50 protein-coding genes, 1 tRNA gene and 5 pseudogenes (1 of these 56 only partly in view) are annotated in these 57,671 nt (G+C 39.5%); 22 read left to right on the forward strand and 34 right to left on the reverse strand.

Annotation, left to right across the window (positions count from 1 at the left end):
- From A9Y75_RS05665 to A9Y75_RS05680, 4 genes and pseudogenes are all read left to right on the forward strand, one after another.
- A pseudogene (locus A9Y75_RS05665) lies at window positions 1–302 on the forward strand (putative glutamate--cysteine ligase); the annotation flags it as partial.
- Window positions 303–587: 285 nt separating this feature from the next.
- Window positions 588–1,049 (forward strand): tRNA (cytidine(34)-2'-O)-methyltransferase, encoded by a 462-nt coding sequence (locus A9Y75_RS05670; protein ID WP_071188544.1) that lies wholly within the window; start codon window positions 588–590, stop codon window positions 1,047–1,049.
- Between the two features lie 809 nt (window positions 1,050–1,858).
- Window positions 1,859–4,210 (forward strand): peptidoglycan DD-metalloendopeptidase family protein, encoded by a 2,352-nt coding sequence (locus A9Y75_RS05675; protein ID WP_083389518.1) that lies wholly within the window; start codon window positions 1,859–1,861, stop codon window positions 4,208–4,210.
- Between the two features lie 158 nt (window positions 4,211–4,368).
- Window positions 4,369–4,442 (forward strand) — tRNA-Met (locus A9Y75_RS05680).
- Window positions 4,443–4,684: 242 nt separating this feature from the next.
- On the opposite strand, the gene A9Y75_RS05685 is transcribed toward A9Y75_RS05680, so the two are convergent.
- The 4 genes from A9Y75_RS05685 to petN all read right to left on the reverse strand — a co-directional run bounded on the left by A9Y75_RS05685 (window position 4,685) and on the right by petN (window position 9,145).
- Window positions 4,685–4,897, reverse strand: a complete 213-nt coding sequence (locus A9Y75_RS05685) for a hypothetical protein (RefSeq protein ID WP_071188546.1) — start codon at window positions 4,895–4,897, stop codon at window positions 4,685–4,687.
- Between the two features lie 441 nt (window positions 4,898–5,338).
- Window positions 5,339–8,434 (reverse strand): GAF domain-containing protein, encoded by a 3,096-nt coding sequence (locus A9Y75_RS05690; RefSeq protein ID WP_236721334.1) that lies wholly within the window; start codon window positions 8,432–8,434, stop codon window positions 5,339–5,341.
- 455 nt (window positions 8,435–8,889) lie between these two features.
- The gene (locus tag A9Y75_RS28280) at window positions 8,890–9,051 is read right to left on the reverse strand and encodes a hypothetical protein (protein ID WP_016951251.1); all 162 of its coding nucleotides are present in this window, start codon (window positions 9,049–9,051) and stop codon (window positions 8,890–8,892) included.
- 7 nt (window positions 9,052–9,058) lie between these two features.
- Complete coding sequence (petN, locus tag A9Y75_RS26210; protein ID WP_013189847.1) at window positions 9,059–9,145, reverse strand: cytochrome b6-f complex subunit PetN; 87 nt, start codon at window positions 9,143–9,145, stop codon at window positions 9,059–9,061.
- A gap of 100 nt (window positions 9,146–9,245) precedes the next feature.
- On the opposite strand from petN, the gene A9Y75_RS05695 reads away from it, so the two are divergent.
- A complete protein-coding gene (locus A9Y75_RS05695) occupies window positions 9,246–9,692 on the forward strand; it encodes a hypothetical protein (protein ID WP_071188548.1) in 447 nt (148 codons plus the stop codon).
- A gap of 184 nt (window positions 9,693–9,876) precedes the next feature.
- The gene (locus tag A9Y75_RS05700) at window positions 9,877–10,434 is read left to right on the forward strand and encodes a 3'-5' exonuclease (RefSeq protein ID WP_071188549.1); all 558 of its coding nucleotides are present in this window, start codon (window positions 9,877–9,879) and stop codon (window positions 10,432–10,434) included.
- Between the two features lie 85 nt (window positions 10,435–10,519).
- Here the strand turns inward: A9Y75_RS05700 and recJ are convergent, their stop codons facing one another.
- The 5 genes from recJ to def all read right to left on the reverse strand — a co-directional run bounded on the left by recJ (window position 10,520) and on the right by def (window position 15,339).
- Entirely contained in the window at window positions 10,520–12,838 is a 2,319-nt protein-coding gene (gene recJ, locus A9Y75_RS05705) for a single-stranded-DNA-specific exonuclease RecJ (protein WP_071188550.1), read from the reverse strand.
- A gap of 51 nt (window positions 12,839–12,889) precedes the next feature.
- On the reverse strand, window positions 12,890–13,534 hold the full coding sequence (locus A9Y75_RS05710) for a GNAT family N-acetyltransferase (RefSeq protein WP_071188551.1): 645 nt from the start codon (window positions 13,532–13,534) through the stop codon (window positions 12,890–12,892).
- A 14-nt stretch (window positions 13,535–13,548) separates the two neighbouring features.
- The gene (locus A9Y75_RS05715; protein ID WP_071188552.1) at window positions 13,549–14,352 is read right to left on the reverse strand and encodes a PD-(D/E)XK nuclease family protein; all 804 of its coding nucleotides are present in this window, start codon (window positions 14,350–14,352) and stop codon (window positions 13,549–13,551) included.
- A gap of 207 nt (window positions 14,353–14,559) precedes the next feature.
- Window positions 14,560–14,763, reverse strand: a complete 204-nt coding sequence (locus A9Y75_RS05720; protein WP_071188553.1) for a hypothetical protein — start codon at window positions 14,761–14,763, stop codon at window positions 14,560–14,562.
- 12 nt (window positions 14,764–14,775) lie between these two features.
- The gene (gene def, locus A9Y75_RS05725) at window positions 14,776–15,339 is read right to left on the reverse strand and encodes a peptide deformylase (protein ID WP_071188554.1); all 564 of its coding nucleotides are present in this window, start codon (window positions 15,337–15,339) and stop codon (window positions 14,776–14,778) included.
- A gap of 149 nt (window positions 15,340–15,488) precedes the next feature.
- Here def and A9Y75_RS05730 point away from each other — a divergent pair, with 149 nt between their 5' ends.
- Window positions 15,489–16,388 carry an ABC transporter permease gene (locus A9Y75_RS05730; RefSeq protein ID WP_071188555.1) on the forward strand — a complete coding sequence of 300 codons (900 nt, stop codon included), beginning with the start codon at window positions 15,489–15,491 and terminating at the stop codon, window positions 16,386–16,388.
- A gap of 197 nt (window positions 16,389–16,585) precedes the next feature.
- Entirely contained in the window at window positions 16,586–17,401 is an 816-nt protein-coding gene (locus A9Y75_RS05735; protein WP_071188839.1) for a DUF3598 family protein, read from the forward strand.
- Between the two features lie 328 nt (window positions 17,402–17,729).
- Here A9Y75_RS05735 and aat read toward each other — a convergent pair whose 3' ends face one another.
- Window positions 17,730–18,305, reverse strand: coding sequence for a leucyl/phenylalanyl-tRNA--protein transferase (gene aat, locus A9Y75_RS05740; RefSeq protein ID WP_071188556.1), 576 nt, complete (start codon window positions 18,303–18,305; stop codon window positions 17,730–17,732).
- Window positions 18,306–18,420: 115 nt separating this feature from the next.
- On the opposite strand from aat, the gene A9Y75_RS05745 reads away from it, so the two are divergent.
- On the forward strand, window positions 18,421–18,750 hold the full coding sequence (locus A9Y75_RS05745; protein WP_071188557.1) for a hypothetical protein: 330 nt from the start codon (window positions 18,421–18,423) through the stop codon (window positions 18,748–18,750).
- Between the two features lie 262 nt (window positions 18,751–19,012).
- Here the strand turns inward: A9Y75_RS05745 and rpsN (A9Y75_RS05750) are convergent, their stop codons facing one another.
- From rpsN (A9Y75_RS05750) to A9Y75_RS28285, 4 genes and pseudogenes are all read right to left on the reverse strand, one after another.
- Window positions 19,013–19,315 (reverse strand): 30S ribosomal protein S14, encoded by a 303-nt coding sequence (gene rpsN, locus A9Y75_RS05750; RefSeq protein WP_071188558.1) that lies wholly within the window; start codon window positions 19,313–19,315, stop codon window positions 19,013–19,015.
- A 477-nt stretch (window positions 19,316–19,792) separates the two neighbouring features.
- Window positions 19,793–21,034 (reverse strand): glycosyltransferase, encoded by a 1,242-nt coding sequence (locus A9Y75_RS05755; RefSeq protein ID WP_071188559.1) that lies wholly within the window; start codon window positions 21,032–21,034, stop codon window positions 19,793–19,795.
- A gap of 463 nt (window positions 21,035–21,497) precedes the next feature.
- Window positions 21,498–21,716: pseudogene (rpsN, locus tag A9Y75_RS26215) on the reverse strand (30S ribosomal protein S14); the annotation flags it as partial.
- A 130-nt stretch (window positions 21,717–21,846) separates the two neighbouring features.
- The gene (locus A9Y75_RS28285) at window positions 21,847–22,008 is read right to left on the reverse strand and encodes a hypothetical protein (protein ID WP_177176114.1); all 162 of its coding nucleotides are present in this window, start codon (window positions 22,006–22,008) and stop codon (window positions 21,847–21,849) included.
- 421 nt (window positions 22,009–22,429) lie between these two features.
- On the opposite strand from A9Y75_RS28285, the gene cofH reads away from it, so the two are divergent.
- The 3 genes from cofH (at window position 22,430) to A9Y75_RS05770 (ending at window position 25,851) form a co-directional block, all read left to right on the forward strand.
- Complete coding sequence (gene cofH, locus A9Y75_RS05760; protein ID WP_071188560.1) at window positions 22,430–23,596, forward strand: 7,8-didemethyl-8-hydroxy-5-deazariboflavin synthase subunit CofH; 1,167 nt, start codon at window positions 22,430–22,432, stop codon at window positions 23,594–23,596.
- 205 nt (window positions 23,597–23,801) lie between these two features.
- Complete coding sequence (gene psb27, locus A9Y75_RS05765; protein WP_071188561.1) at window positions 23,802–24,200, forward strand: photosystem II protein Psb27; 399 nt, start codon at window positions 23,802–23,804, stop codon at window positions 24,198–24,200.
- Between the two features lie 142 nt (window positions 24,201–24,342).
- Window positions 24,343–25,851 carry a family 10 glycosylhydrolase gene (locus tag A9Y75_RS05770; protein ID WP_071188562.1) on the forward strand — a complete coding sequence of 503 codons (1,509 nt, stop codon included), beginning with the start codon at window positions 24,343–24,345 and terminating at the stop codon, window positions 25,849–25,851.
- On the opposite strand, the gene A9Y75_RS05775 is transcribed toward A9Y75_RS05770, so the two are convergent.
- Window positions 25,852–26,814 carry an alpha/beta hydrolase gene (locus A9Y75_RS05775; RefSeq protein ID WP_071188563.1) on the reverse strand — a complete coding sequence of 321 codons (963 nt, stop codon included), beginning with the start codon at window positions 26,812–26,814 and terminating at the stop codon, window positions 25,852–25,854.
- Window positions 26,815–26,841: 27 nt separating this feature from the next.
- Complete coding sequence (gene polA / locus A9Y75_RS05780) at window positions 26,842–29,781, reverse strand: DNA polymerase I (RefSeq protein WP_071188564.1); 2,940 nt, start codon at window positions 29,779–29,781, stop codon at window positions 26,842–26,844.
- A gap of 512 nt (window positions 29,782–30,293) precedes the next feature.
- Between polA and A9Y75_RS05785 the strand changes: the two genes are divergently transcribed.
- The gene (locus A9Y75_RS05785) at window positions 30,294–31,013 is read left to right on the forward strand and encodes a PEP-CTERM sorting domain-containing protein (protein WP_071188565.1); all 720 of its coding nucleotides are present in this window, start codon (window positions 30,294–30,296) and stop codon (window positions 31,011–31,013) included.
- A 303-nt stretch (window positions 31,014–31,316) separates the two neighbouring features.
- Window positions 31,317–32,189 carry an HAD family hydrolase gene (locus A9Y75_RS05790; protein WP_071188566.1) on the forward strand — a complete coding sequence of 291 codons (873 nt, stop codon included), beginning with the start codon at window positions 31,317–31,319 and terminating at the stop codon, window positions 32,187–32,189.
- Window positions 32,190–32,340: 151 nt separating this feature from the next.
- On the opposite strand, the gene A9Y75_RS05795 is transcribed toward A9Y75_RS05790, so the two are convergent.
- Window positions 32,341–33,129 (reverse strand): DALR anticodon-binding domain-containing protein, encoded by a 789-nt coding sequence (locus A9Y75_RS05795; protein ID WP_071188567.1) that lies wholly within the window; start codon window positions 33,127–33,129, stop codon window positions 32,341–32,343.
- A 374-nt stretch (window positions 33,130–33,503) separates the two neighbouring features.
- On the opposite strand from A9Y75_RS05795, the gene A9Y75_RS05800 reads away from it, so the two are divergent.
- Entirely contained in the window at window positions 33,504–34,223 is a 720-nt protein-coding gene (locus A9Y75_RS05800) for a Crp/Fnr family transcriptional regulator (protein WP_016951115.1), read from the forward strand.
- A gap of 72 nt (window positions 34,224–34,295) precedes the next feature.
- On the opposite strand, the pseudogene A9Y75_RS29375 reads toward A9Y75_RS05800, so the two are convergent.
- The 5 genes and pseudogenes from A9Y75_RS29375 to A9Y75_RS05825 all read right to left on the reverse strand — a co-directional run.
- Window positions 34,296–34,551, reverse strand: a pseudogene (locus A9Y75_RS29375) (phosphate ABC transporter substrate-binding protein); the annotation flags it as partial.
- Window positions 34,552–34,676: 125 nt separating this feature from the next.
- Window positions 34,677–36,089, reverse strand: coding sequence for an ABC transporter substrate-binding protein (locus tag A9Y75_RS05810; protein ID WP_071188569.1), 1,413 nt, complete (start codon window positions 36,087–36,089; stop codon window positions 34,677–34,679).
- Between the two features lie 73 nt (window positions 36,090–36,162).
- Window positions 36,163–37,197, reverse strand: coding sequence for a substrate-binding domain-containing protein (locus A9Y75_RS05815; protein ID WP_071188570.1), 1,035 nt, complete (start codon window positions 37,195–37,197; stop codon window positions 36,163–36,165).
- A 27-nt stretch (window positions 37,198–37,224) separates the two neighbouring features.
- Complete coding sequence (locus A9Y75_RS05820) at window positions 37,225–38,604, reverse strand: serine/threonine-protein kinase (RefSeq protein ID WP_071188571.1); 1,380 nt, start codon at window positions 38,602–38,604, stop codon at window positions 37,225–37,227.
- 99 nt (window positions 38,605–38,703) lie between these two features.
- A complete protein-coding gene (locus A9Y75_RS05825) occupies window positions 38,704–39,717 on the reverse strand; it encodes a LysR family transcriptional regulator (RefSeq protein ID WP_071188572.1) in 1,014 nt (337 codons plus the stop codon).
- 239 nt (window positions 39,718–39,956) lie between these two features.
- On the opposite strand from A9Y75_RS05825, the gene A9Y75_RS05830 reads away from it, so the two are divergent.
- From A9Y75_RS05830 to A9Y75_RS05845, 4 genes are all read left to right on the forward strand, one after another.
- Window positions 39,957–40,673, forward strand: a complete 717-nt coding sequence (locus tag A9Y75_RS05830; RefSeq protein WP_177176126.1) for an NnrU family protein — start codon at window positions 39,957–39,959, stop codon at window positions 40,671–40,673.
- Window positions 40,674–41,042: 369 nt separating this feature from the next.
- Window positions 41,043–41,429: a thioredoxin domain-containing protein gene (locus tag A9Y75_RS05835; RefSeq protein ID WP_071188574.1), complete on the forward strand. Its 387-nt coding sequence runs from the start codon at window positions 41,043–41,045 to the stop codon at window positions 41,427–41,429.
- Between the two features lie 250 nt (window positions 41,430–41,679).
- Window positions 41,680–43,755, forward strand: coding sequence for an NAD(P)H-quinone oxidoreductase subunit 5 (locus A9Y75_RS05840; protein WP_071188575.1), 2,076 nt, complete (start codon window positions 41,680–41,682; stop codon window positions 43,753–43,755).
- 191 nt (window positions 43,756–43,946) lie between these two features.
- On the forward strand, window positions 43,947–44,615 hold the full coding sequence (locus A9Y75_RS05845; RefSeq protein WP_071188576.1) for a YaaW family protein: 669 nt from the start codon (window positions 43,947–43,949) through the stop codon (window positions 44,613–44,615).
- 95 nt (window positions 44,616–44,710) lie between these two features.
- Here the strand turns inward: A9Y75_RS05845 and A9Y75_RS05850 are convergent, their stop codons facing one another.
- Both A9Y75_RS05850 and A9Y75_RS05855 read right to left on the reverse strand, forming a co-directional pair.
- Window positions 44,711–45,379, reverse strand: a complete 669-nt coding sequence (locus A9Y75_RS05850; RefSeq protein ID WP_071188577.1) for a hypothetical protein — start codon at window positions 45,377–45,379, stop codon at window positions 44,711–44,713.
- Window positions 45,380–45,547: 168 nt separating this feature from the next.
- Window positions 45,548–45,736: pseudogene (locus A9Y75_RS05855) on the reverse strand (element excision factor XisI family protein); the annotation flags it as partial.
- Between the two features lie 117 nt (window positions 45,737–45,853).
- Here A9Y75_RS05855 and A9Y75_RS05860 point away from each other — a divergent pair.
- Window positions 45,854–46,795, forward strand: coding sequence for a DUF4351 domain-containing protein (locus A9Y75_RS05860; RefSeq protein ID WP_071188578.1), 942 nt, complete (start codon window positions 45,854–45,856; stop codon window positions 46,793–46,795).
- A 216-nt stretch (window positions 46,796–47,011) separates the two neighbouring features.
- Here A9Y75_RS05860 and A9Y75_RS05865 read toward each other — a convergent pair.
- A pseudogene (locus A9Y75_RS05865) lies at window positions 47,012–47,224 on the reverse strand (hypothetical protein); the annotation flags it as partial.
- Window positions 47,225–47,735: 511 nt separating this feature from the next.
- Between A9Y75_RS05865 and ndhD1 the strand changes: the two are divergent.
- On the forward strand, window positions 47,736–49,310 hold the full coding sequence (gene ndhD1 / locus A9Y75_RS05870; RefSeq protein ID WP_071188579.1) for a photosynthetic/respiratory NAD(P)H-quinone oxidoreductase subunit D1: 1,575 nt from the start codon (window positions 47,736–47,738) through the stop codon (window positions 49,308–49,310).
- Window positions 49,311–49,431: 121 nt separating this feature from the next.
- Here ndhD1 and A9Y75_RS05875 read toward each other — a convergent pair whose 3' ends face one another.
- The 6 genes from A9Y75_RS05875 to A9Y75_RS05900 all read right to left on the reverse strand — a co-directional run bounded on the left by A9Y75_RS05875 (window position 49,432) and on the right by A9Y75_RS05900 (window position 53,206).
- Window positions 49,432–49,701: a hypothetical protein gene (locus tag A9Y75_RS05875; protein ID WP_071188580.1), complete on the reverse strand. Its 270-nt coding sequence runs from the start codon at window positions 49,699–49,701 to the stop codon at window positions 49,432–49,434.
- The gene (locus tag A9Y75_RS05880; protein WP_071188581.1) at window positions 49,698–49,916 is read right to left on the reverse strand and encodes a hypothetical protein; all 219 of its coding nucleotides are present in this window, start codon (window positions 49,914–49,916) and stop codon (window positions 49,698–49,700) included. Before A9Y75_RS05880 ends, A9Y75_RS05875 begins: the two co-directional genes overlap by 4 nt.
- Before the next feature lie 246 nt (window positions 49,917–50,162).
- Window positions 50,163–50,768, reverse strand: coding sequence for a hypothetical protein (locus A9Y75_RS05885; RefSeq protein ID WP_071188582.1), 606 nt, complete (start codon window positions 50,766–50,768; stop codon window positions 50,163–50,165).
- A 176-nt stretch (window positions 50,769–50,944) separates the two neighbouring features.
- Window positions 50,945–51,217 carry a hypothetical protein gene (locus tag A9Y75_RS28290; RefSeq protein WP_071188583.1) on the reverse strand — a complete coding sequence of 91 codons (273 nt, stop codon included), beginning with the start codon at window positions 51,215–51,217 and terminating at the stop codon, window positions 50,945–50,947.
- 135 nt (window positions 51,218–51,352) lie between these two features.
- Window positions 51,353–51,622, reverse strand: coding sequence for a LapA family protein (locus A9Y75_RS05895; protein WP_071188584.1), 270 nt, complete (start codon window positions 51,620–51,622; stop codon window positions 51,353–51,355).
- A gap of 156 nt (window positions 51,623–51,778) precedes the next feature.
- A complete protein-coding gene (locus tag A9Y75_RS05900; protein ID WP_071188585.1) occupies window positions 51,779–53,206 on the reverse strand; it encodes a phosphoglucomutase/phosphomannomutase family protein in 1,428 nt (475 codons plus the stop codon).
- 105 nt (window positions 53,207–53,311) lie between these two features.
- Here A9Y75_RS05900 and A9Y75_RS05905 point away from each other — a divergent pair, with 105 nt between their 5' ends.
- Window positions 53,312–54,166: a PD-(D/E)XK nuclease family protein gene (locus A9Y75_RS05905; RefSeq protein WP_071188586.1), complete on the forward strand. Its 855-nt coding sequence runs from the start codon at window positions 53,312–53,314 to the stop codon at window positions 54,164–54,166.
- 276 nt (window positions 54,167–54,442) lie between these two features.
- Here the strand turns inward: A9Y75_RS05905 and A9Y75_RS05910 are convergent, their stop codons facing one another.
- From A9Y75_RS05910 to A9Y75_RS05920, 3 genes are all read right to left on the reverse strand, one after another.
- Window positions 54,443–55,804 carry a hypothetical protein gene (locus A9Y75_RS05910; RefSeq protein WP_071188587.1) on the reverse strand — a complete coding sequence of 454 codons (1,362 nt, stop codon included), beginning with the start codon at window positions 55,802–55,804 and terminating at the stop codon, window positions 54,443–54,445.
- A gap of 483 nt (window positions 55,805–56,287) precedes the next feature.
- Window positions 56,288–57,418, reverse strand: a complete 1,131-nt coding sequence (locus tag A9Y75_RS05915) for a transposase (RefSeq protein ID WP_236721335.1) — start codon at window positions 57,416–57,418, stop codon at window positions 56,288–56,290.
- 148 nt (window positions 57,419–57,566) lie between these two features.
- Window positions 57,567–57,671 carry the final stretch of a transglutaminase domain-containing protein gene (locus tag A9Y75_RS05920; protein ID WP_071188840.1) on the reverse strand. It continues 1,566 nt past the right edge of the window, so 105 of the gene's 1,671 nt are visible here — the last part of the coding sequence; its start codon lies beyond the right edge, outside the window — the gene reads right to left on this strand; it ends in the stop codon at window positions 57,567–57,569.

Consider the following 57,671-nt stretch of genomic DNA (forward strand, 5'->3'; position numbering starts at 1 on the left):
CAGCCGCCACAGCGAGTCTTGATGCTCCGTTGCAACATTGGCAAGATGGTAGTAACATCCTCGCCAGAGATTGGATTGCAGAACTATACCAAAAAGTTTGGGGAATAGCTAAACAACAAGGCTTCGGCTGTTTCCTTTCCCCCTTGCAAAAAATCCTCCGCGAAGGCAATGAAGCCCAACAGTGGTTACAGTTACACAAAGTCGGTGTAGACTCTCAACAAGTCATTACCCAAGCAATTATTGCCACCCAAGAACGGGAACTGGAACTAGAAAACAAGTTGTGTTCTTCTCTATTGGCTTAATTTCTCAGGGAACAGGGAACAGGGAACAGGGAACAGGGAACAGGGAACAAGAAAAAGATTAAATATTCTTTCCCATCTCCGCGTCTCCGCGTCTCCCCATCTCCGCGTCTCCCCATCACCCCATCACCCCATCACCCCAATCCCCATTTTCTTCGTTTTAAAAATTTAATCCCTGGTGATTTTTTCTGGGCTATTAACAAAACCTATCGGTTATCTATCTCTATCTATCGGTAGATTTTCTAGCTACGCTACAGTATTCTATAGAATTATTAACTTTTCGTGACCATGCCTCAGGTAGTTCTAGTTAACCCACAAATTCCTCCCAATACAGGCAATATTGCCCGTACTTGCGCCGCTACAGGCACAGAGTTACATTTAGTAGGACCCTTAGGATTTGAAATTAGCGATCGCTACCTCAAAAGAGCCGGTTTAGATTACTGGCCTTATGTCAAACTCCACTATCATGAATCCCTAGAAGCATTCCAAATCATCCATCACCAGCGTGGAGGCAGATTGTTAGGTTTTAGCGTTCGTGGCAGCGTTAACTATACCCAGTTCCAATTTCAAGCCGATGATTGGCTGCTATTTGGTAGTGAAACCCAAGGCTTACCACCACTTGTTCTCTCAACCTGTGACTCCATTCTCCACATTCCCATGACTGAACCTGGAGTTCGTAGTTTGAATTTATCCGTAAGTGTAGCAATCAGTTTGTTTGAATCCCGCCGTCAGTTAGGCTATTTACAATAATTAATACTTTTTTAAGTATAAAAACGGTTTTATTCCCCAAGCCAAAAGTGCTTAAAAGTAATACAGTGCGTGAATTTACTTAAAATTCTTGTTACTTAAACTAAAATTTCTACAACCTATCAACTTATATAAAAAAATGCCATTGAGTTTGGCATGGCTAATATAAGAAATTTGTATATTAGCTTTGAGTCTTTACCAATTGTCAATGATAGATTTTAGTAAATTAAGATTATTTCTATATGAGAGATAAAATCGTCAAAAACCTTGACTGGAGAGAATCTTGGCTATTTGTATCCGGTGACACAATCATCTGATTCCTATCTGAGTGCGAATTTGTACGGTTGTTTTTTAGGGAATAAACGACGTAAAGTCTCGTGTTGATAAGACTGATTGGATAAAAAAATCTAGAAAATATCTACAGCAGGATAATCGTCTTTCCAGAAATCACCGCAGAACAACCCCTAACAGCGCTCGTGGACTCAGCAAATATCATATTTGTCTAGTCCCCGCTTTAAGAGCAAAATCAGCAAGATAACTGTCAAGAACGAACATTTCTGGTTTTATGAGGAGTGGTAACAAACAAATCAGCACACAAATTTTAAGGTTTACTAACAAGTATGAACTTGTCTAAATCAGAGAAGCAGGTTAATCTTGCCTAAGTATCTCTGATGAATGTGATCTTGATATATCGTTTGATGTGATCTCAATCATTGATTAATATCCAACTTGAAAAATCAAGGTCAGTTAAGCGAAGCGTGATCATTAGGAGGTCGTCTTTGAAACGAGCATTGAAAAAGAGAGTAAAGGCTGTGTTGAACAATACCCCTAACAGTGATGATGCCCCGGTAGGGCATTTAAATGAGGTTAACCCCAAACAAACCCGCCGGACGCGAACCCAAGCCGCTATGATTGGCTTGGCAATCTCAATGGGCGCAACCAGCCTTTTGGTGACTCGACAAAGCGATCAAGCCCAAGCCGCGGCTCCTGTTGGCAGTCAAAAAGCAGCCTCAACGATTCCGGCTGCTTCTGGGGCTGAGGTAAAGTTTGTAGCCACAAAGCTGGAGTCCCAAGCCGTCTCATCAGCGAGCGTGCCTGAAAATCCTGTCATCGTGGAACCAACAGCAGTTTCGCAAGTGCCTGGGCTTGAAGCTAAATGGCCAATTGCAGTCAAAGAAATGGCTGTCAAAATTCCGGTCTCAGAAACTGAAAAAAATGCTATCTACTTACAACCACAAATAGCATCGGAATTGAGAAATAACTCAGTTCAATCCACATTACCAACAGCTAATCAGCTACCTGAGACAACACAACAATTTTCTCCCAATCAAATTGTTGTTGGCAGTCAACCTACAGCCGTAACTGTAGAAACAGCAAGCACAATCAGCAATGATGTGAATGTCCAACTGAAAGCGCAGCAAGAGTTCGCTCTCAATCGCTTACAGGAAAAATCGAACCGTTTAAGAAATAGTCTGGCGGAGTTGCGGTCTGAGGAGACCAACAATTTATCAAAATCTGGTATTGAACAGGCACAGCCAACAAAAGTAGCTGATCAAACGGTAGCAGTACAGTCACAAGATTTGACTAACCCCAGCCAAGTCAGCCTGGTATCCAGGCTCAAACAGGACAAAGATACAAGTGAGCCAGTGCAGAAGGTCATGACACCTGCACCTGCCGCACCTACAGTTGTTGCTCAATTACCTCTCTTCACCTACGAGGTTAAACCAGGAGATACATTAGCCGAAATCGCTACCAATTACGGTACTTCAGTCTCAGAACTAATCAAAGCTAATAATCTCAACGATCCCAATGAACTGCAAATCAGTCAAAAACTGATTATTCCTGCTGTTAGCGGGGAGCGTAGCCGTTTCAACCAGCCTACTGTAGCAATTCAGCCTAATTTTGTCCAGCCTAGCAGTATGCCCACAGTTGCTAGTTCTCCTGTGAGTAAGCCTAAATTAGATACCAATCTTACTGTAGGTTCACAATCACCAGTATTTGCAAACAAGAACAGCGTTGCTATTCCCATTCCCGTAGTTGAGGATAATCAGCTTCAGGCAAACACCCCTGCAATTACCAACAGTATTACCATCCCCGTGCCAGCGGCTAGGGAGAATCAGCTTCAAATTCAAACTCCAGAGACTGACCCTACTCCTTCTACATCTTATGGTATCGGTGGTGATATTCCCATAGGCAATCGTGTTACGAGAACTCAAACAGGGCAAAAACCATCCCAAAAGGTAGCTAGGGCTAAAGGTAATGAGCGTCTCACCAGTTTACAAGCCGAAATAGAGAGACTACGCGAAAAATACCGCGCTCAACAATCTGGTAGATCTCAAGAGTCTAGTGTAATTGTGCCAACAGTCAGGGAAACTGATAATACAGCCCGCTCGATTGCTGTGCAGAGAACCAAGAATTTCGCCACTGAATCCGTTAATTCCCAACGAAATTCCGTGGCGATTCCTGTACCTCAACCGATATTACCGAGTTACAGCGAAAAACCTGTTAAGCCTCTATTCCGTGCTACTCGTCCCACTAACGAGCCAATTAACCCGGAATTTCTGAAAAATCAAACAGCAGCCCCAGCATATTCCCATCGCAATTCCGCTGGTATTAGGTTAACAGTCCCCCCCGCAGGTGTTACTGCTACTGACTCTTTAGGTAAATTGCGAGGAACTCGCGTGTCTCCCGCCTTGCCACCTTTGGCATCTGTGGATATATACTTACCTAGATCTGTTGATCCAAATACTAATCCCCCATCTACTTCTTCCTCATCTTATATCTGGCCAGCCAAGGGCGTTCTTACCTCTGGTTATGGCTGGCGCTGGGGTAGAATGCACAGGGGTATTGATATTGCTAACGGCGTTGGTACACCAATCTACGCATCTGCTCCTGGTGTAGTGGAAAAAGCCGGGTGGAATAACGGTGGTTTTGGCATTTTAGTTGAAATCCGCCATCATGATGGCAGCATGACCCGCTATGCTCACAACAGCCGAGTTTTAGTACAAGTAGGTCAAGAAGTGGAACAAGGACAGACAATTGCTGCTATGGGTAGCACTGGCTTTAGCACTGGTCCCCACACCCATTTTGAAGTTCATCCAGCAGGTAAAGGAGCAGTTAACCCCATTGCTTTCCTGCCATCACGGACACAGGCACGCCTGTAAATACTTTTCTGTCTGTTAACTCAGTAATTGCCTTGAGTAATTGCCTTGTTTGTTGGAGGGAGTTTGACTCCCTCTTTTATTTTGGAAAAAAAATTTGTTTTGGGAATTGCGATCGCTAAATTTGTATGCTATCTTAATAGAAGTTGATAAAAAAACACGGCTCAGTAGCTCAGTTGGTTAGAGTACGGGACTCATAAGCCTGGGGTCGTCAGTTCAAATCTGACCTGAGCCATTTAACACATATAATATTTGTCAGCATAGCAGCCGATGGTCAAACTTTCAGGACTATACGGCTTTTGCATTAAATATCTTACTTTTACAATTCGGCTAAATATTCGACAGGGCGATGTTCCTCCAAAAAAGTTTGAAAAAAGGTTGTTATCAACAGGCTTAATTGATTGTTGATACCTACGGTAATCTACAGGAACAGACTCTTATTAGACCCCAACTGTAGCCAGCCCAGGTGAACACAAGCTACTTTTTTTCTTCTGTTTCTCGCAGTTGTTTCTCTGTCCGTGCGTAGGGGTTTGTCTTCGGTCTCCAAGAAGGAAACAAGCCAATAAAAAATTTGTTCATGGCTAGGCGCGTATGAGTGCTGGCTTGCCCTAATGAACCAGGAAACACTTTATCTCCTCCTGCCACAAACAGCAAACAGCCAATGAGTATCAAAGGCATATAGCGTTTCATCTTTAAATTCCCTCATGCGAAAGCTTTCTAAAAGCTAACAACCGATACTCTTTTACTTATTTTAATAATATAAAATAATAAGTTACTCGTCAATATTCAGTATGGTAACGAAATACTCGCAAATGCTAATTGATATAGATATTTTTAATTATACAAAATTAGGACTTACGCACTATACAAATTAGACATCATCTGTATTAACGGGAATTAGTTATTTCCGGCATATTAGTAGGGTGCGTCAGATGGCAAAATTTTGTTAACTGTGGGCAAATTATCCGGTCTGACGCACCAGAGAAGAGATAAAATCCATAATTCATATTTGATCAACTTTGTCAATGCGTAAGTCCTAAAAATATACATTTTAGATTTTAGCTACCTAGGAACAGCAAAATTTGTTTGATGATCACTAAAGTACCAGAAAATGCTGCCTAGTATTTCTACTTACTGACTCATGGGAATTTCAATCCAAAACTCAGAACCATTCCCAGGTTCAGAAGAACACTTAATTTGACCACCGTGTTTTTCTACAATAATTTGATAGCTGACAGATAATCCTAAACCAGTACCTTGTCCAGGCTCCTTAGTAGTAAAGAAAGGCTCAAAAATGCGCGATTCCATACCTTTAGGAATGCCACAACCATTATCAGCAATACGAATCACAACAGAATTTTTATTTGTCACTTCAGTAGAAATCCAAATTTGAGGATTGTCAGTTAATTTTCCCGATGCTAATGATTGTTCTATTCCCCAAATAGCGTTATTAATAACATTCATAAACACTTGATTCATCTGGGCTGCATAGCAGAATACCGGAGGCAAATTATCATATTTCTTAACTACCTCAATAGCTGCAAAATTAGTCTGTGGTTGCAGACGATTTTGTAAAATTAAAAGCGTGCTATCGATGCCTTCATGCAAATTAATTGGTTTCTTTTCAGCTTCATCAAGGCGAGAAAAAGTTCGTAAAGAAAGTACTAATTGACGAATACGATCTGCTCCGCTCATCATGGAACTGAGAATTTTAGGCAAATCATCAGCGATAAAATCTAAATCTACATCTGCTACTTGGTTTTGAATTTCTTCTATAGGCTGAGGATAGTTTTTCTGATAAAGGCGCAGCAATGTTAATAAATCTTCGGTGTGGTTATTAACGTAGGGTATATTACCGTAAATAAAACTAATTGGGTTATTAATTTCATGCGCGACTCCAGCAACTAACTGCCCTAAGCCAGCCATTTTTTCACTCTGAATTAACTGACTCTGAGTTTGCTGTAATTCCTTGAGAGTTTGGGTAATTTCTTCTTTTTGACGTTGTGTCCGTTCGAGTAATTCAGCTTGCTGGAGTCCTACTCCCAATTGAGAGCCAATTTGCACCAGCAAATCTACTTCATCTTCTTGCCAATCACGAGGTTCAGTATTTTGATAAGCTGCCAATAATCCCCAGAGTTGCTCTCCCTGAAAAATTGGCACAATCATATATGCTCTCGCTTCTTTAGGTGTAATTAGGGCAAGATGACGGTTAAAATCAGTTATGTTAGAGGTATCTTTAACGACAATAATTTTACCATTAGCATATTCTCCTCCTTGGTTTTTTTGGAGAAAATCATCGGTAATTACAGGCACAAGTTGCCAGATTGGTGTCCAACCATAAGCTAAGGATTCCGCTACAAATTCGCCACTTCCATCAGGCTGAAAGCGGTAAATTGTCACTCTGTCAACTTCTAATAGCCGTAGGACTTCTTGAGTACTAGTAGCAAAAATAGTATTCAGATCAAGAGATTGACGAATTTTCTCCACTGTTGCCGCTAAAGCTTTTTCCCTTTCTGCCGCTTTCCGTTCGCGTTCGGCAGCTTTAGCCAATTTTTCGGCTTGAATTTGCACTTGTTGTAAAGACTCAGCTTGCTGTAATGCTACACCTAATTGCACACCAACTTGTGCCAGCAAATTAATTTCTTCATCTTGCCAATAACGGGGTTGAGAGTTTTGATAAGCTACTAATAATCCCCACAACTTTTCACCTTGGGAAATAGGAACAAAAACTTCATTTCGCGCATACTTTCCGGCTTGTGTTCCTTGTAAAACAACACCTTCATTCACCGGTTGAGGCTTAATGATTGGTGTCCAGTCATCTAAAATGGAATCAGCTACAAATTCCCCACTCCAATCAGGATAAAAGCGATAAATTGCCACTCTTTCTACTTCTAATAGTCCTCTAACTTCTTGAGTAGTGGTTTTAAAGATGGTGTCAATATCCAGAGACTGACGAATTTTATCAACAGTATTCACTAATGCTCTTTGCCGTTCTGCTGCTTTGCTAATTTCTGCGGCTTGTTTTTGCATTTTCTGCAAATATTCGGCTTGCTGCAAAGCTACACCCAATTGTGAACTAACTTGGGTGAGTAAGTAGACTTCATCTTCTTGCCAATCGCGGGTTCCTGTGTTTTGATAAACTGCCAACAAACCCCAAATTTTATGATTATAAAGAATAGCAACAATTATATAAGCTCTTGCTTGATAACTTTCTAAAACTTTGATGTAACAATCGCTAAATCCGGCATTATAAATATCATTACAAACACGGTATACTTCACCTTTAGCAAAGCGACCACCTCCTGTATCTTGTAGGTAGGTATCGGTGAGAGGTTCCACTAATTCTTTTAATTTACATTCGCTGATGTTGTCACCTAACTCTGGTCGTTGTAACTGTTCTTGCATGAGTGTAACCCAACCTTGAGTTACAGATTCAAACACGAATTCACCACTCCAATCAGGATTGAAGCGATAAATAGCGGCGCGATCGCTATTCAGTAGTTGTCTAAGTTCTTCGGTGGTGGTGCGGAAAATGCTTTCTAAATCTAGGGACTGGCGAATTTTTTCGATAGTTCTAGCTATGGTTTTTTGCCATTCTGCTGCTTTTTCTCTAGCTTTCGCTTGTGCAAGTTGAGCAGATTGTAGTTTCATTTGTTCTATGTAATCTGCTTGCTGTAAAGCAACTCCCAAATGTTCGGCAATTAATTGTACAAATTCAATTTCTGATGCTTCCCATTGTCGAGACCCACTACAATGATGAATACACAGCAATCCCCATAAATCCTTGCATTTAATCAAGGGGACAGCTATATTTGCACGGACTTGAAATTTTTCCAACATCTGAAGATGGCAATCAGTGGTATTATCTTCACAAATGTCAAATATTGCCCTGATTTTCTCTTCCTGAGAGATATCAGCAAAATTTACTGCAAAGCAGCAATCTCTGAGTTTGGTAGCTAATGCTGGAACCCATTCTGTTCCTACATCCTCGTAGATAAATTCCCCTTCCCATGCCGAGTTAGGATTAAACCGAAACACCCCTACCCGATCTGTATTGAGCAACTGACGTACTTCGGTAACTGTGATTTTAAAGATAGTTTCTATATCTAGAGATTCACGAATGTGGGCTATTACTCTAGACAAAGCTTTTTGTTTTTCTCCTTGATCCAGGGAAAATTTCATATCTAGCTGATATTCTGTTTGGGAAGTTGGTTTTATCAGTTCCATGATCAAAAAATTCTCCATTTCCCACAAGATTCCTAATATAGTCCACTATCTTCTATCTTCTCTAAGGTAACAATAAATGTTGGTATCTGTTAACTGTATAAGTAACTTGGCACAATTAAATATAAAACCTCTCTCCAAACCTCTCCCCTACCAGGGGAGAGGCTTTGACTCCCCCTTCCCTAGTAGGGAAGGGGGCTGGGGGGTTAGGTTTATATTATATTTTTTAACGCCCACTTACTTACAAGTATTCGTGCAAAATAAATTGCATATTTACATATTTAGGGGAGGGAATAGGGAATAGGGAACAGTAAAGGAATACAGAGATTTTTATTTTTTGGCAAAATGTATAATTAACTTGGCTGAAGTACTTATATAGTATAGGGACACGATATGATCGCATCCCTACCGAAATATTTATGACAGCAGAAAACAGCGCTCTATAGGCTGCAATAGAATCATCTTCGCTTGGCAGTGCTGCGTCGGAGTTCGCGTGTTTCGTCTTCTCGACGACGGCGATCGCGCCAATCAGCGAGTGTTAAATAAACGACACCGCCTGTAACTGATACTAGCAGCACTACGGCAACCAAAGCCAAAATACTCAGGAATGGATTTTCCACGATTCCTCTATAGTCCGTTGCGTCCCCAAACTACCATTGAAATCGACCAAGTGAACACAACTAACAGTGATACCCAACCCAGTGTCAAAATCATAGTTCCACTTTTCAAATAATTACAAAACGTCTCTAATACTTATCATACCGGGAAAAGGCAGTTGATTTGTTAACTATATTTCGAGGAACTTGCTAAGTTTATGGAACTAATGGCAGAACGCGTAGAATCGGTAAAAGCAGGCATTATCGGCGGTTTATCTGTGGGAGTAGCTTTTCTCTTTATCAGTGTTATAAATAGTTTTGTGCTGGCTAAGTACTTTCCCATACTGATTCTGGATAAATCTAATTTAGTTAATTTACAATTTTTACTAAGTAGCGCCATAGCTGGCTTCTCTGGTTTGCTATTTGGTATTACATATCGCTATATTATCCGCACCGATACAAATCCTCACCTTAATACTGGTGGTATCTTTGCTTTTGGCTTGGTGCGGGGATTAACTCAGATAGAAGTGGGCTGGAATTATACTGGCACGATTCTGCCTTTTTTGACATTATCGGGAGAAAGTATATTATCCTTTGCTGTTGCTGCTTTTGTTCTAGATACTGCTATCGTACTTGGGTGGCTTAAACCTTTTTCTTCAACTTAAAGTTTTTACCATACAGCAGGAGTCAGGAGTCAGGAGTTAGGAGTCAGGAGTTAGGAGTCAGAGTAAAACTGGCGAATGTGTATAAGTTTCAATCTAGATTCTGTACCTCATTGATCTGCAATCTGCTGTAACTATAAATTCACTAATTACTTTTGAATTTTGAATTTTGAATTTTGAATTATTTATGAATGACTATTTTCTCATCATTGATCTTGAAGCTACTTGTTGTAATGAACGTAGCATTCCCCGTCACGAAATGGAAATTATCGAAATTGGGGCGGTAATGTTGAATAGAAAAACTTGGGAAATTGATTCTGAGTTCCAACAATTTATTCAACCTGTAAGAAATCCTCAACTTACAGCTTTTTGTACAGAATTAACTAGTATTTCTCAGGAACAAGTTGACGCAGCACCCCAGTTCCCAGAGGTGATGTCAAAATTAACAGAATGGATGAATTCATTTCCTAATTATATCTTCTGTTCTTGGGGTAATTACGACAAATCGCAATTTTTACAAGATTGTAAATTTCATCATGTTCCTTATCTGTTTGGTTCTGAACACAGAAATATCAAAAATGAATTTTCAGAATATTTAGGTGTATCTCATAAGTTTGGTATGGCACAAGCCCTTAAACATTTAAACATGGAATTACAAGGTACACATCACAGGGGTATTGATGATGCTAGGAATATTGCCGCTATTTACAGATATATGCACACTACTAAAAGTCTCTGGAAATAATCATTAGTGCTGATAGGGGGACGCGGAGACGCGGGGACACGGAGATAGAGAGACACGGAGAGAAATAACCGAATTACGAATTATTTTAAAAGGCGTTGTTTTGAATAATAGATAGAGGAACTGTAGCGAAATATTCTCGCTGAAATTGTTCTTCTTTGACGGCAGATAAAAATTTCTTCATAGCATTATCAACAAGAGTTTCGGAAGCGTTATTAGTATTCCAGGTAATTTGGAAATTACGATCTTGACGTTGAATTGTAAACCCTAAATATTTTAAAGCTTTAAATCCTAAATGTAATGTTTGGTCGCTGATACTCAGTTTTTCTAAAAGTTGTATGCGGGTAACTGGTTGATTTGTGCGGCTGAGGTATTTAGCAATTCCTACCAGATTCAGCCAAACTTCCCTAGGTGGTGGGTTTTGGGGTTTCGGCCAAGCGATAACTAATTGTTGTTGATTATAAACCGACTTTCTCAACCATGCACGCAAATCATCCCAATTAGTGGGACAATCTTTAATAATCAGCGCTGAGTTTTTATTACTTAGTTCTGAATACTCTTGATTTCGCCAGTCTAAAATAATTGCTGAGTTTTGAGTTTTCAGTTCTGAATCAACACAGGAACGTACAGCAATTAATCTAATTTCATAGCGTTTTTTATAGCTGTTGTAATCTATTTCGGCAATACAATCACACTTACCTATAGGTAAATCGTCTTTATAATGTCCCCACCAAATACCAGGAAAAGGACTGTTACTCGAATCATCCCGAATCTCGAACTCGGCTTTAATATATTGTATTTTATTACCTTTAAAATCTTCCTGATTGCGATGCCAAGAATTTTCAAACCAACAGTCTTTAATTAATAGTTTAGGAATTGGATTTCCCATTCCACATGGTTCTAAAACTTTGAGTTCTAAAAATAAATCTTTTCCCAAATCTGCAACAGTTACTACTAAATCTGCTTGGACTGTGGGTACGAGATTTGTTCCTCCTAAAGATTGTCGTAATTTTTGATTAATTGCATCTGTAAATAAAGGAATATTCTCAACTAACAAACTCAAACCTGCTGCAAAAGGATGTCCACCAAAACGATGTAATAAATGTGCTTGTTCTTTAACTAATTGATATAAATCAACAGAATTAATCGAACGTGCTGAACCACGGGCTAAAAGTGCTGAGTTGTCAGAAGTTTCTGAGTCAGAAAGAGAGTTTTCTGTACTTAACAAAATTGTCGGGTGGCCTGTTTCCTGTGCTATTTGTCCAGCAACTAAACCCAATACACCTACAGCCCATTGTGGATCTTCTAAAACAATGACATTGGTAGTTGATAAATCCAATTGGGTCAGTTTTTTTGCTACTTGGGCTTGGACATCTTTTTGTAAAGACTTACGGCGAGAATTGGCTAATTCTGTTTCTTCTGCTAATTGATGACAGCGTTTAATATCTCGACTAGTTAGTAATTCTACACAGAAACTAGCGTCACCATGAATGCGACTAACAGCGTTGATTCTTGGTCCCAAACCGAAGGAGATATCTGTGGGGCGATCGCCATTTTTCTGGCATAATTCTAATAATTTTCCTACTCCTGGTCGTCGTTTTTCTGTAACTGTTTTTTTATGATCTGTGTGTAATTGTTGAATTCCCAATTGCGCTAAATAACGACAGTCACCAGTCAATTGTACCAAATCTGCAATTAAACCTATCGCTACTAAATCTAATAAATCAGTTAATGGATATTGGGGTACATCTGGCAAAGTTTCATATAATGCTTCCACCAATTTATAAGCTACCGCAACTCCAGAAAGATGAAATAACTGATGTTCTTTGGGTAAATAACGCGGGTTAATAATGGCAATAACTGGAGGACGTTCAGGGGGTAAAGTATGATGGTCTGTAACGATGACATCTATACCTAATTGCTGTGCATAAATAATTTCTGCAATATTTGTGCTACCTGTGTCACAAGTGACAATTAATTTACAACCTTGTTGAGCTAAATTATCAATTCCTAATTGATTTAGTCCGTGGGATTCTTTTAAGCGGTTGGGAATGTAATAAGTTAATTGTCTATCTTGTTCAAAAAACTGTCCTAAACCATCCCACAATATAGCAGTTGAGGTAATACCGTCAGCATCAAAATCTCCCCAAATGGCTACTTTTTCAGAAGATTGTGCCGCTTTTTTTAACCGGTTTACCGCTAAAGACATTTCTTGTCCAAATTCAAAGGGACTAGCTGGTTGATAAGTTTGATAGTTTACAAATGCGGCTAGTTGTAATTCAGTTTGTATACCTCGTTGCCAAAGTAATTGGGCGGCAAAAATTCCACTAGATAGGGATGTATGATGTTTAACTGTCTGGATAAACCATTCAGGAGGTTGTTCAGTTGTTGTCAGAATCCATTGCATTTTATCAATTCAAAATTCCAAATTAAAAACTAAAAACTAAAAACTAAAAGTTTATAAATCATGATCGATAATTACATGATTTGTAGATTCATTGACTAAGGGATTAAGAACTACTTCACCGGCAATTCCTTCTGATTTACGAGGACGAATAGCAGGGCGTGTACGTCTATAACCTGCTCTTTCTGCTTTTTGATGTTCGTAATCAATGAGTTTGCCATAATATGGGTGTTTACTTAAATTCATTGATAGGAAAATATGCTGGCGGATATTACCAAAACCCTTGCGGTTAAAAAATTTCACGGCTGGGGTATTAGTAGGATCTGTATCTACCAACATAAACCGCGCTCCATCTTCAATCATTCTAGCAACGACTTTATCAACTAATGTATCTGCTACACCTCGACGTTGAAATTTGGGATTTACACCTAACCACAAAATGTAACCGTAATTCCAAGATGCTTTAGCAATAATAGTTCCCAAAATAAATCCCGAAAGTTCACCTTCTGTTTCCGCAACTAGGCAATATTCTGGATCTGTGTTGTAAAGTCCAATTACTTCCCATTCATCCCAGGTGCGGTATAGGTAAGGATATAACTCGCTCGTAAATAGTTCTTCACCTAGGTGATAAACAGGAGCGATATCATCAATTCCTAATTCCCGGACATAAATAGCATCAGTTTCATCAAAGGTTTTCATAATTGCTATAAATATCAAATTGATATTTCTTGAATGTTTTCAAAATTTGGTAAACAATTTGTAAGTATTTCTGTTTTATTATCTTTTTGACGTTCACATCTGACAGCATACTGGCAAAATTCACAAGCTTTTTTAGATTCGGCTATTTGGGGAAATGGCTGATTTTGTTGATATTTTTGTAACCACTCATTTAAATGAGTTAATAGTTGATTTAAATCTTGTTCTGTTTGTTGATGTTGTTGATAATTATAGTCGAATTTAATATTTTGTGGTTTTCCTTGAGCTTGGACAAACCAGTAAGTCATAGATATATTTTCGGGTAAATATTCGCTTGTTTCTGCCAGAACATAGAGATAAAGACGTGTTTGCCAATTTTTAGCTAAAGAGGTTTTATTGGGTGGTTTTCGATAGGTTTTCCAGTCAAGTATTTGTGCTTGCTGATGATCTGCAATTAATAAATCATAAATTACTGTCAGTAAAAAATCTTGAATTTGTAAAGTACGATAATGTTCACTTTCCCGAAAAGTTTGGTTATTTGTGTCAGGTTTGAGAATTTCAGGTGCAACTTTAGCAAAAGCAGTCATCCAATTTTGCAGTTGAACATCTGTTTGCAGAAAACTATTAATTGGTAAACCCATTTCTTGCTGCTGCATGAGCAGGTGAAAGCGACTACCTAAAGTTTGATACTCTTCATGTTGGGGATCTGCGGGAGTGGTGAGTTGTTCTAAATAGGTATGCTGAAATTTGCGGGGACAAGCTGCAAGTAAGTTGAGATGTCCTTGGGAAAGTCGCAATAGTTGGGTAGAAGTTGATAGCATTCTTCTATAGCAGGGGACAGGGGACAGGTGACAGGTGACAGGTGACAGAGTTGAAAGTCTGTTTGTGTCTAGGTTTTATCATTAGTTCATGTCCTAACCACCTGGGCGGTTGCTATATTACTGACATAGTTGGAAAAAAATAAAAGGTAAAAGAATGAATTTTGCATTTTTTTTTCATCCCTCTACCTTTCTTTGTATACTTGATGCTTATTTCATGTTAGCCCGTGCATCTCTGACTGCGCCCAAGAAAAATAATACGGTGATGGGAATACTTAAAGCCAGGATAATTGCGGTGGTTTGGACACCTAAATCTGGTTGTCCATAACTGAGTTCAAATACAGAACCTACCGCTGCGATCGCACTTACACAAGCACCGCCTAAAAACAAACCGCTTTTTGGAGTTAAATACACGAATCTGTCACCCTATGCTACTGGTTTCACTGCTTGATACGAGAAGCCATTTTTAGATAGCTCCTGGGCTAAAGTCAAGGAATTTTCTACTCTGTCTACAAACACCACACCGTTGAGGTGATCCATTTCGTGTAGAATGCAGCGTCCGAGTAAGTCATCAGCTTTTAATGTCTGGGGACGGCCATATTCGTCTTTATAGGCAATTTCTACCACTTGGGGGCGTTTGACATCTAGATAAACTTTGGGAATGCTCAGACAGCCTTCTTGAGCAACGCAGAGTTCACTGCTTACTTGTTTAATGACGGGGTTAATTAATACAAGTGGAGGATGCTCCGGTTTGCCTGGTTCACAATCGATGACAATGAGTTGTTTATTAATTCCAACTTGGGGCGCAGCTAAACCAATGCCATCCTCACTGTACATAGTTTGCAGCATTTCGCGCACCAGTTGACGGAGTTCGTCATCTATTTTGGTGACACGCTTTGCGGGTTGACGCAAAACGCGATCGCCTAAATAGTGAAGTCGCAAAGGTGGATTTTTTAACTTTTTCTTCTCTACAGCAATGTCAGAGGGCATGATTGTTGATGGCTTGATGATAAATGTCTTACTAATTCAATTCTATCGTCAGTTGGGAGGTGACAGAGAACAGACTATAGAAAACAGTTGACAGAAAACACTAATAATTTTAGTTTGTACCCATTACCAATCAGCAATGACTATTTCTAATGTTTAAGTTTTTCACAAAACTAGACTACCTGCTCAAAGAAACTTTCCTGGGATTGCTGCGGGGAGGATGGATGAATTGGGCGGCTGTTAGTACGGTGACAGTATTATTATTTCTATTTGGCTTAAGTTTGCAAACTTCTTGGCAAGTCGAAAAACTCCTCAACCAGTTTGGTAGTCAGTTGGAATTATCGGTTTATCTGGAGTCGGGAATTCAAGCTGTAAATATTGAACCTCTGGTGGCGAAAATACCGACAGTGGTGGGGGTGCAAGTGATTACCAAAGAACAAGCTTGGATCAAGTTAGTTAAAGAACTGGGTATTGCTGATATTGACGGTGCTACTCAGCAGCTAGGGGATAATCCGCTAGTTGATGAAATGAAAGTAAAAGCTTTAAATCCCCAAGTTGTACCTTCTTTAGCGACAGAGTTAGCGAAGTTGCAGGGAGTGGATGTGGTGCAGTACGTAGATGAAGCTGTAAAACGCATTGCTCAGTTGCACCAAGGTCTAAACTGGATTACTTTAACAATTACGATTATTCTGACTTTAACAGCGATCGCAGTGACAACCACCACTATTCGTCTAATTGTCATGGCACGACGACGGGAAATTGAAATCATGCAATTGGTGGGAGCTACTTCTGCTTGGATTTACCTACCATTTATTTTACAAGGAATTTCTTTTGGTTTGCTAGGTGGTGCGATCGCTTGGAGTTTCATTTCTCTAACTCAACAATTCCTCAACCGCTTACTAGCCAATCAACCTGAGTTTATCCAATTTATTAGCCACGGTGTACAACTCACAACAGCGCAAACTTTACTCTTACCTCTGATTCTTTTAGGCTTTGGTGCCATCGTCGGATTAATGGGTAGCTTATTCGCTGTTCACCGTTTTGCGAAATAATAGTAAGAATTCAGGAGTCAGTAGGGGCGTATTGCAATACGTCCGTACAAGAGTCAGGAGTCAGAATACTTATGAAATGAAGAATAGAGAGAAGCAAAATTTTATCAAAATCATTAAATTTGACTCGAAAAGTCTTTATTCTCATGACTTGGAGTATTCTCTATCCTAAATACTTACAAATAATAAACAATAAAAACATGACTAAACAATGGGAATGCTTATTGCAAAATCTGGGTGAATGGCAAGGTTCATTTACTCGTTATTCACCGCAAGGTAAACTTTTAGAAGATATCAAAAGTGTAGTTTCTATAGAAGGCTTGAACAATAATCAAACAGTCCGTCAAACGATTCGCCAAGGAAACACTGAACAAGTTTTAGAATATAATTCTCTAGCTAGAAGTGTACTATTTTTTGAAAATGGGGCATTTTCTCAAGGTTCCATGCAGCTAGGACCATTTTCTGAATTTGGTGCAGAACTAGGTTTAATTTATGAAAATCGTCGCTTACGTCTAGTGGAATTGTTTGATAAAAATGGAAAAATAGAAAGTCTCACCTTGATTCGTGAGCATTTAGCTGGTACGGAAGCAATAGAAAATCCACCTTTGCAAGTAGACGAATTATTGGGAGAATGGCTGGGTGAAGCTGTTACCATCTACCCGGATTGGCGTTCTCCCACTACCTTCTATACAACCTTAAAACTAGAACTTGATACTACTGGTAAATTAATTCAAAATACACATTTTGGCGAATATAATATTACCTCTACTGCTACTATCAAAGATGCAATTATCCTCTTTGATCAAAATCCCCAAAAGCAGGTGCAAGTATTACTTTTACCTAATGGTGCTTCCGCAACTTTTCCTTTACAAGCACAGTTACGTCAACCTTTATTTTTAGAAGTTGGTTGGTTAATTACACCAACGTTACGCCAACGTTTAATCCGCAACTATGATGATAAAGGTGCATGGATTAGCCTCACCTTGGTAACAGAAAATCGCGTTACTTCTCATTGAGAATTTAACTGATTCAGGGCGTTTAAGTCCCCTGCTTTTCTAAGTTTTTCTGCGTAATACCAATTTTATGTGAGGCTGTACAGAATCCTGAAATCCATAGATTGATCCATCTTTATCTGTGTTTATCTGCGTCCATCTGCGGTCGATTCTTCTTGATATTTTATTCTATGCAGCTTCATATTAATTTGGTATAAGTCATATTTTGAAGTTTCAATGGTTTAAGTCTCTTAAGGTGGGCATTGCCCACCCTACATATATTTCCAAAATCAAATATTATTAAAATCTCACCGCGTCGTCCTTGATGATCAGCATTTAACCCGACAGGATATTACTTCAAGGAACAGGGAAGTTGTAAAGCCTGCTGGAGTAATATCTCATATTCTTTATTACTGACTATATAAGCACCAAATCTAGCCAAATGGGGATTCATCATTTGTGCATCAAACAACATAAAATTCCTTTGGCGCAATCTTTCTACCAATTTAACCATCGCTACTTTAGAACCTTCAGGAATGTTGTAGAACATCGATTCACCAATAAAAAGGCCACCAATAACAATCCCTAAAATTCCTCCTGCTAGTTTATCACCTTGCCAAGTTTCAAAACTATAAGCATAACCAGTCTGGTAAAGTAGCCAATAAATCTTTTGTAATTCTGGGGAAATCCAAGTGGTTTCGCGGTTAGCACACCCAGCTACCACCCCTAGAAAGTCACGGTTAACTGCGACTGTGAACCTCTCTTGGTTGAGAACACGCTGCAATGACTTGGGGTAGCGAAAGTTCTCATTTAGGGGAATCAACGTTCGTTCTTTACTTCCATACCATCCTAAATTATCACTCTCATCAGCCATGAGAAAATAACCTTGAGCATAACCTCGAATAATCGCAGCGACATCATATTGCATAGTTCAACAAATCAGCACAAAAAGTTACAGAAAACCATAAATTGCTGCAATCAGCCTGTTTTTGCGGTTTTCTGAGATTAACCTGGACAACAAAATCTATTTAATATATACAAAGATGACTGAGCCAATTCCAGCTATTACCCTACCACCATCTGAAAATCCTCATCTAGAAGGCGAATGGTTACAACAACGACTACTAGGGTGGTTAGATGCAGAATTTATTCCAGAAGTAGTAAATCAGAATATTGCCCAGCGTGCAGCACAAATTTTTGTGCGACAAAGAATGGAAGGAGAAAATGACTTGGGATCTCTGGTAATTGCCATTGTCACAGAGATGCAGTTATTTGATTTCTCTAAAAGCTTCTATGGAGAGTTTGCGATCGCCAACGCCGTTAGCGATCTACTCTTAGAAAGTCTGGGAATTGATCGTTGTTGCGGTCAGTAAATGATTTGTTGAAGAAGACACTCTTACACTCTTACACCCCATGTCTAAAGCCAGGGGATTCCAGCAAGGAATGTCTTTTTTCTTCTCCACGACTCGAGTCGGGGGCTTGAAACCATTTGCATCGAACGCCCGACACAGGCGACTCTCCGCGTCTCCGCGTCTCCCACTCTCCGCGTCCTCTTCGGTCATTGGTCATTGGTCATTGGTCGTTGGTCATTGGTTGATAGTAAATGACTAAGGACTAATGACTACTGACCACTGACTACCAGCTAGATTTAACAACACCAGGTAAAAGACCTTCGTGCGCCCATTCGCGCAGTACGTTCCGAGATAGTCCAAAATCCCGGTATACTCCTCTAGGACGACCTGTTACCCAGCAACGATTACGACGACGGTTAGGCGCACTGTTACGGGGTAGTTGTTGAATTTTGCGGTGGATTTCCAGCTTATCTAGGGGAGATTCTGCACTTTTGAACTCGTCTAGTAGTGCTTCCCGCTTGTCAGCATACTGTTCCACCAACTTAGCGCGTTTTTTCTCGCGCTCAATCATGCTCTTCTTTGCCATGAATTCCCTAATCTAATTAAAGACACCATTCCGATACAAAAAAGCTAACTAATGCTAATAATAACCAGCTTTTTTTTCCTGCTTCGTCCTAGAAGTGTCGGCACTGTCTAGTCCACAGGCTTCAAGATTGGGTGTATCTCACCCTACTATTAAGTATTTAGGCTTGGTTATCACCTAAAATACCAATTAATAATAGCATTTTTTCTCTGTCCTGTCTGCCGACAGGCAGGCGACAAGCTCTTTAGGGATTAAAGTCTCAAGTTTTTCTGTCAATGAGTGGTCAGTGAGGCTGTCGAACTGTAGACATAAATCTTGAGTAAATGTGAGCATATGTTAGCTTTTATTAGTAAAAAACTAACTAGCTGTTAACCCCATCATACAATGCCCATCACCATTATAGGGAAATTGGCCAGGAGAAGTTCAGAAGTGCAGAATCAAGAACTGATACAGCAGAATTCAGGCTGATTGATTTAGGGCTTATTTTACTTCAGTTACCCGCCAGCTTAATTTCAGGTTCACCCAAAAATTCCAAATAGTTGCAACTGCGATCGCTATAAAGTTAGCAATGTAGCGATTAGGAATCAGGAAATTAAACACCATATTCAACACGACTACATTTAATACTAACCCAGCCAAGCAAATCACATTAAACTTCAAAAACCGTTTTAATCTTAGCTTCCAACCTTTTTGCTGCATGGATACATCGGCAAATGTCCAAGCATCATTCCAGAGAAAATTATTGAAAATAGCAATTTCCCCAGCGAAGATTTTACTGCGTGTAAGAGGCCAAGCTAAAGTTGTTGGGTCACTAAGTAAATAGAGTATTACCATATCGACAAATACTCCACTTAGTCCCACTGCACCAAAGCGCAGGAATCGCTTCACAGGGAAATTCACTTTTCTGCGAATTTTTCCTAAGCGTCCAGTAGATACACGTAAGCGTATTAAATGATGAATATAATCTACGTATTGCTTAGATGTTACTTTGCTTTCGCCTTCTGTCCGTTCACGGAATACATAACCCGCTTCAGCAATTTCCCTGACGTTTCCTCGTCCAATGACTTCCAGAAGAATTTTATAGCCGACGGGATTTAGTGTATTATTAGCGATCGCACTCCGTCGGACCATAAAATAACCACTCATGGGGTCAGAAACTCTTCCCAGTACTCCTGGTAAGATAATCAATCCCAACACCTGCGCCCCACGAGATAAAAAGCGCCTAATCACACTCCAACTACTAACACCACCACCATCTACGTGACGACTAGCTAAGGCTAAATCTGCCCCATCTATCATTTTCTGCAAGAGTTGTGTCAGCACCTCTGGTGGATGCTGCAAATCTCCATCAATCACACCCAAAAAACTCCCTGTAGCCGCTTGCCATCCACGAATTACAGCAGAAGATAGCCCTCGTTCATCTTCACGTCGCATTACCCGCAACTGCGGATACTCTGGCATCAGAGATTGCGCTACTTCCCAAGTTAAATCTGGGCTATCATCATCTACTACAATTAGTTCATAATTACCAGGTATAGCTTCATCTAGTAATCGGCTCAAGATACTGACCACCTTCTGGATATTATCACGCTCTTTATACGTGGGAATCACCAAAGATAGAAGTACAGGATTGTCTCTAACCGCGTCATTAGGTGGATATTCAGGAATCTTTAATGCCCCAGAGGGAACGGTTAACAGAGAGTTCGATGAGTTTGCATTCATAAAGTCAGTAAATTGGAAATTGCGGGATCGCCTGTATAAAGTTTAGCTATTTATACAGTAATATCGCCAAAATTGGTATATATAATATAGGAATCCGGTTTGATTCCTGTTCGCGGTAGCGTGCCGTAGGCATATTTACTCGTAGAGGCAGGGAACTCTTAACAGGGAACTCTTAACAGAAAAGAAGGAATATAAGAGTAAATGATTTGTTGAAGAAGACACTCTTACACTCTTACACCCCATGTCTAAAGCCAGGGGATTCCAGCAAGGAATGTCTTTTTTCTTCTCCACGACTCGAGTCGGGGGCTTGAAACCATTTGCATCGAACGCCCGACACAGGCGACTCTCCGCGTCTCCGCGTCTCCCACTCTCCGCGTCCTCTTCGGTCATTGGTCATTGGTCATTGGTCGTTGGTCATTGGTTGATAGTAAATGACTAAGGACTAATGACTACTGACCACTGACTACCAGCTAGATTTAACAACACCAGGTAAAAGACCTTCGTGCGCCCATTCGCGCAGTACGTTCCGAGATAGTCCAAAATCCCGGTATACTCCTCTAGGACGACCTGTTACCCAGCAACGATTACGACGACGGTTAGGCGCACTGTTACGGGGTAGTTGTTGAATTTTGCGGTGGATTTCCAGCTTATCTAGGGGAGATTCTGCACTTTTGAACTCGTCATACTAAATATTTTAGCTGAAATATACTAGTCAAAACATTACTCCCATTATCTGATCACCAGTGATTATTCTGCTGTTAAGTATTGGAAAAGTTTTACTGCATCATCGTTTTGGATAATTGATCTCAACTTTATATTTCAATTGTCCTTCCCAAGCCAAAACCCAAAGTAAACTTTTGAGTAGCGATGTCTACGCTCCTAAAACTATCAGCCAATAGGCATATATAGCAGGGGACAGGTGACAGGTGACAGGTGACAGAGTTGAAAGTCTGTTTGTGTCTACGTTTTATCATTAGTTCATGTCCTAACTACCTTGGCTACGGCTATAAATAAAAAATCATCAAACCCGCAGTAATGGAAATAATTAAAAGTCCATTCCATAGAACAAAATAGTAAAATTAATAGATTATGATTAAACTTAAATAGTAAATGTTTGACAAGACTGAACCATAATCAAAAGGTTGGTCAATAATATAACATTACAAGTTTAAATTTTTAATTTATTGCCACAATTAAATCAATACCTGTGCGATTTTTTTGTAGCTTGGGTTGAGCGTAGCAAAACCCAACGCATTTGTTGGGTTATGGCTGATGCCTCCGGCGAGCGCAGAGATACGCCACGCTCCGCGAACGTGCCTCAACCCAACCTACGAATCAAGGCTTTTTGAATTTGGCAAAGGTATTGTTAAATAAGTAGTTTATGTTTGATGAACTGTGCTTACTATAACTATTGATGAAATTCTTGTTCGGGCTTTGATGGGGTATAATATATTTCCCTCTGAAGGAGTACTATTGCTAAAACAGACTGACCCAGAAGCGATCGCAGCTATTCGAGCTACTGCTGACAAACTCCGTCAAACCCAAGTAGGTGACACAGTTACCTACGTGATTAACCGGAATATTAACTTTACCAACATTTGTGAGCAGCATTGTAGTTTTTGTGCGTTCCGTCGGGATGAGGGTGATACTGATGCTTATTGGTTAAATTGGGCGCAGATTCTCGAAAAATCTACAGATGCGATGCGTCGGGGAGCTACAGAAATATGTATGCAAGGAGGATTACACCCACAAGCGCAAATCAACGGTAAATCTTTGCCTTATTACCTCAAGTTAGTAGAAACTATTAAGGGAGAGTTTCCTCATTTGCATTTACACGCATTTTCTCCCCAAGAAGTGCAGTTTATCGCCAGATTGGATGGAATTTCCTATGCAGAGGTAATTACAGCTTTGCGTGATGCTGGTGTCGGTTCTATGCCAGGAACAGCCGCAGAGGTGTTAGATGATGAGGTACGCAGGGTACTATGTCCAGAAAAAATTGATACGGCTACTTGGTTAGAAATAGTCAGTATGGCGCATAAATTAGGTGTAAATACGACTAGTACCATGTTATCTGGGCATATTGAAACCCCAGAACAGCAAATTGGACATTTAGAAAAATTGCGATCGCTCCAACAAAATGCTATTGAGCAAGAATACCCTGCTAAAATTACGGAATTTATTGTCTTACCATTCGTTGGCCAAGAAGCGCCCAAATCCTTACGTCGTCGTGTGGGAAGAGATCAACCAGTTTTAGCTGATGCACTGTTATTAACTGCTGTAGCGCGAATTTATTTAGGAAATTGCATACCTAACCATCAACCGAGTTGGGTCAAATTGGGTTTAGGTGGTGCGACAGAAGCTTTAAATTGGGGCTGTAACGATATCGGTGGCACATTGATGGAAGAACACATTACCACAATGGCAGGGGCTGTAGGTGGTACTTGTATGGAAGTGGAAACCTTGCAAAGTGCGATAGCATCCCTAGAAAGACCTTATCAACAACGGGACACCTTGTATCGGAAAATAGGTGAGGGGGAAGAAGAGGACGCGGTGACGCGGTGACGCGGTGATGGGGAAGAAGAAAACGTGGAGAGATTGTTCCCGTGTCCCTCTTTCCCCGTGTCTTCTTTCCCCGTGTCCCTGTGTCTCCGCGTCCCCGTGTCTTCTTTCCCCGTGTCCCCGTGTCTCCGCGTCCCCGTGTCTTCTTCAATGATCCCAATCCAAGATAGGATGGACGTTGATTTACATATTGTTTTACTTAATGCATATGAAGCGTTATTGGTCGCGTCTGCTTGCACTGGTTTTGGTTGTCACCATTGGTTTAATGGGCTGTTCTGGTAGTCCAGATAGTTTAACAGGGGATTATCGTCAAGATACCTTGGCAGTAGTTAATACCTTGAGACAAGCCATAGATTTATTACCAGATTCCCCAAATAAAGCAGAACTTCAAGCAGAAGCACGTCAAAAAATTAATGACTTTTCTGCTCGTTATCAGCGAGCTAATTCTGTCTCCACTCTTAGCTCTTTTACAACCATGCGAACAGCCCTCAACGCCTTAGCTGGCCACTACAGTTCTTACCCAAATCGTCCTATCCCTCAAAAGCTCAAAACTCGCCTAGTGAAGGAGTTTGATCTCGTAGAAACAGCACTTAAGCGTGGTAGCTAACCATCAGCTATTTTATTTATCTTATTGTCAAGAGCCAAAAATTCAAAGTTCCAAATTTTGACTTTGCATTTTTGACTCCTGTACGGGCGTATTGCAATACGCCCCTTCTGACTCCTGATTCCTGATTCCTGAATTCTGCTGTATGTCTAATTGTTTATTGAACTTTACAAGACCAATATTATTTTGGCGCAGTTTGTTCGCTGTTCTTGTTAGTAGTAGTGTGTTGCTTTCTAACTTTGGCAACCAAACAGCAAAAGCGCAAGTAGTACTTCAGTCTTGTCAGCTATCACCAAAAGCAACCCAAGAAAAAGAAAAGCTACGTTTATCAGCACTCAAAGGTAATCGAGATAGCCAAAATAGCTACCAAAAGCTCATAAAACAACACGCAAAAGAATTACAAAATTGTCGCAGTCGTAATTGGCCGCAAACCCAAGCCATATGGTTGCGTTTATATCCCTGCGACACACAGCCGGGAGCAATTGATCAAGTTATGGATCGGATTGTTAGCCGTGGCTATAACCAAGTTTATTTAGAAGCATTTTATGATGGACAAGTACTATTGCCAGCAGCCGCTAATCCCACAGTTTGGCCTGCTGTAGTTCGCACCCGTGGAACAGAAAAAATTGATTTACTAGCAGCAGGGATTAAAAAAGGTCAAGAACGGGGTTTGAAGGTTTATGCTTGGATGTTTACCGTCAATTTTGGTTATACTTACGGACAGATTCCCAGTAGACAAGAAGCGATCGCTCGTAATGGTAAAGGACAAAACAGTTTAGCTGTTGTAGATAACGCCTCTCAAGTATTTATCGACCCCTATAACCTCCAAGCAAAAACCGATTACTACCGCATGGTACAAGAAGTCCTGCGTCGTCGGCCAGATGGCTTGTTATTGGACTATGTACGTTATCCTCGACAAGCCGGAAGTAACTCTATTGCTACTAAAGTTTCCGATTTGTGGTTATTTACGCCCGCAACCCAAGAAGCCTTTTTCCGTAGAGCTTTAAACTCCAAAGGGTTAGAATTAATGCGGCGCTTTTTAACTAAGGGATATGTCACCACAGGAGACATCAATCAAGTTGATAAACTTTATCCCCAAGAAGGTGAACCTCTTTGGGAAGGACGCAATCCCCCAACAGCCGAAAAGTCGCTTTTATCACCAACTAACAGACAACAACTTTTACAATTAGAGCTATGGCAGTTGGCTGTAGCCCATGCAATGCAAGGTATCCTAGATTTTGTCGCCTTAGCTAGTTCTCCAGCACAGCAGCAACGCATACCCGCTGGGGCGGTGTTTTTTCCAGAAGGTAATCAAGCTATAGGACAAGGTTATGATTCCCGTTTGCAACCTTGGGATCGTTTTCCTGCTTCTCTAGAATGGCATCCTATGGCTTATGCAAATTGTGGTAATAATAATGCGAGTTGTATTGCCGAGCAAGTGCAACGGGTTTTGAATATGGCACAACCTGGTACACAGATAATTCCAGCTTTAGCTGGTAAATGGGGAGAATCAATTAGTAATCGTCCACCTCTAGAAGTGCAGATGGCAGCTTTACGCCAATTTGCCCCTCAAATTAAGGGAGTCAGCCATTTTGCTTATTCTTGGCAATATCCTGAACAGGATGGCGATCGCAAATTTTGCCGTCTTCCATAACTACCAATCACCCAATTGCGTACCTAGAAAGTAACGTACATGATCAACAAATGTCAGACCCCATTTTCTGTTTCCATGTCCTAATCCTGGAACTACATAACAATCACCATCAGGGAAACATCTAGCGCAAGCTTGGGCATTTTTTACATTAACAATCGGGTCATTTGCACCTACTAAAAATCTCACCCTACGGGGTGATTTCACTTGCTCAACATAAGTCATGGGGTTGCAGATTTGAGCATATTTATCAGGGTATTTTAAATCTTTCGCTAATTTGAGCATCTGCACCACAGGTTTTATTTGTGGTTGCATTTTTCCTAAAATAATTTCTGCTAAATTTCCCAAAGGTGAAGCTGCTAAATCTGGCAAAATTGAACGACCCCAACTATTAGCAAAAGTTTGGAGATTCGCATGACCAATTGTACCTAATAACCTTTCTCCAATTCCATGAGCAGTAAAAGCATAGGAACTAAATAAAACACCCATACTCACCCCAAACAAACCCAAACGATTACTAATACCGTATTTTTCCTGGCAAAATTGATGGATGCTGGTAATATCTACCGCAGTTTGCTGAAATATTTTTGATAAAAGTTCCGTATCAAATGGAATACCTCTGTCAACTAAAGGCTTAATTTCATTTTCCACTATCGCCGTAAATGTTCTAACCAAACTGCGTTCACCCGCAAATGGAGCATCAAATAAAGCCACTGCAATGCCCATCTGTGTCAATGTCGGGACAATAAAATTATTCCAGCGATAGGGCGCACACATTCCTTGTAAACCAATTACTAACGGTGTATCCTGAACAGGTCGATGACTGGGAAGAAACACAGCAACGGGAAAACCGCTTAATCTTTCATCAATATCACCTACACCAGTGCAAGAAAATGGTTCATGAAACCAATAGCGATCGCCCTTCACACCCTCAAAATTAATCGTATCAGCACCGTAAATAGGCATATTTAGCTTATATCAACACCAATCAGCTTACGTCATCTCCATCCAATTATCACCCGCACGCACATCAACCAGCAACGGTACAGTTAAAGAAACAGCATTTTCCATCACCGACTTAATTTGTAGTTGCAATTCTTCCCACTCGTGAGGAGGAACTTCAAAAACTAATTCATCATGCACTTGTAACAACAACCGTGCTTGATAATTCTTTAAAACCTCATGTAATTGCACCATAGCAATTTTGATAATATCCGCACTAGAACCTTGAATTGGTGCATTTGCAGCCGAACGCAATAACCCCGCATCATAAGCACCTAAGTTTTTCAATTTGCTCAAATCAATATCTTCTATATTCCGATTTTTTAAATCGCGTAAAGTATTACTAGTAAAATCAAAATAACGCCGTCTACCCAGAATTGTTTCTACATAACCGTGAGCAATCGCTTGTTTTTTCACTCCCTCTAAATATTTAAATACTTGAGGATATCGTTCATTAAATCGCTTAATAAATTCATTTGCATTAGCTTTATCTATACCCGTTGAACGCGCAAATTTGAGAGAACCCATCCCATAAATTACGCCAAAATTAATTGTCTTCGCAAAACGGCGTTCTTCTGATGTTATTTCTTCTTTTTCAAAGACTAATTTTGCTGTGACAGTGTGAATATCTTCATTTTGCTGATATGCTTTTAGTAATATCGGTTCTTGACTCAAATGAGCTAGAATTCTTAATTCAATTTGTGAATAATCAGCAGCTACCATTAACCAACCTGATTCGGGTAAAAACGCTTTTCTAATTTGTCTGCTAAAAGCGGTACGAATCGGGATATTTTGCAAATTTGGATTAGAAGAAGATAACCTCCCCGTTGAAGTTGCAGCTTGGTTAAAATCTGTATGTAAGCGTTGACTTTTTGGATGTACTAATACTGGTAAAGCATCCACATAGGTGGATTTTAATTTTGATAAAGTCCGATATTCCTGAATCGCATCAACAAAACCACTTTCATCAACTTCTTGGAGTTTTTCTAAAGTTGCTGCGTCTGTAGAATACCCAGTTTGAATCTTCCGAGAATATTTAGTACTTAATCCCAACTTCTCAAATAAAATGTGGCTCATTTGTTTAGGAGAACCTAAATTAAATTTTTCTCCAGCAATTTCAGTTGCTGTTATTTCTAATTTTGCTAATTCTGTTTCTAACTGCTGGGAAAGTTCTTGGAGATAATCTGAATTAATTCTTACTCCTGTATATTCCATTTCCGCTAAAACTGGTTCTAGTGGTTGTTCAACCTCTTTTAAAAGTTTAGATAAAGCCGGAGTTTTTTCTAGTTCTTCTCGCAATTTTGGGACTAACCCAAATGTAGAATAAGCATCCATTCCGCAATAATCAGCGACAGCAGGAATATCTATATCAGCAATGGTTTTACCTTTCGGAACTAAATCAACATAACTTGTTGCTATTAATCCTAAATATCGCTGTGCTAAATCACTTAAATTATGGCTACTATCTGGATTTATCAAGTAACTTGCCAGCATGGTATCAAACACCACTCCTGTCAAATTAATTCCCTGACACTTGAAAATTAAGCGATCAAATTTAGCATTTTGTAAAGATTTAGGATAATCAGCACTTTCTAAAATTGGACGCAATGCTTCTAATACTAAATCTTGACTTAAACTATATCCATATTTATGATTCAAAGGGATATAAGCTACTTCATTTGCTTCTTTTCCCCAACAGCAACCAATTCCTACTAAATCCGCATCTCTAGGTTCTAATGCGGTGGTTTCTGTATCCCAAGCAACGGGTATTTCAGGATTAGTGAATGTTTTTAATAGTTCCACTAATTGAGTTAATTTAGCTTCTGTATTAATGATGTTGGGTTGAATTGGGGAAGCAGCTTGTTTTTTTGCTTCTGTTGTATCAGCAGCACTAAAAAACCACAAATCATGATCTTCATCAATATCTTTTATTTCAGGTTTATCCGCTTTGGGAGTTGATGCAACTTGTCCACCAAATTTAAATTGGAGTTCGTTGATTTTATCTAGAAAATTATTAAATTCTAACTTCTCTAAAATTGGGCTGAGAACGGTGCTATCAAATCCTGTTAATTTACAATCTTCTAAATCAACTTCTATAGGAACATCAACAATTATTTGCGCTAAGTAACGAGAATGAAAAGCATTTTCTTTGCCATTGATCAATTTTTCCTTAGTCGTACCTTGAATTTCGTTTAATGAATCATAAACATTATCAAGGGAATTATAAGTATTAAGCAGTTTTACAGATGTCTTTTCACCAATTCCTTTTACCCCAGGAATATTATCTGATTTGTCACCACAAAGAGCTTTGAAATCAACAATTTGTGTAGGTAATATGCCTAATTTTTCTTGAACTTGTTCTGCTCTAAATTCAGTAATACTATTTGTAGAACGTTTTAATGCTTCTGGACTAAAATTTAAAACAGTAATTCCCTTATCAGCATCTATCAATTGAAATAAATCTTTATCCCCTGATAAAATTTTCACCCGATACCCAGCAGCAGCAGCTTTTTGTGCCAGAGTTCCCAAAACATCATCCGCTTCATAACCTGGAGCAGTTAAAATTGGTAAATTAAAACCATTTAGCAACTCCTGTAAGTTTGCTAAGTCGGGAATGAAATCTTCTGGTGTTTCAGCACGTCCTGCTTTATAAGTGTTATCCGCTTCATGGCGGAAAGTTGGCAACTTTAAATCAAACGCTACCGCAATCGCTTGCGGCTGTTGTGTTGTTATTACTTCCAGCAAACACTTAAGAAAGCCAAAACATACGCTAGTAGGAATACCAGCTTTTGTACGTAGTCCTCCGTTTTTACCTTTAGCAAAAGCAAAGTAGGAACGAAAAGCCAAGGAATGTCCATCTACGAGAATAAACGTAGGATTATTTGTAATTGCAGAGTGAGAAGTCAAATTGTTAACGGAATTTAGAGACATAAGTCTATTATAGCTAGTATTTTTCCTTGCGTACATACTACCTACGTATAAGAAAGCAAGTTTTCTCAGCTTTTTAACCTTTTTTTGACTGGATAGTTATTTTCACCTTGCAGTAATTTGTGAATCTACTCATTTAGACAGGGAACAAGGAAGAAAGAAGGTAGATGTATATCTATCTTATTAGACATCTGGTGAAAAAGATTGTAGAGCCGAGAATCCCTACCCATGCAACATCTCTACAAGGGTTCTGGATCATGCATATTTAATTTCTGGAGATGTCTATTTGAGCAGTTGGAACTCTGAGTCTTGTAATTTCCACAAATCAAAAATGCTTGCGGTGGTATTTTCACTTACGTAAATAATACTTACGTAAAATATCATCGATGAAATATTGAACTGGAATCATCATCAAAACTTTAAATTTAATTGAGTACATTTACGAAAGCGCTAATCAGTGTTTTAGAGCTATAAATTGGTTAGTATTCAAAAGTATTTCAACACAGCATCTATCTATGAACTCTAAATTTATCAGCACTTTAGCAGCAGCTACTACCTTAGCAGGAATTGTTGCCACCGCAGGAACTGCAAATGCCGCTTCCCTCACCTATACTACTTCTTCGGGTGGTTTTGAATATACAGATATTAAGAAAACACTCAGCATTCAAAAGTTTGATTCCGCATTGGGTATTCTCAAATCAGTACAGTTAAATTTTACTGGTGACATCAGTGGAAATGCAGGTTTTGAAAACCGTAGCAGTAATGCTTCTACAGTCACAGTCAACCTCGGTGCGCTAATAAATTTAACCAAAGAAGGGTTAAACCTAAATCCTCCATTACCCATCACTCCCAGCAGCACCTATTCTTACAACGTTGCTACATATGATGGCACAACAGATTTTACTGGCGAATCTGGCAGAAAAATTGACAACTTAACTGCCACAGAATTTATCTCTAAGATGTTCACAGATAACTCCTCGTTGGATATATTCACTGGTGTTGGAAATCTAGACTTCTTGTTCTCCGCTATAGCTAAATCGACAGTCACAGGCTCAGGTAATATTAGTTCCTATGTAGAAACCTTAGCGAAAGCGAATCTGAGTGTGACATATAACTACGATACTCCCAATTCGACTAAAGTACCTGAACCCTCCACTTTACTGGGATTTGGTTTAGTTGCTGGTTTTGGTCTGCTATCACAACGCAAAAAAAGCCTATTTCAAATCTCAAAGTAATAGGGTTATACAATAGGTGGTTGTTCCACCCCAGTCATCAACTTTAGGTTTGAATAGTCAATTTTGTAAGTATTTAATTTATAGCAGGAGTCAGGAGTAAAACCCTCTTGTAGTGGGAGTTTCATTATCAATTGATGTCCTAACCACCCTGTCCACGGCTTTAATTTAGTTATCCTTTTTTATCGTGTCTACAAGATGCGATAAATTATTGTTTTTAGGCAAAATATTTTCTTTACCCTGAATACTCCCCATTGTCTACCAGAGATTGTTAATCTCTTACTAGCACTTCAATCTGGGGAATTTATGCACAAAGCATCCGCTACTGATTTACCATCAACTAGCAATCTAGCTCAAGTTGAAAAAGATATTAAACTACTAGTATTAGATATAGATGGTACAATTGCTGGTCACGACAACCAAGTCAGTGAAACTGTCAAACAAGCGATCGCCAAAGTCCAAGCAAAAGGCATTCAAGTAGCCATAGCCACAGGTAGAATGTATTGTTCAGCTTTGCGGTTTCATCAAGACATTAAATCTACTTTACCACTTGTAGCCTATCAAGGAGCTTGGATTCAAGACCCAAAAAACCAAAAAATTCATCGTCATTTAGCTGTTCCTAGAGAAATTACTCAGCAATTACTAGATTACTTTGAACAGCCGCAATTGCGTTCTTTACTTTCTGTCCATTTTTATATTAATGACCAACTCTATGTGCGGGAAATCACCACAGAGACTGAACTTTATGCAGAACGTTGTGGTGTCACTCCCATTCCCGTCGGTGATTTGCGTCAAGTTTTGAGTGATCAACCCACCAAAGTTTTAGCTTTGTGCGACGATGCTAATTTAATTCAAGAACTCTTGGGTAATTTACGTCTTCAATACACACCCGCAGAACTGTATATGACAACATCCGTTGCTACTTTTTTAGAAGCAGCCAATCCATTTGTTAATAAAGGAACTGCTGTGCGCTACCTCGCAGAAGAACTGCTGGGATTAGAAAGAGACAATGTGATGACTATTGGCGATAATTTCAATGATGTAGAAATGCTAGAATATGCAGGTATTGGTGTGGCTATGGGTAGCGCTCCAGAAGCAGTGCAAGCGATCGCTAATTGGGTAGCTCCTCATGTAGAAGCAGATGGAGCCGCTGTAGCCATAGAGAAATTTCTACTTTAGAAATCAAAAAAGACACCGACGACTGGCCGTGTTTCGTCTCGGTGTCTTTTATGGTTCGCTCCTCACACACTTGCTACTATAACCGAGGAGATTTATTGCGTCAATATCTGTAATCAAAATTTTTATTTTCTATTAGTCGAATTGACCAAGTTTATAGCTCTAGAGGTGCAAAAACCCCCAATTTTGTCTCCAACACAGACCTTAACACCAACTGAGTAGCTATTAATAATCCCAGTCTAGCTTGGGCTAATTCCCTGGAATTAATTTTTACTTCACCCCAAATACGGCAATTACGCCAAAAGTTATCAAAAGCTTGGCTCAATTTTAGCCCTGTTTTTCCCCAGTTAACTGAACTACGAGCATCAGGATATACTAAATCGTCTACCACTTTTACCAGCTGGTGAATGAGACGAACTTCATCTGGTTGATGGAGACGCAATTTTTGATCATCATCAAGCCACGGTATAGATTGGGCGGACTGAAAATACCCAACATTCAGACTATTATCTACAAGTTCAATCAATCCCTCTCGGTGAGCTAATCGTAATAACGAACAGCACCGTGCATGGCTATATTGAATAGGAAATACTAATTTATCAGTATTTATGATACTATCGGCATTTTTAATACTTTTTAATTCAGTATTTACAACTGTAATACTGTGAAGCCAATCTGCTAGAGTAAGATGAGTAAGCTCTATATAAATGCAACCAGGGGGAACTATTTTAACTCTGAAAATTTCGCCACATTCTGCCGATAAATGAGCAGCAATTTCGCAAGCAATTTCCATAGCTTTTGAATTATCTGGTGTTGATAGCCGCAGAGCTAGACTGGAAATATACAAAACCTCTTCAATATCTCCACCTTGGTATAGAGGAATTTTTCCATCATCTATGCACAGAGTCTTCCCACGATTAGTATAATCACTTAGAAAATTCATGAAATGGATATAGACTAAATGTTTAATTGATGTATACTTCTTAAAAAGTAGCCGTTGATGCACGTAGATCTTTGGGAAACTTTTGTGGATACGACTATTTTATCCTGTTCCATCCACCTTTAGATAGAAGTTAACTCTAGGTAAAGAAAAATGAGAGTAGGATAAAATTTCATGAATAATCGATGAATCATGAGTAAACTTTACTACCTTCATTGTACAGTAAGAAGTATAACAGAAGAGTAGAGGGCAATATTTGCTTTCTACACTTTAGACGGCTGACGCTACTAGGCGTTAAGCCAACCCTGTTAACACAAAGACACTCCTTGCACCTTTTTATTACGTCTTTGTCTTCAGCCTAACGCTCTTTGTTACCTATGCAATCTCAATCTTCCTTTTCCGAAGCATCACGGCCTTTCTTAACTTGGCAACGCATTCTTGATTGGGCCCAAGAACACTACCGCTGCCGCACCTTCAGCAAAGATGAGCGCATTCCTGCTAGACCGGGATTGCTCTATTTAGTCCAAAGGGGTGCAATCCGCATGGTAGGAACAGCCCAAGTCAGTGCGACTGCTAGTCAACTAACATCTCGACGCATCAACAGAACCCCAGAAGAAGCCTTTTTGGGTTTTGTGGGAGCAGGACAACCATTTGAAATCGTTGCTCAATCGCCCTTTACACTCCAATCTTATGCCCACGTTGACCAAACTGCGGTGTTATGGATGTATTGGCATGATTTAGACAACTGGCCTCACTTCCGCCGTGAAGTAATGGATGCGTTTAGATATCAACACCAGCGCAAGCTCTTGTGGTTAAGTGCCTTAGGACAACGACGCACAATTGACCGACTCTTAGGATTTCTCACTTTGTTAATTGAGGAATATGGAGAGCCAGCAATGAGCGAAACTGATCCCGATGTAATTCGTGGTTATTGCCTACCCTTCCCCCTCACCCATGCCCAAATAGGGAGCGCGATTGGTTCAACTCGTGTCACAGTTACCCGCTTGATGGGTAAATTGCGTCAACGCGGACTAATCCTTACCCAAGGGGATAATTTGATTTGCTTGCCAGCAGAGTCGATTAACAGAGCCAACTAAAGCACAGTTAGAAGCCACATTCTGAGCAGATAAGTTGGTGTTTGCTATTTTCAAAGCCATAACTAGCAGGAGTCAGCGGATTTTAACAAACCCAGTCTGGGTAATTAGTTCCTGTCCCTGCTCTGTTAAAAGTAAATCGGTGTAAGCAAAATCTGCTTGCTCCTCGTTCTAAATCTTTCTGTTTAACCACCACAAACAGATTTTGGGTAATCGGCAGAAGCGTAATAGATATCACCAAGACTATGAGCCAGCTTTTTAAGGCTTGGGTGGTCGTGGAGGCAAATTCCACTTGGGGACTGAAAGCTTGACCACCCAAAATGTCTTGGACAGACGCTCTTATGCGGAGAAACGGGGACGCGGGGAAAATTAAGAATTTTCTGTTCCCTGTTTACGAATTACGTTGGCGCAGCCTGCTGGAGGCACTATTACGAATTACGAATTACGAATTACGAATTATTTTAACTTGTCTCGGATTGGCTCAAAGTCATAGCCAGTACGGGAGCGATTACCGGGAACAATTTTCACAAGTTGGACTGGGGCATTGCGATCGCCTGATTGTAAAAAGCGAATTGCGCCAGAAGCACCTATTGCTGCAAAATCTGACGAAACTAAAGCTTGTTGAATTCCAGACCGGGTGGGATTAATTTCTAGCGCCGCCATAAAGGCTTTTGTGGCATCATAGGCAAGGGCAGTACGCCAACTTACATCACCACTCCATAACTTGCGAGACTTTTGGGGAAAATCTGACTTAGTTTCACCATCAATATGCCAGGGAACGGCGACTACCATTCCTGTTGCTTGTTCTCTACCAATTTCTAAAGTTTTGAGGCTATAAACATCATCGCCTCCCAGTAAAGTTAAGCGTTTCTGATTTACTTGAACTACTTGTAATGTTTTGTCCAAAGTTTCAGTATTCGCCGCTAACATCAACACTTCTGCTCCTTCTTGAATTGCCCTTTCTACACTTTTAGCTGCACTAAAATTCCCCTGAGATAAATCAACTTCGCTGGATATTTGTCCACCTTCCAAAGCTAGAGAAGAAACAAACTCAGATTTTAAAGATTGGCTATAGTTACTTTGAGAATTGAAGAAAACTACAGCTTTCTTTTTCTGCAAGGTTTTTACCATGTAGTTAGCTAAGGTTCTAGCAGCCATAAAATCACTGGGAACCGTGCGAAGAACATAGGGGCTAAAGTTAGAAAGTTTTACTGAAGTGCTGGTAGGAGAAATAGCGACAAGTTCTCCAGAGGTATAAACAGCACCTGCTGCTAAAGTGGCATCACTTGTATTAGGACCAACTACACCTAATACTTCCGAATTTTTAACTAAGTTAGCAGCGATTTGTTGAGATATTTCTGGATTATCATCGTCGTTAGCTATGCCTACTTTTAAGAGAACGCCTTTAATTCCCCCAGCAATATTAATTTCATTTTGAGCTTGAGCAATACCCCGTAAAATTTCTAAAGCCGCATTGGAGTCAGTACCAATAGGTACAGATGCAACAATGGTATAGCTTCTTTCCAAGCCGATATGGGCATTATTCAGATATATCAGTGCTTCTGGGTCGTTTGGTTTGAGTTTTAGAGAGGTTGTGAAATCGGCAATTGCTTTGTCATAACTTTTATTAGCTGAAGCCTGGATGCCGTCTTTTTTAGCTGAAGATATTTCTCCGGGAGTTAAGGATTTATCGCCAAAACTAATGCGTTCGCTAATTGATTTGTTGCTGATATTTGTTGGATTGGAAGTGGTATTACTACCAACATTAAACCCAGAACTATGAATAAACCACCAAATCCCCCCACCAGCTAACCCTGTTGTTAATAGTAGAGATAAGACTAAAATTTTAATTTCGTTTTTGTTTGACATAATTGATTTTTAATAGGGTTAAATTTGCTTGCTATTTAATTATTCTGATCAAGTTCATCTGGCTTAATTAGGATCACTTGATTCTGATAAATCCAGCCTTTTCAATCAGTTCTTGACCTTGAGGTGTTACTAACCAATTTGCATAAGCTTCTCCTGCTTGTTGATCAGCTTGACCATTCTGTTTGACAATCACAAATAAATTGCGAGTTATTGGGTAATTTCCACTACGAAAATCTTGAGCATTTAACTGGTTACGCTTACCAGGACATTCAGATGGAGGTATTAGGGGTTGTTGATAAGGTGCTACAAATTGACTGCTTGTCCGCCCGATTGGGAGAGATTTAATTGTACATTGGGGGACAATCTCTGGAGCCGAAGCGTAGTAAATTCCACCTGGAGTAGTGGCTATTTTTCTGATAGCTTCTGTCGTTGTCCCAATGTAACTAACATTGCTACCAAATTTATCTTTATTGAGGATATTTTCCACAAAAAATTCTACTGTTCCTCCTGCTTCTTTGCTACGAGATAAGGCTATAATAGGTAAATTCAATCCACCTACCTGTTGCCAATTAGTAATTTTGCCAGTGTAAATATCTTTGATTTGGGCAACACTTAAACCAGATACATTGAGTTGAGGGTGAACTGCGATGGCAATCCCATCAATTGCTACAGGAATTTCTTTGAGACTAAATCCTTTTTGTTGAGCTTGTGTGTTTTCTTCTGCTTTGATTGAACGAGATGATTGAGAAAAAGCTAGTTGATTATCTATCAACATCTTAATACCAGTTCCTGAGCCTGGTTTATCAAAAAGGGGTTGTGTGTATCGTAAAATAAACTGAGGGCAAATTGTTTGCAGTACTGAATCTACGTCTTTACGTATGGGAGACCAGGTGGTGCTTCCACCATAATTAAATGTGCCTTCAGGAATATTGGCTACATTACAACTAGGTGATGAATTTGGACTTTTGGATTTATCAACTAAGTTCTCAGAATTAGAACTATTAATTTTTGCCCAACGTTCCATTAAAAACCATAAGCCTCCAAAAATTAACCCACCGGTAATGATAAGAGATAAAAGCAGCCTAAGCGTTTCATTCTTGTGAGACATACTTGGTTTTGTTGATGTTAATTGTTTCTAAAGTATTGAAGATAATAGTTTATAAATAAGTTTAAATAACGTTGATATAGCGATAGTTACTAAGGCAGCAGCAACTGCTAAAATCACTATTTGCTGAATGGCAAGACCTCCCTGTAAGTAAGGCACAAAAAATATAATTGCCAAACTAATTGTGGGAATAATGAGCAGATCAAATTTTTCAATCCAGCGCTTAGTTTGACTAAAAATCAGACTTCCTAAAACCACAAAAGCAATAGCTAAAGTAATGATAGGGTTTTTGACTAAACTCAAAAGAGCGATCGCTATTAATGCTCCTTCAAAACCGCTAAAAGCCGCTCCAGCTAATAATTCCCAAGTTGCAAAAGCCGGTTGAACTGGTATTGGTTTTGGAGATGTTTGTGGTAAAGGTTGTTGTGGTAGAGGTTGTGGTAATACTGTTGGTGGAACTGAGGGAGCAAAAAGAGCTTCTAAAACTTCTTCGGCTGACTGAAAGCGTTGACTAGCAGCAGCCAGCAGCATTTTGTCTAAAATATCAGCTAATCGGGGGCTAACGGTGATTTGAGAACGCCATTTCCATTGATTAGTATAGGCATCAAATAGCTGATTTGCCTCTTGTCCTGTCATTAAAGTGATGAGAGTAACCGCAAAAGCATATAAATCCGTAGATGGAAAGACTTGACTTCCTGACATCTGTTCCGGTGGTGCAAATCCCATAGAATAGATTCCCGTGGAAGCAGCAGCACCAGCAGGGGCATTGGTAACTTGCTTAACTGCACCAAAATCCAACAAAAAGAGTTTACCATCCCGACGACGCATGATATTAGAGGGTTTAATATCTCTGTGAATAATGCCTCTGTCGTGAATAAACGTCAGCACTGGGAGAATTTCTCTGAGTATTTCTAGCGCTTGGACTTCAGAAAAATTGCCATTTTGAATTAATTCTTCTTCGAGATTTTGCCCATCAATATATTCTTGGACTAAATAAAAAAACTGGTTGGGCTGACTTGGTTGCAAGCTGGGAAGTGTGATAGTAAAAAAAGCAAATAGGTTAGGTATTTGCTTGTGTTCATTGCCTATTTCTTCTAAAGTTTCTGCTTCTTGTGTAAACAGAACTCTGGCCTTTTTTAAAGTTTCTTCGGTTAAATTGCCGACAGGCTGAAATTGCTTAACTACACATTGACGCATTTTCGGAGTATCTCGATCAATTGCCAGAAAAGCTGCGCCAAATCCTCCTTGTCCCAAAAGTTTAATCGGTAAATAGCGGTCACGCAAAATTAGTGGCATCCCACAGCTTGTACAGTATTTTTGCTGTGTAGTTTTTAAAGTTGTAATTTCATCTAAATCAGCAAAATGGTTTTTTGGGCGCGAACAATGTGGACGAGTGCAGTAAACTTCCATATTAGTTTTTAGTCATTAGTCATTAATTATTAGTGACTAGCACCGCTTTCTCGGATGCTCTGCGGTACTAGTCACTGTTAACCTTTGACAAAAAAATGTTCAGTCTGCGTCAGAAGAATTGAATTTGAGGGTATCCAATGTAGTTACCACTAAATCCTTTGGTGATAATTTTAACGTATCTTCATGCCATGTAGGAGTAGCAAACTGAGGTAAAATTTCCTGACTGAAGGCTTCTGCTGCTTTGGAACGATAACGATTGGGATTGACAATCAGCCATAGGGTTCGCTTGACAACTACACCTTCAATAGGGGTACGGTGTAGCACACCCATTTGTAATTCTTTAGCGATCGCAGAAGTAGAGACAAAGGCAGCCCCTAAACCAGATTGCACAGCATTTTTAATAGCTTCTATGGAATTTAGTTCCATTTCAAATTTAAAACGTCTGGTATCAATCTCACAGCGTGCTAACACCTGATCAATGACTTTGCGGATAGTAGATTGAGAATCGAGAGCAATGAATTGTAGTTTATATAGGTCTTCTTTTTGAATTGTTTCGAGTTTAGCAAAGGGATGGAATGTTGGCAAAATCAGCGCCAGTTCATCTTCTGCGTAAGGAACAATTTGCAAAGATTCCGCCAATTCACCGGGAATCTCTCCACCGATAATAGCTAAATCTACTTGTCCATTAGCCACACTCCAAGCCGTGCGGCGGGTAGAGTGGACGTGCAATTGCACTGCTACATCTGGATACTTTTGTCGGAACATTCCAATCATGCGCGGCAAAAGATAAGTGCCGGTAGTTTGAGAAGCCCCGACAATTAAAGTACCACCTTGGAGATTTTGTAAATCTTCGATCGCACGACAAGTTTCTTGGCACAGACTTAAGATTTTTTCTCCGTAGCTCAGGAGTAGATGCCCTGCTTCGGTTAATTGGGCGCGTCGTCCTCCCCGATCAAATAAGGGTACATCCAGTTGGCGTTCCAGGTTTTGTACTTGCAAACTGACTGCTGGTTGGGAGACATAAAGACTATCAGCGGCACGCTTGAAGCTCCCCTCTGCGGCGATCGCTTTGAGAATGCGTAACTGATCTAAAGTGAAAGGAAGGTCAGACATAAGGCTCAACCCACAAACTTTGAAAGGAGCGATTTTGGCAATAAATCAAGGTGAACAGCAATAAGCTGGGCATGATTTATTACAACTTCAACTGAGAGGCTGGACTTGGAAAAGACATTACCACAACATCTTGGCTAAAGTCCTCTTGTGTATAATCTGTTAAAGGTTAAGATGCTTACCAATACTAGCTTCTTTCATTTTGGATTCTTTAATTTTTAATTTTGAATTGAGTTGTGTCTATGATGCCGAATCCTTGGTTTACCTCCAGTCATTTTGTCATGCTGGGGTTACAGTTAGCTTTTGCGATCGCGCACAGTGGCGGCGCGGCTTTGCGTCCTTGGGCAGAAAAATACATCGGACCGAGGTTTTATCGCATTTTATTTGCATTAATCAGCTTACCCTTGGCGGTCATCTTAATTGTTTACTTTTTTAATCACCGTTATGATGGCTGGCAACTTTGGCAAGTGCAAGGTATACCAGGAATACAACCTCTCGTTTGGGTGCTGTCAGCGATTTCCTTTTTATTTTTATATCCTGCTACATTCAATCTACTAGAAATTGCGGCTATTCAAAAGCCCCAAGTTCATCTCTATGAGACCGGAATTATTCGTATTACCCGTCATCCACAAATGGTAGGACAAGTGATTTGGTGTGTTGCCCATACTCTCTGGATAGGCACTACCTTTACACTGGTGACATCATTCGGTTTGGTGCTACACCACTTATTTGGAGTTTGGCATGGTGATCGCCGCTTAAGCAACCGCTATGGAGAAGCCTTTGAAACGGTCAAACAGCGGACTTCAATTATTCCCTTTCAAGCTATTCTTGATGGTCGTCAATCTCTTAAATGGCAGGAATTCCTCCGCCCTGCCTATTTAGGGGTTGGAATTTTTGTGGCGTTGCTGTGGTGGTCGCACCCGCTGTTATTCGTAGCAACTAGTAGGTTGGGATGGTAGTTTTAAGTGATCCCCAATATAAACAGAAAATACCAATTTTATCCAAATTTGGACTTATCAATTACCACCAAATCAATGTAGGATGAAAGTAAATACCTGTCTGTGAGATTTTCCTCAGTCGGTTTGAGATTTTAGATTGGTAGTTGCTGGTCAAGTTACTTTCCTGGGAGGAAACGGCAATCAGGAGTTGAACAATAAAAAAAGCCACCGTGAATGTCGCGCTGGCTTTTTTGTCAGCAACGTCTTAAATGCGCTTAAATTTTGCTAATTTACACCTATTTTGAGCGCTAATATCAGCAAAAGCTGACTTGCCAATCTCCCATACTGGTAGTTACTTTGATATAAAAACCTTATAAATCAAGAGGCGTCATGGTGTTGTCGGTTAGTGAGCGGACATTTACTCAAGAAGTTTTAGAATCTCCAATTCCGGTTTTAGTTAATTTTGAGGCTCCTTGGTGTGGCTTGTGTCGCATCATCCATCCCCTGCTGTTGCAATTTCAAGCCCAATGCGGCGACGAAATTAAACTTGTGGGAGTTAACGCCGATCAAAATTTCAAGCTATCTACCACCTATAGACTGAAGTCACTACCTACTTTACTGTTGATTGAAAAAGGCATAGTCCGCCAACGTTTAGAAGGTTTTCGCAGTAGAGATGATTTACGTCTAGCTTTAGAAGAAATTAAACTCAACTACAGTAGTAGTCATAAAACTTACAATATTCCCAAAACCGCAGACTTGGAGTGCCGCACAGTGTAATTGGAGACCAGAGGCAGCTATGCATGAGGTGGAAGTTTTCTGGAATTTTGAATTTTGAATTTTGAATTGATTTGTCCCCAAATCTAAAACCATGCTTAACACCCCACCTAAAGCTCATTAGGTGGGGTATTTTATCATCTAGGGTGTGTGTCACAATTATTAACAGTTCCGACCTGGATCGTTGACTGTGGAAGAAACTTCTACAGCACTATCCTAACTTAGTCAAGAATTTTAAAAGTAGGCGTCAGTGATGGAAGTAATCTATCAGTATGCCTGGATGATTCCAGTATTACCTCTTTTGGGAGCAATGCTGGTCGGTCTAGGGCTAATCTCAATAAATCAGGTGACAAATCGCCTGCGACAGCTTAACGCTGTGGTAATTATCTCCCTGATGGGAGCAGCGATGGGATTGTCGTTGGCCTTGCTGTGGAGTCAATATCAAGGCCATGCGCCTTATCTCCGTACCTTTGAATGGGCATCAGCAGGCAATTTTCACCTGACAATGGGCTACACTATTGACCACCTGACAGCCTTAATGCTGGTGATTGTCACAACAGTAGCCTTCCTGGTCATGATTTACACTGATGGCTACATGGCGCATGACCCAGGTTATGTCCGGTTTTACGCCTATCTCAGCTTATTTGGTTCTTCAATGTTGGGTTTGGTGGTCAGCCCCAACCTGGTACAAATTTATATCTTCTGGGAATTGGTGGGGATGTGTTCCTACCTGCTAGTAGGATTTTGGTACGATCGCAAAGCCGCAGCAGATGCTTGTCAAAAGGCATTTGTCACAAACCGGGTGGGTGACTTCGGTCTACTCCTGGGCATTCTGGGGCTGTTCTGGGCGACAGGAAGCTTTGATTTCATGATTATGGGCGATCGCTTATCGGAACTGGTAGAAACCGGTTCTATTAGCAATTTCCTCGCTATCGTGTTAGCAATTCTCGTCTTCCTCGGTCCAGTTGCTAAATCTGCCCAATTCCCCCTCCATGTCTGGCTACCAGATGCAATGGAAGGTCCCACTCCCATTTCTGCCCTTATCCACGCGGCGACAATGGTGGCAGCAGGTGTATTCCTGATTGCTCGGATGTACCCTGTATTTGAACACGTTCCCGCAGCGATGAACGTGATCGCCTTTACTGGTGCATTTACAGCATTTTTGGGTGCTACTATCGCTATTACCCAAAACGACATCAAAAAGGGACTGGCTTACTCCACCATTTCCCAACTCGGTTACATGGTGATGGCTATGGGAGTAGGCGCTTACTCTGCTGGATTATTTCACCTCATGACCCACGCCTATTTTAAGGCGATGCTATTCCTGGGTTCAGGTTCGGTAATTCATGGCATGGAAGGCGTTGTTGGTCATGATGCGGTATTAGCGCAGGATATGCGCTTAATGGGCGGACTGCGGAAATATATGCCCGCCACCGGTATCACCTTCTTAATTGGTTGCTTGGCAATTTCCGGTATTCCTCCTTTTGCTGGTTTCTGGTCAAAAGATGAAATTCTCGGTGCGGCTTTTGCGGCTAACCCCTTCTTGTGGTTCATTGGGTGGGTGACTGCTGGGATTACCGCTTTTTATATGTTTAGAATGTATTTCTCGACATTTGAAGGCAAATTCCGGGGTAATGATGAGAAAATCAAAACCCAACTTAAGAATGCTGCGGCGGCGGTTGCTGAAAAATTAGGTGGAGTAGAATTAGCGCCTAATTTCGGTCCTGGGGCGATGAAAAAAGGCGAACTGGATAGTCACTCCCACGGACACAGCCATTCTCCCCATGAGTCTCCTTGGACGATGACTTTACCGTTGTTGGTGTTGGCTATTCCTTCGATGTTAATTGGTTTGATAGGTACTCCCTACGCCAATTATTTTGAGCAGTTTATCTACTCTCCTAACGAAAGTTTGGCTGAAGTAATGGAAAAAGCTGCGGAATTTGACCCCCATGAGTTTTACATTATGGCGGGTAGTTCTGTGGCTATTTCTGTTGTGGGTATTACTTTAGCTGTGCTGATGTATTTAGCCCGGAAAATTGACCCTGCTGCGATCGCTTCCAAAATCAAACCTTTGTATGAATTATCGTTGAACAAATGGTATTTTGACGATATTTATCACCGTGTGTTTGTCCTTGGTTTGCGTCGTGTTGCTAGACAAGTAATGGAAGTTGATTTCCGCGTTGTTGATGGTGCGGTTAATTTGACTGGTTTCTTTACTCTTGTTAGTGGTGAAGGTCTGAAATACCTGGAAAGCGGTCGGGTTCAATTCTATGCCTTGATAGTTTTTGGGGCTGTTTTGGGCTTGGTGATTGTTTTTGGTGTTACCTGATTTTAATGGGGGCGGTTTGTCCGCCCCTGGATTATTTTTTTGCACGCAGAGGCGCGGAGGACGCAGAGTTTTTCTCACGCAAAGGCGCAAAGACGCAAAGTAAGAATACAAAAGTGCGATATATTCAATATTGGGTAATATTTGATATACTTTTAGAGTTAAACAAGTAACCGTTAATACTCCTTAACGATATGGATGACCTTAAATATTTATTAAATAGTGCATCGTTTGACGAGAGAAAAGCTTTAGCAGATATTCTCAAAGCTAAAGAACCAACAGTTGACCGTATTATTGATCGTCTATGCGAAAAGAGTCAAGATACTGCAAGTTATATATTTAATGAAATATTTGATGATCATCCAAGTTATCAAAAAATAGTTAGACGTGCTGCTAAAAAGTTAAAAATCAAATGTGATAAATATGAATCTGCTAGTGTCATGGAAATCAAAATTGCACAGAAGGTAATAGAAACGATGTGGGAGAACATGACACCTGAGCAAAAACGACAAATGGAAGAACAGTTACGAAAAACAGCATCAGAATTTGATAAAGGAAGTGAACTTTTAGGAAGTAGTAGTATTTTTCTTGCTTTGACTGGTGCTAAGTTGTCTGGTTTTGGTATTTATTTACTAGCTTCAACAACACTTGGCTCACTTAGCGGAATGATAGGAATTACTTTACCTTTTGTTGTTTATACAACAATGTCACGTACTATAGCTCTCGTTCTCGGCCCAGTTGGTTGGATAGGTGCAGGATTATTTACAATATGGCAGTTAACCGAACCTAGTTATAAAAGAGTTATTCCAGCTATTGTTTATATTTGCGCTCTTAGAGCAAGGCTGGATGGTGGTTTCGCTTAATTATTTTTTCTGGTATAAGAGTTTTTTGTATATGTGATTTTCCTAATGCTGACCAATAAATGGTGCGTTAACCAAGTGTAACGCACCTTACCTGCCTATAGATCGCCCATACACAACAAATTAGTTTTTATATTTTTAACTTTTTCTAAATCTTCTAGATATTCATCCCACATTTCTTTCTTAATCTCTACTCCATATTGAAAAATAAAATCATTATTGCCAGATGCAATCCGCATTTTTTTCACACAGTGACTCAATCTTTTTCCCTGAAACAATGAACGATAAAAGGTGATATAAGCTACGGCACAATCAGCATAGCTCACTACTTTTCTATTACCTACAATTGCAAAGAAAGGTGGTTCACCATCATTATTCTTGTCCATTATTCTAGCAGTGAATCCTTGACAAGTAGACATACAAACAATCAGCCCTCCATTCATATATTGTTTCAATGGAAGGAGTAGTTGGTATAATTGACCCCATTGTATATATTCTTTGTTAAGCTTTATACCATCTTGATCGCCATGCATAGTTAAGTGAAGAATAGGAAATTTATTCAATTGATTACAAGCTTTTTCTAGACCTGAACCGAGCGCAATTTCCAGTGTTTGTAAGTCAGAAACAAAATTATATTTATAAGGAATATCATTATACTTAAAGGCTCTGCTTAAATAGCGTCCTTCCACCACATTCTTATCAAGGTCATTATTTGAAGGTGATTCTATGATGTAAACGAATCCGTTTTTGTAATCTATGTCAGACATCTGTTTACCATAAATAACGTTAACTCATCCTACTCTAGATAGAAAAAGTAAACTTGACATCGTAAAAACCGAACATTTGTAATCGTTTTTACCGAAAATTTCTGTAAAAATCTTAATTTTACTCAAAAAAGGACAAACAAAACGCCTATCCTCAAAGTTAACTAATTATCAAGTTACAAAAATATAACCCGATGCAAAATCAGTAAACTGTCTCATATAAGGTGGCTTAAAACCTAAAACTATATCCGTTTTTGGTACTCCCAAATCTACCAACTCACTAGCCACCCCTTCCTCTGTAAAATCCCTCTGAATCCAAATTTTTCCATCTCTAATATCTACATGAATAATTGTCCCATAAACGTAACTCACATTAATTCATGAGATTAAATCTAATCAATTTTGGTGCGTTACGCAACGCTTACACACCCTACTGTCAAATATGATATTACCAATATATCATCTACCAAGTCCACAATGACCAAAAAACAAGAAAGATCAGATCAAGATAGTCCCTGGAAAGAAATATTAGAAGCATATCTTCCCCAAGCTATCGAATTTTTCTTCCCAGAAACATCTGCATTAATTGACTGGAATAAACCCTATGAATTTCTCGATAAGGAATTTCAACAAATATCCCGTAATGCAGAACAAGGAAGAAGATACGCTGATAAATTAGTTAAAGTGTTCGCTAAAAAAGGTGGCGAAATTTGGCTATTTATCCATTTGGAAGTACAAGGTACATCAGAAGACATCTTTCCTCAAAGGATGTTTACCTATAACTTTCGCATTTTTGACCGTTTTGGTAAACCTGCCATTAGTTTAGCAATTTTATGTGATACCGATCCCAAATGGCGACCGACGGTATATAGTTATAATTATCCTCACACCAAGTTAAACTTTGAGTTTGGGATAGTTAAATTATTAGACTATCAAAATCGCTGGGAAGAGTTGGAAAGGAGTAATAACCCTTTTGCTATAGTGGTAATGGCACATCTCAAAACCCAAGCAACCACTAAAAAACCACAGGAACGGAAAAACTGGAAATTTCAACTCATTAGAAGACTGTATGAACGCGGTTTACAGGAAAAAGATATCCGCAACCTTTACCGCTTTATAGATTGGGTAATGTTATTACCAAAACCATTAGAAAGGGAATTTTGGCAAGATTTTAAAGCGTTTGAACAGGAGATCACTATGACTTATGTTACCACCGGTGAACGCATTGGTTATGAAAGAGGTGAGCAAAATTTAGTTTTGAAACAACTTAAAAAACGTTTCGGAGAAATTTCAGAAGATATTCAGCAAGTAATTACTGAATTATCTATTGATCAGTTAGAATCTCTGGGAGAAGCTTTATTAGATTTTACTTCTGTTGATGATTTAATCAACTGGTTGCAACAAAATCAGGAGCAATAAATAATAGTGTTGAGGTAGAGGATTAATGTTTTTCTGCATTTCATTCTACCCAACACATCAGGATTTTAGATAAAAAGCGCATCACCAAATTACCTCACGTCCTGGAACATAATCACGGACATTTACCCAAACTTCATCAGGGTTGATTTCTATTTCTTCATCTATTAATTCTTGTCGGAATTGTTCTATAGATTCCGAAAGATTTGGTTCTTTAGCAATTGGTTTTGCAAGTCCTTCCGCAATTTCTCTTTTAGCACGTTGAGCAGATGCAATCAATTTATTTTGACTTTTCTTAAATGAATTATCCCATTTCAGTTCATCTTGCAAATCTGCCAAATATTCTCTCAGATGTTCTGCAACTTGTTCTTGTACATCTTCAGATAAAGATTCCATCATTTTAACTACAGTGGTAATTGCTGGAGATGACATAATCTAATTTCCTTTTAAACTTTACCAGTTTATTCTACTAAAAATAACTCAATCAAAATAATGAACAATACTAATTCCAAACAGTCAGATATCACAGATAACGAAATGCTTCCAGAATAAGATTTTACAGGTGGTGTAAGTGGAAAACATTACCAAGCTTATAGTCGAGGATATACTGTGAAAATTCATCAAGCTGATGGTACAGAAATTGTATAATATTTAACTCTGGAAAAAGATCATCTTGTAAATCCTTTAATCCTGGACATCCTGATTCTGACAAATTTGCCATTTAATGTCGTACAGATGCCATAATTGCTCAATTTGAGCCAATTGGCGGGCAGTTTACCTGGCAGATACACAACAAGAAGAGGTCTATTGCTGCATCTGGGATGGTCGGGTATTGTCAATTTAATTAAATCAACCTAACAATGAGGAGAAAATTGCCAAAAAGCTGTTAGTTAATAACTAGTGACTTTTTGCCAAACAAGATTTTAATTGCAGACTGATTGTGATGAATATAGCTAATTTCCCGTGGCTGACGACGATTATTTTGTTCCCAATAGCCGCGTCACTACTACTTCCTATCATCCCAGATAAAGACGGCAAAACAGTGCGCTGGTATTCCCTCATCGTTGGGTTGATAGATTTCGCACTGATTGTTTACGCTTTTTGTACTGGGTACGATTTCTCCAATCCCGATTTGCAACTGGTGGAGAGTTACCCCTGGGTTCCGCAACTCGGTTTGAATTGGTCAGTAGGGGCAGATGGCTTGTCTATGCCCCTAATTCTGTTGACTGGATTCATTACCACCTTGGCGGTTTTAGCAGCTTGGCCAGTCACCTTCAAGCCGAAATTATTTTTCTTCTTGATTCTGGCAATGTATGGCGGTCAAATCGCTGTGTTCGCTGTCCAGGATATGTTGTTATTTTTCCTGGTGTGGGAATTGGAACTTGTACCGATATACTTCCTGCTGTCGATTTGGGGCGGTAAAAAACGCCAATATGCAGCAACTAAGTTTATTTTATACACTGCTGGCGGTTCGCTGTTTATTTTGCTGTCTTCCTTGACAATGGGATTTTATGGCGATACAGTGACTTTCGATATGCGATCGCTCGCATTGAAAGATTTTGGACTAAATTTACAACTTTTACTGTACGCTGGCTTCCTCATTGCCTACGCTGTGAAGTTGCCCATCATTCCTTTGCATACCTGGCTACCAGATGCCCACGGTGAAGCTACAGCCCCCGTGCATATGTTACTAGCAGGTATTTTGCTGAAAATGGGTGGTTATGCCTTAATTCGCATGAATGCCCAAATGCTACCTGATGCCCACGCTTATGTTGCACCTGCGTTGGTAATTTTGGGGGTAGTAAATATCATCTACGCTGCGTTAACTTCCTTTGCCCAGAGGAACTTAAAACGGAAAATTGCCTACTCTTCAATTTCTCACATGGGCTTTGTTCTTATTGGTATTGCCTCTTTCACCGATTTGGGTTTGAGTGGGGCAGTTTTACAAATGGTTTCTCACGGCTTAATTGGGGCAAGTTTGTTCTTTTTAGTCGGTGCAACTTACGACCGAACACACACCTTAATGTTAGATGAAATGGGTGGTGTCGGTAAAAGAATGCGGAAGATTTTCGCTATGTTTACAACTTGTTCAATGGCATCTTTAGCATTGCCGGGAATGAGTGGTTTTGTAGCGGAATTAATGGTATTCGTTGGCTTTGCTACTAGCGATGCTTATAACCCGACATTCAAAGTCATTGTCATTTTCTTGATGGCAGTTGGTGTGATTTTAACGCCAATTTATCTACTTTCAATGTTGCGAGAAATTTTCTACGGTCAAGAAAACGAAGAGTTAGTTTCTCACCAAGCTTTGATTGATGCTGAACCCCGTGAAGTCTTTATCATTGCTTGTTTGTTGATTCCCATTATCGGGATTGGTTTTTATCCCAAGTTGCTAACACAAATGTACGATGCTACAACTGTACAATTGACTGCAAGATTGCGTGATTCTGTACCAACTTTGACGGCTCAAAAAGAAGTAGAGCAAGTTTCTTTAAGTGCGCCAATAATTGGTAATTAATTCGTAATTACAAATACGAGTTATGATGAGGGTGGGTTTGATACCTGCCCTTTTTTCAGCCTTTTTATCTCACGCAAAGGCGCAAAGACGCAAAGAAGGAAAGTAAGAGTTTTGGCAGGAATTATAACTGAGATAATAGCTTGTCATAATCTGCATGAGTACCAATCCAAAACCAGATGATACCGCTTTCGTTTCGCACACCTACAGCACGATAATTTTTACTAACACGAGCAGAATAAATAGGTAAGTTGGGATGCACTGACTTAAAACGTAGGCTAGGATGCCAGATATCTTCTTTAAACTGTCGATAAGCTGCGCGTGCTTGTTGCTGAACCTGCTGTGGAAGTTCAGCGTATAAGTTGCGAAACTGAGCATTTGTTCTAGATTTCACAGGTTTTCTGGATCTAATTCTTGAGTTTTACCTGCTTTATCTTCTGCTAATGCTGCTGCTGCAAGTTGAGCAAGTACATCGTGAGATTTGGCAAATGCTTTATCCCAAATAACTTCTTCTTCTAGTTCTTCAATAATAAGTAAAGCAATTCTATCTTGTTCAGTTTCAGAAAGTTGCTTTATTTGTGCGATCGCTTGTTCAAGTAACTGAGTCATTGCTGTAAAGCTGCTGTGAATAAGGCTTGTTAACTATTGTACTGTCGTTTTTTGGTGCATTAGCTAAAGCTTATCGGAGATATCGCTTTTTTGTTTCGCGCAAAGTCGCAAAGGAGCAAATAATTAGAAAATAAGGGTTTTAGTAAGTGATATCTGTCGTAAATTAAGAATATCGCTTTTTTTCAGTTTACCGATATGCGATCGCTAGATTAAACCAGTCGTTCAGCTAATAGCGGTTTTAAAATTCTAATTGTTTCCACTAGCCTCGTTTGGCTGGACAGGGTTATTAATTTCAGAGGTAGTTGGAGGACTGGGATTAGGAGGAGGTGTTTGTGGTTCTTTGGGAGGTTGTGGACGCAACTTCTCAAGTCCATTCCAACTTTTTTCGCCTACATGTATGTGATACTGTTTATTAAGTTGTCTTTCTAGATTCATACTTACTTTTTTCTCATTGAGGTTAATTTTTGCTGAACTAATTCCAATTATAACCACCAATATCATACCAAATATAAAACTAATTTCCGCAATCTTATCTAGAAATTCTAAACCCTTATCTTGAGTTTCAGATTCAACAAGCATTTTTTCAATGTGTGAAGCATTTCTATCTAGAATGCAAATAACAGCGATTACTGTAATCAAAAAGAATAAAAGGGCAAAACCGAAGAGTGCCATTTGCCATAAATTTGAAACTCCAACCGTCCTTAGTAAAGTAACCAGTAATCCAATAGCAGTAGATGATAATCCCAACAGTTGTTTATCACGTTCAATTCTAGTGTTAAGCCAAGCACTAATCATAGCACTGTAGAATGCCCTATCTTTTGCTTCGTATTCTTCTTTATTTAAACTCTCCATAAAATCGAGTAAAACAGTTTAACTGCACAATAAACATCTCCGGTAAAGATTGTAGAGACGTTCCATGGAACGTCTCTACAAGGGTTTCAAGTCATGCATATTTGATTTTCGGAGATGTCTATTGTATAAATACTAAGATTTAGACATTTATAATTGTATAGATAAAAGTAATAAGGTTATCCAGTTTGTTTAGTTAGCTCTAAACAAACCATAACTTTATGTCCTATGTGAGAATTCTCGATCTTCCACATGATATGCTCTACTATTTTAACTTGGAATGTCTCATCTTTTTTAAGTTCTGTATACCAGCAATTTAGAAGTTGATGATTGAAATAGTCACCTACTGAAAAATTTTGGAATGGGGAATGGCTAGAGAATGCAAGCGATACATCATTGACAAAAGAGTTTTCGTAAATTTCCAGATGGTATTGAATTGGTAAAAAATCCATAGACTATTATTTTTAGTATGTAGTAAATATACAATTTAATACATAAATACTAAATTTCGCAATAGCCTTTTTGCAAAACTTCTCATTTTTACGTTTCTCTCTTTGCCCCTTTGCGCCTTTGCGCGAAACACAATCCTAAAAATCCTCATCATCAATAAAAAACTCCGCCTCCTCATCAACCCTAGATTTCGACGCACCCAACCCCCAAAAAGGCTGTAAAACCGCCACACCAATTAAACCCACAGCCACACAAAAAGCCAACACCAAACCAAAAGGAATTTGAATTGATTGAAACACCAAAAACCGTAAAGATACAGGCGTAGCATTCTGCACCGAAATCAGTGCGATCGCAATTACCCAAACAGCTATAACTATAGATATTAATAAATTCACAAAATTTTTCATAATTTTATATATAAAAAAGGAGTCAGGAGTCAGGAGTCAGAAGTTCAATAATATATTTCTAGTCGGTTTTAACCGACTTTTGCTTTTAGACAGGGAATTTATTCCCTGGCTATCTATTATTCTGTCACCTGTCCCCTGTCACCTGTCCCCTATTACCTATCCTAACTTAGCAATTTCACTCTCCATAAATTGAGCAATCTGACTAAGTTTTTCCGGTGAGTTAGTTTCCATATACACCCTCACCAAAGGTTCTGTACCAGAAGGACGCAGCAACACCCAGCTACCCTCTTCTAAATACAATTTAATCCCATCCTTCCGTCCGACTTCCTTCACCTTAATTCCCGCCACTACTGAAGGCGGATTTTTGGTGTAAGAATCAATCACAGCATTTTTGTGAGACTCGGTAAGGTGTAAATCCAAGCGATTGTTATACAGCGGACCATCAGCTTCTGCGATCGCTTCCTGAACCAATTGACTCAGAGGCTTACCCTCATAAGCAATAGCCTCAGCCACCAGCATATCGGCGAGAACGCCATCCTTTTCAGGAATATGACCAATGATACTCAAACCGCCCGATTCTTCTCCACCAATCAAAACAGCGGTTTCCCGCATCTTCTCACCGATGTATTTAAAGCCCACAGCAGTTTCATAAATTTGCAGACCATATTTAGCCGCAAAATTATCTAACAAGTGCGTAGTTGCCACCGTCCGCACAATTGCGCCGCTTTTACCCTTGTTTTTTATCAAATGCCGTGCTAGAACTAACAGCACTGTATTGGGAGTGAGGACATTACCTTGTTCATCGACAATACCAAAGCGATCGCTATCGCCATCTGTCGCTAGACCTAAATCCGCCTTATCAGCGCGGACAGCATCCACCAATTCAACTAATTGTTCCCCTTTCGGTTCTGGCATCCCGCCACCAAAAAGTACATCCCGCCAATCGTGGAAACTTTCTAACTGGCAACCGCATTGTTGCAAAACTTCATCTAAATAACCGCGAGAAGTAGAATAAAGGGCATCATACTTGACCTTTAAATTCGCGCTTTTGATTCTTTCTACATCCAGTAAAGTGTAGATAAAATTCAAATAATCAGGCTTCGGATCAAAAGTAGAAATTGTACCTGATGGATTACTTCCGGGCAACTCATCAGATGCACTCTCTATATTTGCCACAATAGTATCAGTAATTTCTGGAGTGGCAGGCCCCGCATAATCGGGGATATATTTAATCCCACAATAAGGTGCAGGATTATGACTAGCAGTAAACATCAAAGCCCCTGCGGAATTCAAATGACGGGCGTTGTAGGCAATTACCGGAGTCGGACAATCCCGATCAGTAATTTTCACATTCCACCCTAAATCAGCCAGAACTGCGGCAGATGTTCGGGCAAACTCATCAGCTAAAAACCTTGTATCGTAGGCGATTAAAACTGGTCTGTCTTTACTGTAGGCAGTTTCCAGGTAACTAGCTATTGCCCTGGTTACTTTCCGCACATTGGGAAAAGTAAAATCATCAGCAATAATGCCGCGCCAACCATCAGTACCAAATTTTATCTTGCTGGAATTGCTACTGTTGCTCATTTTGCCACTTTCTCCCCTGCATCATCTTTACTATTAGGAAGCATCCCGCAAAGCGTGTGTAGCCGCAAGTATCCCAATCGTATTTTCTCTCACTCTCCCTGAGCAATGTCAACCCCCGATAGACCTTTTGCCAGTTATCACCTTTGGTCTTTAGTTGCCCCAGCGACAGGGCAAGAACGTTGGCATTGCCAAATGAGGCGTGGATTTATTAAAGCGCGGCAACACGAACCACAGGTAAAAGCTTTGTTAGCCCAAGCCACACCACCCCAACGAATTGGTATACTAGCCCAAAAAGGTGTTTATGAGTTTCATCATCATCGACATTTGTTAACTCAGTCTGATGGTGTAGAAAAAGTTGCCCAGTTACTGAAATTAAGCAATTTCACTTTTCAAGTCAAGCAAAGAGTACTACAAATCTTACAAAAATATCAAAAATCACCCTTGCTGTTGGGTAAAAGAATTATCCAATTAACCCCAGGTGATGAAGGATTTCCTAAACCAATTGTCATTGAACAGGAAAACTATTGTTTTCGCTTATATGCAGCTATGGATTGTGTGTTTATCGAGTCTGATAGCACCTTACATATTTTAGATTTTAAAACTGGTAAATCGGCTTTTGATAAACGACAAGCATTAGTTTATTTACTCGCAGCACGTTATCTTTATCCCGGAAAAACGGCTGTAGCCTCATTTTATAATTTGGAAGTTTGCCAAAAATCTGATTTAATTACTATTAATAATAATGAATTAGCATCGATTGAATCAGAGTTAGCTAATATAGCCCACCAACATCAACTAGATTTACAAAAATATCAAGCCGGCAGCAGTAATTTTAGTAAAATATTTCCACCCAATCCCGGTAATCACTGCCGATTTTGTCCATTTAACTCAATTTGCGAATTTTCTGATTTTAAGCCTGCAAAATTACAGGCAATGCCAATTACTAAAAATCGCAGTTAATTAGGGTTTGCTGTATCCCTTACGGGAGCCGTTAGGCATATAAAACTAAAACCTTTACCAGTTAAGGCTTTTAAAGCTATTCAAAGTGATAATAGTGCAAGGAATAAGCCTTGATCATATCAAAACTAATGCACCTGATCGGGTTCTGGATTATTCTAACTTCTTTTCTTACCTCTTCCTTCTTACCTCTTCCTTCTTCCCTCTTCCCTCTTTCTTCTGACTCCTGACTCCTGACTCCTGACTCCTATCCCTATTGAACCCGTTAATCGCTGAAAATTAACAGAATTGCTTAAAAAATGATAAATCAATATTACCAAAATGAATACTCATGGCAATATTCAATTGTTCTAAAGTTCCCACAAACCAACCAATACCATCGTTAGTAGCAGATTCATAGTGGTTAAACAAAATTGCAAATCTTTTTTCTAAATATGGTTTGACTTTACGACAAATAAGTACCACTTTTAGCAGCAACCCAATGGTGGGTAACGTACCTTGATTACTGACCAAATCTAAGAAGATCGAATGTTGCGGATCTGTTTGGCTGTTGACAACTAAAAAGTTGAGTAAGTGACTGCAAGTTCTGACTATTAAAAAATCTGTGAGATTTTGATCATCAGCTTGCGGTAATGTATTTTGTAAATGGGAGTATAAGCGCCGATTAAATTGACGTTTACCATATTGTCCATCCACAGATGATATTAGATATTCATATAAATCATCTTTAAAACTATGGAATTTGGCAGTTTGACTGCTATGGTTTAAAAATTTTTGCGCTTTTTCTTGATAAGTGCAGTCACCTTCAGCATTACCAATGAATTGCTTTAAGGTGCTATAAAGCTCCCGATCACTCAACAATGTAGGATTATTAATGGGGCGTAAAATCCGATTTACCTGAGATGGCGAAGTTTTTGTAATGATATTAACCTGACGTACTTTATAAGTTACATATTGTGACAAATCAATTTCAAATTTTTTCTGCACCTGCTTCTGAAAATGTATGATTGTTTCTTTTTGTTCCAAAGTAGCGTCTTCGCTAATTAAACAATGTTCATACAAGTAGGGATAGCGACGAATCAAAGTCATTAAGGGCTGACTATTTTTGTGACTATCCCATTTAGGGGTTTGATTAACTATTTGCGTAAAGCGACGTAAAATTACATATTGGTCACTTTCTGAAAAAATCTGTACTAGTTCACGCAAGCGCCTAATTTCTCGCAAGCGAAAACTACCTACTCCTATCCTATGAGATCGAGATTCAAACAATTCGATCAGTTCCGCAATAGCGCCATGCGACTGCGGTTGCATATACCAACGATTAATTAAAATGTGGCAACAACGGTTGAGGAAAAATTTAAAATCTTCTGTTGCTGTTTTAGAGCCTGTAATTTTGTCTAAAATGGAGATAATTTCTGGCTCAGGATAATTCGCACGTTCAATAAATAGACAGCGAAAGCGCTCAATCATTTGGCTGGGAGATTCCATTTGCACCAAATGAAGTAAATGTTGATATACTAACTGTTCTTCTTGATAACTGTCATGATAGTTGTGAAGGTACTCCAGTCTACCACCTGGCATTTTTGCTGAAGGTGTTTGCTCCACAGTTGTTTCAGATTCAGAACTAATCCAATTGTTCACCTGTTCTTACCGTTTACAAACGTCCTTAAGTTAGTTTTCATACTTTGAACTTTCCTTGTCAACCGTATAAAACCGGAATTCAAAATGATCAAAATACTTTCTTCTCAATATTTTTAGGGAAGAATCTTATATGAATATCTTACAGTAGATTCCGGAATATTACTTAGTAGTAAAATAAAGTGAACATAAATCTTACGCTTCTGAGCGTAAAGTTTTGATTAAGACAGGTAGAGAAATTGGGGCAAAGGGGGACTGTGGGGTAAATTCAAAAATGCTTTTACCTAATCCGATCCAAAAAAGCTAACTAATGCTAACAATAGCCTGCTTTTTCTTCCTGCTTCTTCAGTTCGACAGGCTCACTGACCACTGCTCTCACTGATCTCCTAGAAGTGTCGGCACTATCTAGTCCACAGGCTCACCTGTCTGACGAACAGGCAGGCACGGTCAATCTGACCGCTTCTTGTTTCAAGTTAATCGCAGCATTTAAATCTCTGTCACTCTCAAAGCCGCATTTAATGGCTTACGCCACGCTGCGCGAACACATTTAAACACTCTTTGAGACAATGACAGAGATGATTTTTTCTCACCACAACTAGAGCAAGTTTTACTACTAGGATAAAATCTATCCACAATTACTAACTTACTGCCATAGAGTTGTGTTTTATATTCTAGCTGCCTTCTAAATTCATAAAAGCCCATATCAGCAAGAGCTTTTGATAATTTCCCATTGGCTAACATCCCGGATACATTCAAATCTTCTATGCCTATAACCGCGTGGTTTTTGCTGATATAAGTGGTAATTTTATGTAATGTATCTTTTCTGATGTTAGCTATTTTTTGGTGTAATCTTGCTATTTTGAAAGTGGCTTTTCTATAATTATTTGAACCTACTTGTTTATGACGGTTCAAATATTGCATTCTTGCCAATTTAGACTCATACTTTTTATAGCTTCTTACTCCATCATATATTTCTCCTGTGGATAGTGTGGCTAGATGATTTATTCCTAAGTCTACTCCTATAAACTCTTGTTGTTTCGGTGTTTCACTGGTTTCTACTTCTATTTTCCACGAGATAAACCACTTATCAGCTTGTTTACTTATGGTGACTGATTTCGGTTTATATCCTGTAGGTAGGAGTTCATAAGTTTTTAGCCAGCCAATTACGGGAACTTTTATCTTTCTATAGACAATGTGAATTGCACCATCTAAGGTGAAAGAATCATGTCTCCCTTTTTTCTTAAACTTAGGAAAGCCAAAACTTTTTTTGAAGAAAGCTTTAAAAGCATCTGATAGATATCGTAGTGCGTATTGGGGAGCGCATTTCGATACTTGATAATACCAAGGATGGGTAGATTTGATGGCTGCTACTAACCATTTATGTAAATCTATTGCTGTAGGAAATTTGATTTTGTGAGACAGCGCTGCAGGAGGGTCTCCCTCCGTAGGCGACTGCGAACCCGAAGGGTCTGACTGGTGAAGTTTGTTGTGTAATAATACCTGTTGACATAGTGCTAAACCAGAATTCCAAGCGTGTCTAGCTACTCCTGCGTGTTGCGCTAGTAGTAGTCGTTTTTGCTTGTTAACTTTGAGTTGAGTCTTGAATCCTAGTAGCATACAGGTATTTTACTGGTAATTCTGTCATCAAGAGTAGACACAGGAAATTTTGAGCCAATGTGAGTATTTGTTAGCTTCTGTTAAGAAAACAGTAACTAGCTAATAACCCTCATTGCAAACTACAAGTTCCCAATTCTCGATTCCTCAGTTAAAAAGGCGCTAATTCTTTAAGAATTGTAAACCGAATATGATTTATCGCCAACTCGCCAATAGAAATATCTTCCTTAGATAAGCGACTGCCGTTACTGATCAA

It is taken from the genome of Trichormus sp. NMC-1, assembly GCF_001858025.1.
In the GTDB taxonomy this organism is placed as follows: Bacteria; Cyanobacteriota; Cyanobacteriia; order Cyanobacteriales; family Nostocaceae; genus Anabaena.

What these genes read in the sequence shown, in the direction of transcription:
- A9Y75_RS05670 (WP_071188544.1), top strand. Translation starts at nt 588, where the DNA reads ATGCCTCAGGTAGTTCTAGTTAACCCACAAATTCCTCCCAATACAGGC.
- A9Y75_RS05685 (WP_071188546.1), bottom strand. Translation starts at nt 4,897, where the DNA reads ATGAAACGCTATATGCCTTTGATACTCATTGGCTGTTTGCTGTTTGTG.
- A9Y75_RS05690 (WP_236721334.1), bottom strand. Translation starts at nt 8,434, where the DNA reads ATGGAACTGATAAAACCAACTTCCCAAACAGAATATCAGCTAGATATG.
- petN (WP_013189847.1), bottom strand. Translation starts at nt 9,145, where the DNA reads ATGATTTTGACACTGGGTTGGGTATCACTGTTAGTTGTGTTCACTTGG.
- A9Y75_RS05695 (WP_071188548.1), top strand. Translation starts at nt 9,246, where the DNA reads ATGGAACTAATGGCAGAACGCGTAGAATCGGTAAAAGCAGGCATTATC.
- A9Y75_RS05700 (WP_071188549.1), top strand. Translation starts at nt 9,877, where the DNA reads ATGAATGACTATTTTCTCATCATTGATCTTGAAGCTACTTGTTGTAAT.
- recJ (WP_071188550.1), bottom strand. Translation starts at nt 12,838, where the DNA reads ATGCAATGGATTCTGACAACAACTGAACAACCTCCTGAATGGTTTATC.
- A9Y75_RS05710 (WP_071188551.1), bottom strand. Translation starts at nt 13,534, where the DNA reads ATGAAAACCTTTGATGAAACTGATGCTATTTATGTCCGGGAATTAGGA.
- A9Y75_RS05715 (WP_071188552.1), bottom strand. Translation starts at nt 14,352, where the DNA reads ATGCTATCAACTTCTACCCAACTATTGCGACTTTCCCAAGGACATCTC.
- def (WP_071188554.1), bottom strand. Translation starts at nt 15,339, where the DNA reads ATGCCCTCTGACATTGCTGTAGAGAAGAAAAAGTTAAAAAATCCACCT.
- A9Y75_RS05730 (WP_071188555.1), top strand. Translation starts at nt 15,489, where the DNA reads ATGTTTAAGTTTTTCACAAAACTAGACTACCTGCTCAAAGAAACTTTC.
- A9Y75_RS05735 (WP_071188839.1), top strand. Translation starts at nt 16,586, where the DNA reads ATGACTAAACAATGGGAATGCTTATTGCAAAATCTGGGTGAATGGCAA.
- aat (WP_071188556.1), bottom strand. Translation starts at nt 18,305, where the DNA reads ATGCAATATGATGTCGCTGCGATTATTCGAGGTTATGCTCAAGGTTAT.
- A9Y75_RS05745 (WP_071188557.1), top strand. Translation starts at nt 18,421, where the DNA reads ATGACTGAGCCAATTCCAGCTATTACCCTACCACCATCTGAAAATCCT.
- rpsN (WP_071188558.1), bottom strand. Translation starts at nt 19,315, where the DNA reads ATGGCAAAGAAGAGCATGATTGAGCGCGAGAAAAAACGCGCTAAGTTG.
- A9Y75_RS05755 (WP_071188559.1), bottom strand. Translation starts at nt 21,034, where the DNA reads ATGAATGCAAACTCATCGAACTCTCTGTTAACCGTTCCCTCTGGGGCA.
- A9Y75_RS28285 (WP_177176114.1), bottom strand. Translation starts at nt 22,008, where the DNA reads ATGATAAAACGTAGACACAAACAGACTTTCAACTCTGTCACCTGTCAC.
- psb27 (WP_071188561.1), top strand. Translation starts at nt 23,802, where the DNA reads ATGAAGCGTTATTGGTCGCGTCTGCTTGCACTGGTTTTGGTTGTCACC.
- A9Y75_RS05770 (WP_071188562.1), top strand. Translation starts at nt 24,343, where the DNA reads ATGTCTAATTGTTTATTGAACTTTACAAGACCAATATTATTTTGGCGC.
- A9Y75_RS05775 (WP_071188563.1), bottom strand. Translation starts at nt 26,814, where the DNA reads ATGCCTATTTACGGTGCTGATACGATTAATTTTGAGGGTGTGAAGGGC.
- polA (WP_071188564.1), bottom strand. Translation starts at nt 29,781, where the DNA reads ATGTCTCTAAATTCCGTTAACAATTTGACTTCTCACTCTGCAATTACA.
- A9Y75_RS05785 (WP_071188565.1), top strand. Translation starts at nt 30,294, where the DNA reads ATGAACTCTAAATTTATCAGCACTTTAGCAGCAGCTACTACCTTAGCA.
- A9Y75_RS05790 (WP_071188566.1), top strand. Translation starts at nt 31,317, where the DNA reads ATGCACAAAGCATCCGCTACTGATTTACCATCAACTAGCAATCTAGCT.
- A9Y75_RS05795 (WP_071188567.1), bottom strand. Translation starts at nt 33,129, where the DNA reads ATGAATTTTCTAAGTGATTATACTAATCGTGGGAAGACTCTGTGCATA.
- A9Y75_RS05800 (WP_016951115.1), top strand. Translation starts at nt 33,504, where the DNA reads ATGCAATCTCAATCTTCCTTTTCCGAAGCATCACGGCCTTTCTTAACT.
- A9Y75_RS05810 (WP_071188569.1), bottom strand. Translation starts at nt 36,089, where the DNA reads ATGTCAAACAAAAACGAAATTAAAATTTTAGTCTTATCTCTACTATTA.
- A9Y75_RS05815 (WP_071188570.1), bottom strand. Translation starts at nt 37,197, where the DNA reads ATGTCTCACAAGAATGAAACGCTTAGGCTGCTTTTATCTCTTATCATT.
- A9Y75_RS05820 (WP_071188571.1), bottom strand. Translation starts at nt 38,604, where the DNA reads ATGGAAGTTTACTGCACTCGTCCACATTGTTCGCGCCCAAAAAACCAT.
- A9Y75_RS05825 (WP_071188572.1), bottom strand. Translation starts at nt 39,717, where the DNA reads ATGTCTGACCTTCCTTTCACTTTAGATCAGTTACGCATTCTCAAAGCG.
- A9Y75_RS05830 (WP_177176126.1), top strand. Translation starts at nt 39,957, where the DNA reads ATGATGCCGAATCCTTGGTTTACCTCCAGTCATTTTGTCATGCTGGGG.
- A9Y75_RS05835 (WP_071188574.1), top strand. Translation starts at nt 41,043, where the DNA reads ATGGTGTTGTCGGTTAGTGAGCGGACATTTACTCAAGAAGTTTTAGAA.
- A9Y75_RS05840 (WP_071188575.1), top strand. Translation starts at nt 41,680, where the DNA reads ATGGAAGTAATCTATCAGTATGCCTGGATGATTCCAGTATTACCTCTT.
- A9Y75_RS05845 (WP_071188576.1), top strand. Translation starts at nt 43,947, where the DNA reads ATGGATGACCTTAAATATTTATTAAATAGTGCATCGTTTGACGAGAGA.
- A9Y75_RS05850 (WP_071188577.1), bottom strand. Translation starts at nt 45,379, where the DNA reads ATGTCTGACATAGATTACAAAAACGGATTCGTTTACATCATAGAATCA.
- A9Y75_RS05860 (WP_071188578.1), top strand. Translation starts at nt 45,854, where the DNA reads ATGACCAAAAAACAAGAAAGATCAGATCAAGATAGTCCCTGGAAAGAA.
- ndhD1 (WP_071188579.1), top strand. Translation starts at nt 47,736, where the DNA reads ATGAATATAGCTAATTTCCCGTGGCTGACGACGATTATTTTGTTCCCA.
- A9Y75_RS05880 (WP_071188581.1), bottom strand. Translation starts at nt 49,916, where the DNA reads ATGACTCAGTTACTTGAACAAGCGATCGCACAAATAAAGCAACTTTCT.
- A9Y75_RS05885 (WP_071188582.1), bottom strand. Translation starts at nt 50,768, where the DNA reads ATGGAGAGTTTAAATAAAGAAGAATACGAAGCAAAAGATAGGGCATTC.
- A9Y75_RS28290 (WP_071188583.1), bottom strand. Translation starts at nt 51,217, where the DNA reads ATGGATTTTTTACCAATTCAATACCATCTGGAAATTTACGAAAACTCT.
- A9Y75_RS05895 (WP_071188584.1), bottom strand. Translation starts at nt 51,622, where the DNA reads ATGAAAAATTTTGTGAATTTATTAATATCTATAGTTATAGCTGTTTGG.
- A9Y75_RS05900 (WP_071188585.1), bottom strand. Translation starts at nt 53,206, where the DNA reads ATGAGCAACAGTAGCAATTCCAGCAAGATAAAATTTGGTACTGATGGT.
- A9Y75_RS05905 (WP_071188586.1), top strand. Translation starts at nt 53,312, where the DNA reads ATGTCAACCCCCGATAGACCTTTTGCCAGTTATCACCTTTGGTCTTTA.
- A9Y75_RS05915 (WP_236721335.1), bottom strand. Translation starts at nt 57,418, where the DNA reads ATGCTACTAGGATTCAAGACTCAACTCAAAGTTAACAAGCAAAAACGA.